The 57,671-nt window shown below is 38.5% G+C and carries 47 protein-coding genes (1 of these 47 running past the window's edge); 20 read left to right on the forward strand and 27 right to left on the reverse strand.

Annotated features, from left to right (window positions below; genetic code table 11):
- Positions 1–816: 816 nt before the first annotated feature.
- From nqrM to AAEY68_RS13840, 11 genes are all read right to left on the reverse strand, one after another.
- The gene (nqrM, locus tag AAEY68_RS13790) at positions 817–1,029 is read right to left on the reverse strand and encodes a (Na+)-NQR maturation NqrM (protein WP_007376137.1); all 213 of its coding nucleotides are present in this window, start codon (positions 1,027–1,029) and stop codon (positions 817–819) included.
- 101 nt (positions 1,030–1,130) lie between these two features.
- On the reverse strand, positions 1,131–2,162 hold the full coding sequence (locus AAEY68_RS13795) for an FAD:protein FMN transferase (protein WP_024593511.1): 1,032 nt from the start codon (positions 2,160–2,162) through the stop codon (positions 1,131–1,133).
- 109 nt (positions 2,163–2,271) lie between these two features.
- Positions 2,272–3,504 carry an NADH:ubiquinone reductase (Na(+)-transporting) subunit F gene (gene nqrF / locus AAEY68_RS13800; protein ID WP_024593510.1) on the reverse strand — a complete coding sequence of 411 codons (1,233 nt, stop codon included), beginning with the start codon at positions 3,502–3,504 and terminating at the stop codon, positions 2,272–2,274.
- A gap of 18 nt (positions 3,505–3,522) precedes the next feature.
- Positions 3,523–4,131 carry an NADH:ubiquinone reductase (Na(+)-transporting) subunit E gene (gene nqrE / locus AAEY68_RS13805; protein ID WP_024593509.1) on the reverse strand — a complete coding sequence of 203 codons (609 nt, stop codon included), beginning with the start codon at positions 4,129–4,131 and terminating at the stop codon, positions 3,523–3,525.
- A 10-nt stretch (positions 4,132–4,141) separates the two neighbouring features.
- Positions 4,142–4,774: an NADH:ubiquinone reductase (Na(+)-transporting) subunit D gene (locus AAEY68_RS13810; protein WP_024593508.1), complete on the reverse strand. Its 633-nt coding sequence runs from the start codon at positions 4,772–4,774 to the stop codon at positions 4,142–4,144.
- Positions 4,774–5,547: a Na(+)-translocating NADH-quinone reductase subunit C gene (locus AAEY68_RS13815; RefSeq protein ID WP_024593507.1), complete on the reverse strand. Its 774-nt coding sequence runs from the start codon at positions 5,545–5,547 to the stop codon at positions 4,774–4,776. Before AAEY68_RS13815 ends, AAEY68_RS13810 begins: the two co-directional genes overlap by 1 nt.
- Positions 5,540–6,742: an NADH:ubiquinone reductase (Na(+)-transporting) subunit B gene (locus AAEY68_RS13820; RefSeq protein WP_024593506.1), complete on the reverse strand. Its 1,203-nt coding sequence runs from the start codon at positions 6,740–6,742 to the stop codon at positions 5,540–5,542. The genes AAEY68_RS13815 and AAEY68_RS13820 overlap by 8 nt, the downstream gene beginning before the upstream one ends.
- Before the next feature lie 4 nt (positions 6,743–6,746).
- Positions 6,747–8,090 (reverse strand): Na(+)-translocating NADH-quinone reductase subunit A, encoded by a 1,344-nt coding sequence (locus tag AAEY68_RS13825; protein ID WP_024593505.1) that lies wholly within the window; start codon positions 8,088–8,090, stop codon positions 6,747–6,749.
- A 363-nt stretch (positions 8,091–8,453) separates the two neighbouring features.
- Entirely contained in the window at positions 8,454–9,647 is a 1,194-nt protein-coding gene (fabV, locus tag AAEY68_RS13830; protein ID WP_024593504.1) for an enoyl-ACP reductase FabV, read from the reverse strand.
- A gap of 107 nt (positions 9,648–9,754) precedes the next feature.
- Entirely contained in the window at positions 9,755–10,066 is a 312-nt protein-coding gene (locus AAEY68_RS13835) for a BolA family protein (protein ID WP_007584885.1), read from the reverse strand.
- 62 nt (positions 10,067–10,128) lie between these two features.
- A complete protein-coding gene (locus AAEY68_RS13840; RefSeq protein ID WP_024593503.1) occupies positions 10,129–10,740 on the reverse strand; it encodes an alpha-ketoglutarate-dependent dioxygenase AlkB family protein in 612 nt (203 codons plus the stop codon).
- Positions 10,741–10,782: 42 nt separating this feature from the next.
- On the opposite strand from AAEY68_RS13840, the gene AAEY68_RS13845 reads away from it, so the two are divergent.
- Genes AAEY68_RS13845 through AAEY68_RS13860 form a run of 4 tightly spaced genes read left to right on the forward strand, consistent with a single transcriptional unit; the run spans position 10,783 to position 14,539 of the window.
- Positions 10,783–11,925 (forward strand): methyltransferase, encoded by a 1,143-nt coding sequence (locus AAEY68_RS13845; protein WP_010555194.1) that lies wholly within the window; start codon positions 10,783–10,785, stop codon positions 11,923–11,925.
- Positions 11,926–12,486 carry a YajG family lipoprotein gene (locus AAEY68_RS13850; protein WP_024593502.1) on the forward strand — a complete coding sequence of 187 codons (561 nt, stop codon included), beginning with the start codon at positions 11,926–11,928 and terminating at the stop codon, positions 12,484–12,486.
- Positions 12,487–12,488: 2 nt separating this feature from the next.
- The gene (locus AAEY68_RS13855; RefSeq protein WP_007584880.1) at positions 12,489–13,109 is read left to right on the forward strand and encodes a peptidylprolyl isomerase; all 621 of its coding nucleotides are present in this window, start codon (positions 12,489–12,491) and stop codon (positions 13,107–13,109) included.
- A 50-nt stretch (positions 13,110–13,159) separates the two neighbouring features.
- Positions 13,160–14,539 carry an AmpG family muropeptide MFS transporter gene (locus AAEY68_RS13860; RefSeq protein ID WP_350586140.1) on the forward strand — a complete coding sequence of 460 codons (1,380 nt, stop codon included), beginning with the start codon at positions 13,160–13,162 and terminating at the stop codon, positions 14,537–14,539.
- A gap of 70 nt (positions 14,540–14,609) precedes the next feature.
- Here AAEY68_RS13860 and AAEY68_RS13865 read toward each other — a convergent pair whose 3' ends face one another.
- The gene (locus AAEY68_RS13865) at positions 14,610–14,849 is read right to left on the reverse strand and encodes a helix-turn-helix domain-containing protein (RefSeq protein ID WP_007584874.1); all 240 of its coding nucleotides are present in this window, start codon (positions 14,847–14,849) and stop codon (positions 14,610–14,612) included.
- A 452-nt stretch (positions 14,850–15,301) separates the two neighbouring features.
- Here AAEY68_RS13865 and AAEY68_RS13870 point away from each other — a divergent pair, with 452 nt between their 5' ends.
- A complete protein-coding gene (locus AAEY68_RS13870) occupies positions 15,302–15,490 on the forward strand; it encodes a hypothetical protein (protein ID WP_010555198.1) in 189 nt (62 codons plus the stop codon).
- Positions 15,491–15,539: 49 nt separating this feature from the next.
- Here the strand turns inward: AAEY68_RS13870 and erpA are convergent, their stop codons facing one another.
- Entirely contained in the window at positions 15,540–15,878 is a 339-nt protein-coding gene (gene erpA, locus AAEY68_RS13875) for an iron-sulfur cluster insertion protein ErpA (protein ID WP_002958911.1), read from the reverse strand.
- A 322-nt stretch (positions 15,879–16,200) separates the two neighbouring features.
- Here erpA and AAEY68_RS13880 point away from each other — a divergent pair, with 322 nt between their 5' ends.
- From AAEY68_RS13880 to AAEY68_RS13900, 5 genes are all read left to right on the forward strand, one after another.
- Positions 16,201–17,883: a chloride channel protein gene (locus AAEY68_RS13880; RefSeq protein WP_007584866.1), complete on the forward strand. Its 1,683-nt coding sequence runs from the start codon at positions 16,201–16,203 to the stop codon at positions 17,881–17,883.
- Positions 17,884–17,898: 15 nt separating this feature from the next.
- Positions 17,899–18,333, forward strand: a complete 435-nt coding sequence (locus AAEY68_RS13885; RefSeq protein WP_007584864.1) for a CopD family protein — start codon at positions 17,899–17,901, stop codon at positions 18,331–18,333.
- Positions 18,334–18,447: 114 nt separating this feature from the next.
- Positions 18,448–19,464: an aspartate carbamoyltransferase gene (locus AAEY68_RS13890; RefSeq protein ID WP_007584862.1), complete on the forward strand. Its 1,017-nt coding sequence runs from the start codon at positions 18,448–18,450 to the stop codon at positions 19,462–19,464.
- 33 nt (positions 19,465–19,497) lie between these two features.
- Complete coding sequence (gene hemL, locus AAEY68_RS13895) at positions 19,498–20,778, forward strand: glutamate-1-semialdehyde 2,1-aminomutase (protein ID WP_024589288.1); 1,281 nt, start codon at positions 19,498–19,500, stop codon at positions 20,776–20,778.
- Positions 20,779–20,956: 178 nt separating this feature from the next.
- Entirely contained in the window at positions 20,957–22,798 is a 1,842-nt protein-coding gene (locus AAEY68_RS13900; protein ID WP_197119088.1) for a methyl-accepting chemotaxis protein, read from the forward strand.
- Positions 22,799–23,068: 270 nt separating this feature from the next.
- Here the strand turns inward: AAEY68_RS13900 and mrcB are convergent, their stop codons facing one another.
- The 4 genes from mrcB to AAEY68_RS13920 all read right to left on the reverse strand — a co-directional run bounded on the left by mrcB (position 23,069) and on the right by AAEY68_RS13920 (position 28,583).
- Positions 23,069–25,411 carry a penicillin-binding protein 1B gene (gene mrcB, locus AAEY68_RS13905; protein ID WP_024593459.1) on the reverse strand — a complete coding sequence of 781 codons (2,343 nt, stop codon included), beginning with the start codon at positions 25,409–25,411 and terminating at the stop codon, positions 23,069–23,071.
- A 150-nt stretch (positions 25,412–25,561) separates the two neighbouring features.
- Positions 25,562–26,791 carry an ammonium transporter AmtB gene (locus AAEY68_RS13910; RefSeq protein WP_010555509.1) on the reverse strand — a complete coding sequence of 410 codons (1,230 nt, stop codon included), beginning with the start codon at positions 26,789–26,791 and terminating at the stop codon, positions 25,562–25,564.
- A 9-nt stretch (positions 26,792–26,800) separates the two neighbouring features.
- Positions 26,801–27,139 carry a P-II family nitrogen regulator gene (locus AAEY68_RS13915; protein ID WP_004587162.1) on the reverse strand — a complete coding sequence of 113 codons (339 nt, stop codon included), beginning with the start codon at positions 27,137–27,139 and terminating at the stop codon, positions 26,801–26,803.
- Positions 27,140–27,359: 220 nt separating this feature from the next.
- Positions 27,360–28,583, reverse strand: a complete 1,224-nt coding sequence (locus AAEY68_RS13920) for a diguanylate cyclase domain-containing protein (RefSeq protein ID WP_007584842.1) — start codon at positions 28,581–28,583, stop codon at positions 27,360–27,362.
- Between the two features lie 365 nt (positions 28,584–28,948).
- Here AAEY68_RS13920 and AAEY68_RS13925 point away from each other — a divergent pair, with 365 nt between their 5' ends.
- Positions 28,949–30,466, forward strand: a complete 1,518-nt coding sequence (locus AAEY68_RS13925; RefSeq protein ID WP_024593460.1) for a S10 family peptidase — start codon at positions 28,949–28,951, stop codon at positions 30,464–30,466.
- 39 nt (positions 30,467–30,505) lie between these two features.
- Here AAEY68_RS13925 and AAEY68_RS13930 read toward each other — a convergent pair whose 3' ends face one another.
- The 4 genes from AAEY68_RS13930 to AAEY68_RS13945 form a co-directional block, all read right to left on the reverse strand.
- Entirely contained in the window at positions 30,506–32,737 is a 2,232-nt protein-coding gene (locus AAEY68_RS13930) for an ATP-binding protein (protein WP_024593461.1), read from the reverse strand.
- Positions 32,724–33,533 carry a phosphate/phosphite/phosphonate ABC transporter substrate-binding protein gene (locus AAEY68_RS13935; RefSeq protein ID WP_024593462.1) on the reverse strand — a complete coding sequence of 270 codons (810 nt, stop codon included), beginning with the start codon at positions 33,531–33,533 and terminating at the stop codon, positions 32,724–32,726. Before AAEY68_RS13935 ends, AAEY68_RS13930 begins: the two co-directional genes overlap by 14 nt.
- Positions 33,534–33,725: 192 nt before the next feature.
- Positions 33,726–33,956: an SRPBCC family protein gene (locus AAEY68_RS13940; protein WP_024593463.1), complete on the reverse strand. Its 231-nt coding sequence runs from the start codon at positions 33,954–33,956 to the stop codon at positions 33,726–33,728.
- The gene (locus tag AAEY68_RS13945; RefSeq protein ID WP_007584831.1) at positions 33,957–35,480 is read right to left on the reverse strand and encodes a CYTH and CHAD domain-containing protein; all 1,524 of its coding nucleotides are present in this window, start codon (positions 35,478–35,480) and stop codon (positions 33,957–33,959) included.
- Between the two features lie 307 nt (positions 35,481–35,787).
- Between AAEY68_RS13945 and AAEY68_RS13950 the strand changes: the two genes are divergently transcribed.
- Positions 35,788–36,393 (forward strand): TIGR04211 family SH3 domain-containing protein, encoded by a 606-nt coding sequence (locus AAEY68_RS13950; RefSeq protein WP_007584830.1) that lies wholly within the window; start codon positions 35,788–35,790, stop codon positions 36,391–36,393.
- A gap of 32 nt (positions 36,394–36,425) precedes the next feature.
- On the opposite strand, the gene AAEY68_RS13955 is transcribed toward AAEY68_RS13950, so the two are convergent.
- The 5 genes from AAEY68_RS13955 to AAEY68_RS13975 form a co-directional block, all read right to left on the reverse strand.
- Positions 36,426–37,487, reverse strand: a complete 1,062-nt coding sequence (locus AAEY68_RS13955) for a DUF21 domain-containing protein (protein ID WP_024593971.1) — start codon at positions 37,485–37,487, stop codon at positions 36,426–36,428.
- A gap of 55 nt (positions 37,488–37,542) precedes the next feature.
- The gene (locus AAEY68_RS13960) at positions 37,543–38,895 is read right to left on the reverse strand and encodes a magnesium transporter (protein WP_007584828.1); all 1,353 of its coding nucleotides are present in this window, start codon (positions 38,893–38,895) and stop codon (positions 37,543–37,545) included.
- A 314-nt stretch (positions 38,896–39,209) separates the two neighbouring features.
- Positions 39,210–39,959, reverse strand: coding sequence for an RIO2 family protein (locus AAEY68_RS13965; RefSeq protein ID WP_007584826.1), 750 nt, complete (start codon positions 39,957–39,959; stop codon positions 39,210–39,212).
- A gap of 117 nt (positions 39,960–40,076) precedes the next feature.
- A complete protein-coding gene (locus AAEY68_RS13970; RefSeq protein WP_024593970.1) occupies positions 40,077–40,610 on the reverse strand; it encodes a MarR family winged helix-turn-helix transcriptional regulator in 534 nt (177 codons plus the stop codon).
- A gap of 120 nt (positions 40,611–40,730) precedes the next feature.
- The gene (locus AAEY68_RS13975) at positions 40,731–42,398 is read right to left on the reverse strand and encodes a methyl-accepting chemotaxis protein (RefSeq protein WP_024593969.1); all 1,668 of its coding nucleotides are present in this window, start codon (positions 42,396–42,398) and stop codon (positions 40,731–40,733) included.
- Between the two features lie 487 nt (positions 42,399–42,885).
- Between AAEY68_RS13975 and AAEY68_RS13980 the strand changes: the two genes are divergently transcribed.
- Genes AAEY68_RS13980 through pelG form a run of 7 tightly spaced genes read left to right on the forward strand, consistent with a single transcriptional unit; the run spans position 42,886 to position 54,548 of the window.
- A complete protein-coding gene (locus tag AAEY68_RS13980; protein ID WP_024593968.1) occupies positions 42,886–45,594 on the forward strand; it encodes a bifunctional glycoside hydrolase/polysaccharide deacetylase family protein in 2,709 nt (902 codons plus the stop codon).
- Positions 45,594–48,881: a tetratricopeptide repeat protein gene (locus tag AAEY68_RS13985; RefSeq protein ID WP_024593967.1), complete on the forward strand. Its 3,288-nt coding sequence runs from the start codon at positions 45,594–45,596 to the stop codon at positions 48,879–48,881. The genes AAEY68_RS13980 and AAEY68_RS13985 overlap by 1 nt, the downstream gene beginning before the upstream one ends.
- A gap of 14 nt (positions 48,882–48,895) precedes the next feature.
- Positions 48,896–49,411, forward strand: coding sequence for a hypothetical protein (locus AAEY68_RS13990; protein ID WP_007584808.1), 516 nt, complete (start codon positions 48,896–48,898; stop codon positions 49,409–49,411).
- Positions 49,408–50,706 (forward strand): PelD GGDEF domain-containing protein, encoded by a 1,299-nt coding sequence (locus AAEY68_RS13995; protein WP_024593966.1) that lies wholly within the window; start codon positions 49,408–49,410, stop codon positions 50,704–50,706. Before AAEY68_RS13990 ends, AAEY68_RS13995 begins: the two co-directional genes overlap by 4 nt.
- Complete coding sequence (locus AAEY68_RS14000; RefSeq protein ID WP_024593965.1) at positions 50,703–51,686, forward strand: HEAT repeat domain-containing protein; 984 nt, start codon at positions 50,703–50,705, stop codon at positions 51,684–51,686. Before AAEY68_RS13995 ends, AAEY68_RS14000 begins: the two co-directional genes overlap by 4 nt.
- Positions 51,679–53,196: a GT4 family glycosyltransferase PelF gene (pelF, locus tag AAEY68_RS14005; protein WP_024593964.1), complete on the forward strand. Its 1,518-nt coding sequence runs from the start codon at positions 51,679–51,681 to the stop codon at positions 53,194–53,196. The genes AAEY68_RS14000 and pelF overlap by 8 nt, the downstream gene beginning before the upstream one ends.
- Entirely contained in the window at positions 53,184–54,548 is a 1,365-nt protein-coding gene (gene pelG / locus AAEY68_RS14010; protein WP_007584803.1) for an exopolysaccharide Pel transporter PelG, read from the forward strand. The genes pelF and pelG overlap by 13 nt, the downstream gene beginning before the upstream one ends.
- A 48-nt stretch (positions 54,549–54,596) precedes the next feature.
- Here the strand turns inward: pelG and AAEY68_RS14015 are convergent, their stop codons facing one another.
- Positions 54,597–55,571: a DNA topoisomerase IB gene (locus AAEY68_RS14015; protein WP_024593963.1), complete on the reverse strand. Its 975-nt coding sequence runs from the start codon at positions 55,569–55,571 to the stop codon at positions 54,597–54,599.
- A 253-nt stretch (positions 55,572–55,824) separates the two neighbouring features.
- Between AAEY68_RS14015 and AAEY68_RS14020 the strand changes: the two genes are divergently transcribed.
- Positions 55,825–57,671, forward strand: partial view of a hypothetical protein gene (locus AAEY68_RS14020; RefSeq protein WP_024593962.1) — the 5' portion only. Its footprint extends 40 nt past the window's final position; only the first 1,847 of its 1,887 coding nucleotides appear in the window; its start codon is at positions 55,825–55,827; its stop codon lies beyond the right edge, outside the window.

Below are 57,671 nucleotides of genomic sequence, written 5' to 3' on the forward strand. Positions count from 1 at the left end.
AACAGCTCAAATTCAGTCACCACCGAAATTGAGCCGCCTTTCACACTGACAACATCTTCACACACAATATAAAGATTTTTGGTTTACATTACGTGGCATTGAAAGGAAATAAAAACAACTCAAACTCGTTCTTTATGGAAGTGAATCCACCGGATTTGAGTTGCCTTTCACACTGACAACATCTTCACACACAATATAAAGATTCTTGGTTTACACTGCGTGGCAATTGCAAGGAAATAAAAACAGCTCAAATTCAGTCACCACCGAAATTGAGCCGCCTTTCACACTGACAACATCTTCACACACAATATAAAGATTCTTGGTTTACACTGCGTGGTATTGAAAGGAAATAAAAACAACTCAAACTCGTTCTTTATGGAAGTAAATCCACCGAACTTGAGTTGCCTTTCACACTGACAACATCTTCACACACAATATAAAGATTCTTGGTTTACATTACGTGGTATTGAAAGGAAATAAAAACAACTCAAACTCTTTTCTGTAGAAGTGAATCCACCGAATTTGAGTTGCCTTTTACACTGACAACATCTTCACACACAATATAAAGATTCTTTTAAGCGAGGCTAACTTGCCTCAAGCTTATGACGAGAGCCTTGCTCTGTGTCTATGGTTAAACTTTAGAGTGTTAGCTCCAATTTGACAAACGAGAAAAATAAACCTAATAGGTGAAAAAAACTAAACTATAGACGTTTGTCTAATACATTAAGATTGGATTACTTTAGAAGCTATCGAGTTAAGCAGTTTTACAGACACAAAAAAAGCGCTATAAAGCGCTTTTTAATATTTAAGGCGGGCTTAAATAATTTGGTTTTCTTTCCAGGCTTGCTCTTTAGCTAAACGGTTTTTGCGTTTATCACATGGATCATCGCAATCACAGGCTTTATCAATACCAACCGAACCTAAACCACCACAGCTGCTTGCCATAGATTTTTTTTGCACGATCATACCAACGGCCATAGCCGAAACTATCAAAATTAGTAAGCCAAAAGTAAGAAGAAAAAGTGACATTGCTTAGCCCCTATTGATCAGCAATTAATTAAACTCAAACATTTTTGAGCGACTGCTATTATATACCCAAATAACGCGAAAATAAACAAGCCAGCACCATACTACAAATAAGGTTTAAATGCAGGGCTTGAATAAGTAACTAAACCCTCATTTGATTTACCTATTAAGTATACCGGTAAATCGTGCTGCTGAGCGTATGCTTGCGCTTTTTCCATACCCATCACAGTAAGTGCAGTCGCTAAACCATCTGCCGTCATAGCGCTTGGATGAAGCACAGTTACCGACACTAAGTCGTGCTTAATAGGCATGCCGGTCACGGGATCAATTAAATGAGTATAGATCTCGCCATCCATTTTATAAAAAATACGGTAATCACCTGACGTAGCAATACCGTTTGTACCTGGCGATAAAACACGGTGTACCTTTCGCTCTCCAGGTTGCGCATCTGGTTGCTCAATCGCAATTTTCCAATCCTGATTATTTGGCTTTTCACCTGCTATACGCAGCTCTCCACCAATCTCAACCATGTAATTGGTAATACTATGGCTTTCTAATAACTGCGCTACTTTATCAATACCATAGCCTTTAGCCGTTGCCGAAAACGAAAGCTCTAACCCATTAACTGTTTTAGACAGTCCTTGCTCATCTAAAATAAGTTTATCAATACCTATTTTTTCGAGCATAGTTGCAAGCGCTTCATCACTTGGGCGATTGGTTGGTTTTTTATCAGGACCAAAGCCCCATAAATCAATTAAAGGCCCCATAGTGACATCGAGTGTTTTAGTTGATTCGCCTAAGCGAATAGACTCGCTGATAACAGCCCTAAAATCTTCGCTAATTGGCATAACTTGATTTGCTGGTAATCTGTTAAATATATTTATTTCAGAGTCTTCTATGTAAGTAGACATAGACTGATTCACATCTTTTAAAACAGCGTCTATTTGCAGCTGTAATTGTGAAGCTGATAGCTGGCCCTGCTCATCGTAATATTTAATATGATAAGTGGTGCCCATAGTCTTACCTTCTAAAAAGGTTTCCCTCGACTCTGGTTTTTCACCACACCCAGACAGTAATAAGGTCAGTGTGATTAGTAAAAAGGCCATTATGCCTTGTGAAGTACTTACTCGATTCATAACAGCTCTACTTAATAGATTGATAAAATTAAAGAATAAAAAAAGCCTCGTAACACAAGTGCTACGAGGCTGGTATTTTAACCAAAACTAAACTGTTTTGGTATTAGTGTTAGCCACCGAAGTCATCTAGTAAGATATTTTCGTCTTCAACACCTAAATCTTTAAGCATAGTAATAACTGCCGCGTTCATCATTGGAGGACCACACATGTAGTACTCACAATCTTCCGGCGCTTCGTGATCTTTAAGATAGTTCTCAAATAACACGTTATGGATAAAGCCAGTATAGCCTTCCCAGTTATCTTCAGGTTGTGGATCTGAAAGTGCTGTATGCCATACGAAATTAGGATTTTCAGCGGCTAAGCCGTCAAAATCTTCTACGTAGAACATTTCACGTTCAGAACGTGCACCATACCAAAAGCTCATCTTACGTTTAGAGTTCAAACGTTTAAGTTGGTCAAAGATATGTGAACGCATTGGCGCCATACCAGCACCACCACCAACAAAGATCATTTCTGCATCTGTGTCTTTAGCAAAGAACTCACCAAATGGACCTGAAATAGTTACCTTATCGCCTTTTGTAAGTGACCAAATGTACGAAGACATTTTACCACATGGCAAGCTTAGGTTTCTTGGAGGCGGAGCAGCAATACGCACGTTAAGCATAATGATGCCTTCTTCTTCTGGATAGTTAGCCATTGAGTATGCACGAATTGTTTCTTCGTCTACTTTTGACTCCAGATCGAAGAAACCAAAATGGTTCCAATCGCCACGATATTCTTCAGGAACATCGAAATCTGCATATTTAACATGATGAGGTGGCGCTTCGATTTGGATGTAACCACCCGCACGGAAAGGCACTGACTCATCACCAGGGATTTGCAGTTTAAGTTCTTTAATGAAGGTTGCTTTGTTATCGTTAGAGATAACTTCACAGTCCCATTTTTTAACACCGAAAATTGACTCTTCAAGCTCAATCTCCATGTCGTTTTTAACATTTACCTGACACGCTAAACGACAGCCTTCACGGGCTTCACCTTTAGAAATGTGATCAAGTTCAGTTGGCAGAATATCGCCGCCACCTTCTTTAATGTGTACACGACACTGACCACAAGAGCCACCGCCACCACATGCAGAAGATACGAAAATACCTGATTCAGATAATGCACTTAAAAGCTTATTACCTGCTGAGGTAGTAATGGCTTTATCTTTATCGCCATTAATACCGATGATGATGTCACCGCTTGCAACTAACTGAGATTTAGCACCAATAATCACTAAAACTAGTAGTACAACGATAGCGATAAAAACACCAACTCCTAAGAAAATATCAGTATAACCCATGATTTATCCTCGCTACCTTTACAGTGAAATACCAGAGAATGACATAAAGCCAAGAGCCATTAAGCCAACAGTAATAAAGGTAATACCTAAACCACGTAAGCCATCTGGTACGTCTGAATATTTCAGTTTCTCACGGATACCTGCAAGTAATGTAATTGCAAGTGCCCAACCAACACCAGCGCCAATACCATAAACAACAGACTCGCCGAAGTTATAGTTACGCTCAACCATGAATGATACCGCACCAAAAATTGCACAGTTAACTGTGATAAGTGGCAAGAAGATACCTAATGCGTTGTATAGTGCAGGGAAGAACTTATCTAATGCCATTTCCAATATTTGCACTAGTGCTGCAATAACACCAATGAAAGTCAAGAAACGTAAAAAACTAAGGTCTGCATCTGGGTAACCAAGCCACGTAAGTGAACCTGGCGCTAGCACTGCATGGTAAACTAAGTTGTTAACTGGTACTGAAATACCTAATACAACAATAACCGCTATACCTAGGCCAATTGATGTAGTTACTTTTTTAGATACTGCTAAAAAAGTACACATGCCCAAGAAGAATGACAACGCTAAGTTTTCAATAAAAACGGCTTTTACAAATAAACTAATATAATGTTCCACTGTGTGCCCCTTACGCTTTAGCTTCTACTTGGTCTTTCTTATAAGTACGAAGTACCCATATGAATAAACCAATGATGAAGAATGCACTCGGTGGTAATATCAATAGACCCATAGGCTGATACCAACCGCCATTTTGTACTAATGGGATAATATCAACACCGAATAGTGAACCCTTACCAAATAGCTCACGAATGAAACCAACGGTAAGTAGTACTACTGAATAACCTAAACCGTTACCAATACCGTCAAGGAAAGACATGATTGGTGGCGACTTCATCGCATATGCTTCAGCACGACCCATTACAATACAGTTAGTAATAATTAGACCGATAAATACAGAAAGCTCTTTTGCCGTAGCGTAAGAAAATGCTTGTAATACTTGGTCAACAACGATTACCAGTGATGCAATAATTGTCATTTGTACGATGATACGTACAGATGATGGGATCTGGTTACGAATAAGCGAGATAAAGAAGCTCGAAAATGCAGTTACTAATGTCAATGCAATTGACATGATTAACGCATTTTTTAAGCTAGACGTTACCGCCAGCGCAGAACAAATACCAAGTACTTGTAGTGCGATTGGGTTGTTAGCTAAAACCGGACCAAATAGGACCGCTTTCATTTCTTTAGTATCAGCCATTATTTCAATGCTCCTTTACGTACTTCCGCAAGGAATGGACCAAAGCCATTTTCACCAGTCCAAAAGTCAACTGTATTATCAACACCATTAGACGTTAAAGTTGCACCCGATAGACCATCAATTTGATGCTCATTGCTAGCGCCACTTTTTACAACATCGATAGGTAATTCTTTACCGTCCCATTTTGCAGTCCACTGTGGATTTTGGATTTCGCCACCTAAACCAGGTGTTTCACCATGCTTATAAAAGATAATGTTTTTGATTGTTTCGCCATCGTTTTCAAGCGAAAGGAAACCATACATTAATCCCCATAAACCGTAACCCTGAATAGGAACAATAATAGTGTCAACTGACCCATTATCTGCTCTAGAGATGTATACAGGTGCTTCTGTTGTTACGCGCTGAATGCCCGCAACGTCAGTAATGCCTTTTTCAGCAAGTGCAAAGCTTAGCTTAGGGTCGAATTTACTTTTTTCAAAGTCAAATGCATTAACCTTAGCCTGAACTTCTTCACTTGAGTCGCTTGCAAAAGACTCACCCGTTTTCATATTAACTAAGCGTACTTCGATTTTGTTGTTGAATGTTTCAGAAACATTTTCAACTTTTCCGATTCCCGCTGCAACTAAGATATTACTTTGAATATCTTTCGCTTTATTAGCTTGCTGTAAAGGACGAAGCTGTACAGCAGCAAACGATACAATGATTGCACACACTAAACATAGTGCTACAACAACTGATAACGTTTTACCGATTGATTCGTTATTACTAGACATTACGTGCCAACCTCCGCTTAATATTAGCCTGCACTACAAAGTGATCGAACAGTGGAGCGAATAAGTTAGCAAACAAGATTGCTAGCATCATACCTTCTGGGAAAGCAGGATTCACAACACGTATCATAACCACCATAAAGCCAATCAATAGACCATATGCCAATTTACCTTTGTCAGTAAATGCAGCTGATACAGGGTCAGTAGCCATAAAGAACATACCAAACGCAAAGCCACCTAGTACTAAATGCCAATACCAAGGCATTGCAAATACAGGGTTAGTTTCTGAGCCAACAGCATTTAGTAAAAATGCAGTTGCTACCATACCTAGGAATACACCTAGTACGATGCGCCAAGAAGCGATACGAACGTAAATTAAGAATAAACCACCTACTAACAATGCAAGTGTAGATGTTTCACCTACAGAACCTTGAATGAAACCGTAAAACGCATTCCACCATAATTCCATGTTTGCAAAGTCTAGTTGCCCGATGAAAGCTTGGCCTAGCATAGTTGCACCAGAGAAAGAATCTACTGCTGTCCATACTGTGTCACCCGAGATTTGAGCTGGGTATGCAAAGAACAAAAATGCACGGCCGGCTAAAGCAGGGTTTAAGAAGTTACGGCCAGTACCACCAAAGATTTCTTTAGCGATTACTACACCAAATGTAATACCTAACGCAACTTGCCATAAAGGAATTGTTGCAGGCAAAATAAGTGCAAATAACACTGATGTTACGAAGAAACCTTCGTTAATTTCGTGTTTACGCACAGAAGCAAATATTACTTCCCAAAAGCCGCCTACTGCAAATGTTACCGCGTAGATAGGTAGGAAGAAACATGCTCCATAGAACATCTTAGCGCCCCAACCTGCATCAGCGGTTAATTGACCGCCTAACAGTTGAAACAAATCAACTTGCCATATATTAGCTAGTTCAAAACCTTGTGCTAAAGCACCGGCGGCCTGATGACCAATATTGAACATACCAAAAAACATAGCAGGGAACGTTGCCATCCACACTAAAATCATCATGCGTTTTAGGTCGATGTTATCGCGTACGTGTGTCGCGCCTTTATTTACGTAGCCTGGTGTATAAAAAATAGTTGCAGCTGCTTCATACAGTGCATAAAACTTCTCATATTTACCACCGGCTTCAAAATTCGGCTCGATATCTTCTAGATATTTTTTTAAACCCATCTCTCTAGCCTTCCTTCTCGATCGTAGTTAAGCAATCGCGTAGGATAGAACCATACTCGTATTTGCCTGGACAAACGAAGGTACATAACGCTAAATCTTCTTCATCAAGTTCAAGCGCGCCCAATGAAATTGCACTGTCTAAATCGCGTGCAATTAAGTCACGTAATAATAGAGTAGGCAAAATATCTAGCGGCATTACGCGCTCGTAGCTGCCAATTGGTACCATGGCACGTTTTGAACCACCTGTTGACGTTGTCATTTTAAATAAACGACTCGGCGCAAGGTGAGAAAGGAATGTGCGCGTTACAGAGAATTTATCACTACCTGGTGCAATCCAGCCAAACAATTCTTTTTCGCGACCTTCAAGTAAAACAGATACTTGAACGTGGTAACGACCTAAGAATGCATGAACACCGTTTGAAATAGAACCAGATAAAACAGAACCAGAAATAACGCGGTTATCTCCGTCTTCTAGTTCACCAGCCACTAAATCATCCAATGAAGCACCTAATTGTGTTTTCACTAAACGTGGATTTTTAACGCGAGGACCTGCAAGCGAAATAACACGATTTGTGTAAATTTCACCAGTAAGGAATAAGTGACCAAACGCAATAACGTCTTGGTAACCAATATGCCAAACTTGTTTGCTAACAGAAACTGCATCAAGATGATGGATATGAGTGCCAACGAGGCCAGCCGGGTGCACACCACTAAACTCATGTACTTCTACTTGAGCTATAGATGAGCTAGGGATTTGGCTGCCTGCTTTTTTACACACAAATACTTTACCATCGGTCAAACGCGAAACAACAGCAAGACCCGCTTCAAATGCTTGCGCATTTTCGGCAATTATCACCGCAGGATCTGCAGCTAATGGGTTTGTGTCAGTTGCGGTCACAAAGATAGAACTAGGATTTGCATCCACAGCAGCTACTTTACTGAATGGGCGAACACGAAGTGCTGTCCATTGACCAGACTGGATAAGTACTTCTTTGGCTTTTTCACGCTCTAAGCTCGCAAGCTCGTCTGCTTTGAAAGAGTCAAAGGTGATTTGCTCACTGCCTGCTACTTCAATAACAACAGATTGCAGCACACGTTTAGCACCACGATTTATTTCTTTTACTGTGCCAGAAGCTGGAGCAGTAAATAGGACGCCTGGGTTCTTTTTATCTTCAAAAAGTACCTGGCCTTTTTTGACTTGGTCATCCACACGAACATGCATGGTTGGACGCATACCGATAAACTCTTCACCAAGCACAGCTACACGTTTGACAGTAGAACCGTCATGTATAACTTGCTGTGGCGAGCCCTCTAAGGGTAAATCCAGACCTTTTTTTATATTGATCATACGCACTTGCACTACATTAAAGGAAAGAAACTGAAAAATCGTATCAACCACGTCGCCATTTGAATTATTCCAAGTTATATCAAGGTACAAAAGAGCAGCTTGCTAGATATATCAAACAAGCAACGTAGTAAAACTCATCACATATTGCCGAGATTTTAACATTATTTTAGATGACTATGCGAGTGTATTTATGAAAATTATACGACAGAAACACTTATTTAGTTTTGTTAAGTGACTTTAATAAAAATCAAGCTAGACCAAAGTGGTAGCCTAAGCAATTATCGTTCCTGATTTCATCGTAAATTAAACAAGTTACGTCACACAAAAAAAGCCGCTATTGCGGCTTTTTATAACTAAATTCTGTTAGTCAATCATATTAGCAATTGGCTTAACTGAATCTATGTCTTGATCGTAGTCAACACCGTCTATACCAAAACCAAATAAGCGTAAAAACTCATTATGGTAACCAACATAGTCTGTTAGCTCATCAATGCTGCTTGTATCAACACTATCCCATACAGCTTGAACGCGTGCTTGCACATCGACTTCTAGCTCTTTATAGTTTTGGAATAAATGCCCACCGTCGTCAAAGCGAGGCGATTCACCATATAGGTTTTCACTAAATAATGCGTGAATTTGCTCAATGGTGCCTTCATACGTACCATCTGCTTTCATAACTTTAAATAAAGCAGAAATATATAACGGCATAATAGGAATAGCAGAACTTGCTTGTGTCACTACTGCATTAAGTGATGAAACATACGCCTCACCATTTAAATCTTTTGTCGATTCTTTAATAGCAGCCGTTGCACGGTCTAAATCTTCTTTAGCTTTACCAATAGTAGCGTGTCCGTATATTGGCCATGTTAGCTCTTTACCAATATAAGTATACGCTGTAGTTTTAAAGTTATCGGCTAATACATCCGCTTCTTTTAATGCGTCAATCCACATTTCCCAATCTTCACCACCCATTACTTTAATAGTGTTGTCGATATCGTCTTGATTTGCAGCTTCAACCGTAATTTCATCAATTTCACGCTTTGATGTATTTAAGTTTTTAGTGGTTACTGCATTACCTATTGGCTTAAGTGTAGATGAGAACACTTCGCCTGTATTTGGATCAGTACGACGCGGAGACGCTAGGCTGTAAATAATACAATCTACTTTACCCAAATCTGCTTTAATAGTGTCGATTGCTTTTTGCTTGATTTCGTTAGAAAACGCATCGCCATTAATATTTTTAGACCAAAGACCTGCTTCGTCTGCAGCTTCTTGAAAAGCAGCGGTATTGTACCAACCAGCAGAACCTGTTTTACGATCTGTACCTTCTTTTTCAAAGAAAATACCTAATGTTTTAGCACCACCACCAAACGCAGCAGTAATGCGCGATGCCAAGCCGTAGCCTGTTGATGCGCCAATAACTAATACATTTTTTGGTGCACTTTTTAATGCGCCTTGTTGTTTTACATAGTTAATTTGTTCTTGAACATGCTCTGCACAACCAGCTGGGTGTGCGTTTGTGCAGATAAATCCACGAATTTTAGGCTTAATGACCATTGATCATCCTATATCTTTTACAATAAAAATTAGCGCTAGTTTAAAGGCTAATACTAAAAACACTGATCTGATCAGTTAAACACTCATCAAATACTCTAAAACATTACTTAGCTAATTTTAGAGCCACCCATACAATTAGGTGAATCAGGCGCTTCACCGCCCTGCTCTGCATACTCATCGGGTGTATATGTATGAATAGCGAGTGCATGAATATGATTTGCTAACTCATCTTTTAAAATTTCATTAATTTCGCGATGACGTTGTAATAAACGCTTACCCGCAAAACCTTCGCTAACCACTACTACTTTAAAGTGTGATTCAGTGCCAGCACTGTGCATATGGCTTTCGTTAATCACGTTTAAATGTTTACACGCAATGGCGTTGCTTATTTTTTCTTGGATCTGTTGCTGCATTGACATAAAAAGACCGTTTTAATTAGCTAATTTATACACTTACTATAACAATTTAACGCAGTGATTGGCTAACTAAATTGCTTTTGCTTAATGTGCTTTATAAATCGGTAAGTTAAACTTATTCGCGGATGCGCAAGCGTGGTTTGCTTAGGTATTGCATGTTGATAGTCTCGTTGGCTATGTTCATTCATTATTAAACAGCTGCCACTTTGTAATTTTAAGTCAGTTACTTTATTGCTCGCCTTGTGCTTTAACTTTAAAACACGATCAGCTCCTAGAGAGACACACACAATTGTTGGTTTATCACCAAGCTCTATTTCATCATCACTGTGCCATCCCATCGTATCATTACCATCTCGGTAATAATTAACGAGCAATGAGTTTAGAGGCTGGTTTAAATGTGCTTCTAAACGCTTTCGCATATTAAGTAACAATTCATCCCATGGTTCTACTATTTGCTTACTACTTGAATAGCCGTATTCAATATTTAAATCACTCATGAAACATTGCAGTCGTGGAATAGGCCCCGTTTTGCCATAAACGGTTACATCGGGTTGCTGCCAACGTAGGTTTTTTTGCAAATAATAAAATAGATCGAGGCTTTTTTGTGCACTAAGTGCCCTACTTTGATAAGAAAAGCCATTTGGTAACTGTTGGGGGTTGGCGTTTTGCCGTTGCATGTTAGAATTTACCTACATTAGATTACTGATCAACGAACCATTATGACGACGCAAGCCCAGCTAGGCGATAAAACCTTTACTCTTGAACGCTTTCCATTGGATCAAAAAAACCGCAGCTTACAAGCGTGGGATTCGGCAGATGAGTACCTTATCAATTATGTTAACGAACATCACCCAGATTGTCGCTCATTGCTTATTTTAAACGATAGCTTTGGTGCACTTGCTTGTTATTTTAATAAGTTAACGGTTTGTTCAGTTAATGATTCTTATATTAGCCACCAAGCTGCGGCTTATAACTTACAAGAAAACAAGCTGCCTACAGCAGAGTTTACGCAAGTAGATAGTTTGTCGGCATTACCAGAGGATGTAGATTTAGTACTTATTAAAATCCCTCGTAATGTAGGTTTTTTACAGTTCCAATTAAGTGAACTCAGTGAAGTACTTGCACCTGGTACGCCAGTAATTGCCGCAGGTAAAACAAAAGAAATTCATAATTCAACAATAAAATCATTTGAGCAATTTATTGGTGAAACAACAACAAGCCTAGCAGTTAAAAAGTCTCGTCTTATATTAAGCACAGCTAAAGGCGGATATAAAGCAGCAGACTTCCCTATAACATGGGAGCTTGAAGGTACTGAGTTTAATATAACAAATCATGCAAATGTGTTTTCGCGTGATTCGTTAGATATTGGTGCTCGCTTCTTTTTTAACTACTTACCAGAAACACCAAAAGCTAAAAGCATTATTGATTTAGGCTGTGGTAACGGCGTTGTTGGATTAATGACGCTTGCTCGTTGCCCCAATGCATCAATTACCTTTGTTGATGAGTCTTACATGGCAGTAGAGTCAGCCCGGTTAAATGTAGAAATTAACCTAGGCGATAAGTTTGATAACTGTGAATTTATCGAAAACGACTGTTTAACAGGCTTTGAAAGAGACAGTGTGGATATGGTGCTTTGCAATCCTCCATTTCACCAAGCTCAAGCTGTTACCGATCACATTGCTTGGCAAATGTTTAAACAAGCAAAAGATACTTTAAAAGAAGGCGGTGAGCTGCGTATTATTGGTAATCGTCATTTAGATTATCACGATAAATTAAACCGTATGTTTGGTAACTGTAAGCTGCTAGGTTCAAACAAAAAGTTTGTCGTTTTAAGCGCAACTAAAAATAGTGGAATGCTATAAATGAAATTAACAAACATTATAATTGGGTGTTGTATATTGCTACTACTTGGTGGCTGCGCTAATCAGCCTAGCCAAGTAATCCTCAATCCTGTTTATAAAAGTGGTCAAATAAGCACTATAAATAGTAGCTTAAGCACCAGCGTAATTGATTTACGTGGCGACTCATCAACACTTAAACTTATTGAATCAGACAAAACTAAAACCTTTGCAAGCCAAGGCCTTACTGAATCAGTTAAAAGTGTTTTAGACAGCGCCCTTAGCCGCAATGGTGCCAGCATTTCTAACTTGGCAACTGTTCGCTTTGAAGTAGATATTCATGCACTGCAGGCTGTTGTGACCGAAAAACTTGTGAGCCATACCAGCGAAGCCCATATAGAGCTTGGCGTGCGCGTTATTCGCGCCTCAAGTAATTTTAGTAAAGTGTATAGAGGCAGTGCTAATTTAGAAGGTCCGTTTAGTCACGAGCGAGTAAAAATAGAAGGTCAGCTCAATAAGTTGACTGAGCAAATTATTACCCGCATTGTATCTGACCCTGAATTAATAGAATTTTTAGAAGGTTAACTATGAAACGACTTTTTTTAATCTGCTTAGGCCTATTTTTTAGTGTAAGTAGCTTGGCAGCCCAAGAAGGCCGCTTTGTGCAAAAAGACAATATTTTTCCACGCGTCGAAATCGTAACAACGATGGGCAGTATTGTTGTTGAACTGGACCGTTCAAAAGCACCCATTACGGTCAATAACTTTTTAACTTACGTGTCAGATAAGAGCTATCAAGGCAGTGTTTTTCATCGTATTGAGCGCGATGTGGAAAATGACCGCGACTTTGTTATTCAAGGTGGTGGTTACGATAAAGATTACGACGGCTTACACGAAAATGACCCTATTTTTAATGAAAGCGGTAACGGTATGAAAAATGATATGTATAGCATTGCTATGGCGTATCAGGACCGTGAACCGCACTCGGGAACACGCCAATTCTTTTTTAACATGGATAATAATGATCACTTAAATCCAGGGAAAGATTGGGGTTTTGCAGTATTTGGTAATGTAATGGATGGCTACGATACCCTTGATAAGATCATGGCTGTTGAAACAGGGTTTAATGAAAAGATTGGTTACGATTTTGTTCCTAAAAAACCGGTGATCATCTTAAATATTAAAATGCTTGAACAAGTTCCACTGTAATTTATTTAAGAGCAGCTTAGCTGCTCTGCATCAAAGCCAATGAAGGCCCTATGAGCAAATCTCTCTCTATTAGCGAATATTTTTCTTACTTTAAAGACAAACGCTTAATCCATATTTTTATATTTGGTATGAGTAGCGGTTTTCCGTGGGTATTAATTGGCTCTGTTATGTCGGCTTGGCTAAAGGATGAAGGGCTAAGCCGCAGCATGATTGGCCTATTCGGCATTGTATTTGGCGCTTACAGTATAAATTTTTTATGGTCGCCTTTAATCGATCGTACAAAACTCCCTATTTTATATAAATGGCTAGGCCAACGTCGTAGTTGGATACTATTTTGCCAGAGCTTTATTTTTATTGGCACCTTATTATTAGCTGGGCTTGATTTAAAAGCTAATTTAGCAATTGTTGCTGCAATTTGTTTGTTAATTGCCATTGCTTCGGCTACTCAAGACATTGCTATTGATGCATTCAGAATAGACACACTTAAAGCAAACGAATCACACAAAGCAACCGCTGCAGCCGCCATGGCAACGTCGGGTTGGTGGACAGGTTATGCGCTTTTAGGTGCAATTCCATTTTATATGGCTGATATCCCCTCGCTCGACTGGCCACAAATTTATTACTTTTTAGCTGCTGTAATGCTGCTGCTAATGAGTGGAGCATTGTTTGCAAAAGAGCCTGAATCAAATAGAGAAGCGGTACATGCCGAGCTTGAACGTGTGTACCTTGAAAAACTGTCCTCTACAAAACAAACCCCTCTTACAAAAACTGTTGCGTGGCTCGCGGTAACCGTTATTGATCCCTTTAGAGCTTTTTTTACTAAAAATGGCGTTAAAACGGCACTGACATTACTTGCGTTTATTTTCTTATTTAAAATAGGCGAAGCGTTTTTAGGGCGAATGTCGATTGTTTTTTATAAAGAAATTGGTTTTAGCAATAGCGATATAGCTACATTTTCAAAGGTAGGTACTGCCGTACTTACAATCATATTTACCTTTGTTGGCAGTTTATTTAATCAAAAATATGGCATTGTTAAGGGTTTATTTGTTAGTGGCATTGCGATGGCGGCCTCAAACTTAGCCTTTTCGTGGATTGCTTTAGTTGGCCCTGATTTAAGACTGTATGCCTTTGCTATTGTTATTGATGGGTTTACGCAAGCATGGTCGCTGGTCGCTATGGTGGCCTTTATATCGATGTTATGCGATAGAGCATTTAGTGCAACACACTATGCATTACTGGCGTCGTTAGGGAATTTAGGACGAACGTTACTTTCGAGCTACAGTGGTGTAGTAATTGATGATTGGTTAATGGGAAATTGGTCGATGTTCTTTGTTTTAACAGCCTTGATGGTTATACCTTCGCTGATATTTTTATACCTGATTAGGCATAAATTATATGAACTTGAGAAAAATTATCATAAAAATATTTAATGCATCCCTGCATTAACATATTGCTTAGCACTATCAAGTGCCCCTTAAAGTGTACTAAGCAATGTTTGAGTTAATCTACTTTTAGCAAGCTAAGTGCTTCATGTGGATCAACTTCTAGAGCTGTACAATAACGAACAAACTCAATCACATCTAAACGGCGTTCTTGATTTTCAATCTTGCCGATAAACGAATGAGGCGTTCCCAGCACTTGTGCTAGGCTTCGCATTGTATGACCCTTTTCGTGGCGCTTACTTTTAAGCCACTTTGTTAGCTTTGCATTTTCTTCAGAAGAAACTGTTTTGCCCATCATTTTACATCTCCTACTAGATGATTTGACGTACCTATTAAAGCAGTAGTCTCTATCAATAGCTGTAGGCAAGTAAGCAGTCATACTATATTTTCAATAGCAAGCTATTGCTTAACAAAGCATGTGTTGCTACTCACTCCACCAATATAGCTAAAAAACTACGCTAATAATGTGGTAAAGATTTGTTTTTATTGAGAATGAAATTTTGCCCGTCTCATTCTTGGATACATTATATACTATTAACACTTTGGTTAAATAACTAATTACATACTCGGTACAAATATGAACACGAGTGAATATTTATAAACGCTGAATACTGACCTAAGTACTCAAAAAGTATTAATAAATTAATTTCTAGTTATAAAATATTTAAATGAATTTTTATAACAATTTTGTTCCAATTTATCGTCACATGTTTATGATTAAGCAATAATTAGCACCAAAAAGGCCGAATAATGTTCAGACTTCTTTTTTTATTACCGATTGTGTTGTGCTTGGGTTGGTACTTTTTTTTGCGCCACAACGGCGTACCAATTAAACAAGGCAAAAAAGGCTTCATATACATTTTAGCGTTTTCTGCTTTTGTACTTGGCTTTTTTGTATTGATAATGCAAATAACCGAATACGCCCCAACCGATTTGTAGGCATTAAAAAAGCCGCAAAAGCGGCTTCATTCTATTTAGCGTTTGGCTGTTAAACGCTAAAGCTTGCACCACAACCACAGGTTGTTGTTGCATTAGGATTAGATACAAAAAAGCGTGCGCCTTCTAATCCTTCAGTGTAATCAACTTCACCGTCAACCAAATATTGAATGCTCATTGGATCGATAACGAGTGTTACACCATTTTTTACAATTTCTAAATCGCCAGGATTCGCTTTTTCATCAAAAGTAAAACCATATTGAAAACCAGAACAACCACCACCTGTTACATAAACACGCAGTTTTAAATCTGGATTTTCTTCTTCGTCGATTAACTGTTTAACGCGAACAGCAGCTGCATCGCTGAACTTAATTGGTAATTCTTCAGACATTTTAAAACCCTCAATATCGCAATGGCGTGATTATCTAATACCCGAGTGTTTTAATCAAGTATAGTAAAACAACTCTTTACTCTAAGTTATACCTATAAATTAGTAAAAAAGTGGCTAAACATTAGCTCACTAAAATAATACTTAAGCAAACTAAAAGCGATCCTTGTAAACTATAAATTCATTAAAAATTTTAGTTATAAAAAATAGGTCTTAATCTTTACTGCAAATTGTTAATATAAGTTACGAAAAATTCAAAATCACAAGGACTTAACTAAACTCTTTTGCTAAAATGCTGCTGAAAAATGCGGCGAGGAAATAATGCATGTGGCTTGAGCAACTCAGGCGTCGACTGGCAAAACCTAAAACATCTGTACAATTATGCTTATTAGGCGTAGTTGCCGGATTAATTGCTGCATTTTTTATTATTTTATTTCGCTTAACTATTTTGTTTTTTCAAAGCTTATTTTTGGAAACACCTGACGACTTTACTACCCTACCCACTCTTGAACGCGTTTTAATGCCATTAATAGCCGCATTTTTAATTGCGTGCTTTGCTGCATTTACTGGCTTTAAACATTACCGTTTAGGCATTCCTTTTGTTATTCATCGTATTAAACGCCATTACGGGCAAATGCCTTTATACAATACGGTTAATCAATTTGTTGGTGGCGCACTTGCACTCATTAGCGGTTTTTCAGTTGGCCGAGAAGGGCCTTCCGTACATATGGGCGCAACAGGTGCGAGTATTTTAGCGGATAAACTACATTTACCGCATAACGCCATGCGTACTTTAAGTGGTTGCGGCGTTGCAGCAGGTATAGCCGCTTCGTTTAATACCCCACTTGCAGCCGTTATTTTTGTAATGGAAGTGGTACTTCGAGAATATAAAGTACACATATTTGTGCCAATCATGCTTGCTGCTGTTACTGGTGCACTCGCTACGCAGTTTGTTTTTGGTGAAGGCTCTGAACTTGCACTCATTACAATAGCGCCATTAAGTGGTTGGCATTACCCTTATTTAATATTATGCGGTATGGCGCTGGGCGCTATAGCATTTAGCTTTAATCAAAACTTAATGCTAATTATTAAAACATTTAAACCTTTAAGTATGTTTCCTCGTTTACTAATCGCAGGCTGTATTGCCAGTTTAATAGCTTACGCAGTGCCTCATGCTATGGGTTCTGGTATGAGTGCGATTACTATCGCGGTTGAATCTCCTGATAACGTAAAGCTGCTTACTACCATTTTAATCGCTAAACTACTTGCCACATTGTTTGCTATTGGTTTGGGTATTCCGGGCGGTTTAATTGGTCCTGTAATTGGGCTTGGTGTATTAATTGGGACATTAATGGCCTTTTTTGCTCAATATATTAGCCCGGGTACTGATATTGCGGGTACGTATGGGGTTTTAGGTATGGCTGGATTATTAGCGGCTACACTGCATGCACCACTTGCTGCATTAACAACAGTAATGGAGCTTACATCATCACCTGAAATAATCGTTCCTGCGATGATAGTTATAACCACTGCATATGTAACTGCATTACAATTTTTTGGAAATCGCTCCATATTTTTGCAGCAATTAGATTTTCAGGGATTGCCGTACCATGTATCTCCCGCTACCGAAGCATTACAAAAAGTGGGAATAATGGATGATATGGATGAAGACTTTAAATTGCTTTACTCAGACGATAAAGAGCAAATAAAAAATACGCTTGATGCCATGGATAGCCAAACACCCTTGATTGTTTTTGACGAAGAAAATGGCTATCGCCTCGCTGAATACGATTTAACGCTAATGTCTGATGAAGCAATAAATATAAATTACATTAGCTTGCAGGGCATCAGCAGCCAAGCCACTCTAGCCGATGCATTCGATATACTAAAAGATAAAAGAAGTGGCGCGCTTTACGTTTATAACCTTTTAGATAATCAACAAATTATGGGGCTATTACGCTGGGATCAAATTCATCATATTTTAACCATTCGTAACAGCTTACTTTAAGCAATAAGGACTATTATGAGCGCATTATTGATTTATAAAACACTCCACATATTTTTTATGATTGCGTGGTTTGCCGGTATTTTTTACTTGCCTCGATTATTTGTATATCACGCAATGAGCGAAGAAAGATCATGTAACTCTATGCTTAAAGTTATGGAGCGCAGGTTACTTTATTTCGTAACCCCATTTGCTGTTTTAACGGCTGTATTTGGTGTGTTAACCATTGTTGAATATGGTCGTGATTGGTTTAAATACAGTATGTGGCTACATTACAAACTTGTACTGGTAATTATTTTATACCTATACCACGGCTACTGTTTTAAGTTATTAAGTGACTTTAAACATGACCGAAACACTAAAACAGACCGCTTTTACCGTATTTTTAATGAGCTCCCTGTTATTGCGCTGCTCATCATAGTGGCACTTGCGGTAATAAAACCTAATTTATAAGCGTTTCGGTGCATGTTAAACTGCGCTGCAATTTACAATACTTGCTATAACACGCGCGATTGCGTGCTCCATTTATGGATTATCGCGCCCATTTGATTGATTAGGAATTACCCCATGTTAAGTTTCCAAGGCGAACATATACTGTCTGTAAATCAGCTAGACAGAGACTGCATTGAACGTATTTTTGCAGTAGCTAAAAAAATGGAGCCTTATGCTAAAAAACAAAAGCAAACAACGGTGCTTAAAGGCGCTATTTTAGCTAATTTGTTTTTTGAACCAAGTACTCGCACGCGAGTTAGCTTTGGTACAGCCTTTAACTTACTAGGCGGTGGTGTACGTGAAACTACAGGTATGCAAAGCTCAGCGCTTGCAAAAGGTGAATCACTTTACGATACCGCGCGCGTTATTTCAGCTTACGCCGATGCTGTTGCTATGCGCCACCCTGATGCAGGCTCAGTAAGTGAATTTGCTGATGGCTGTACTGTGCCAGTTATTAATGGCGGCGACGGCCCAAATGAGCACCCGACTCAAGCATTACTTGATTTATTAACCATTGAGCGTGAATTACACCGTTTTGATCAAAATATTGATGGCATGCATATAGCGCTTGTGGGTGATTTAAAATATGGTCGCACAGTGCATTCTCTATCAAAGCTATTGTGCCATTATAAAAACGTAAAGTTTTCGATGGTCGCGCCTGATGGCCTACAAATGCCAACGAGCATTTTAGATGCCGTAGAAAATGCAGGACACAAAATTGAGCTAGTGAACAAGATGGAAGGTAATTTAGCCGCCGATATTGTTTACCAAACACGTATTCAAGAAGAGCGTTTTCCTTCACAAGAAGAAGCAAATAAATACCGTGGCGGTTTTAGAATTAGCCAATCTATTTACAGCGCTCATTGCAAACCTAACTCTGTATTAATGCATCCGTTACCACGTGATAGTCGCTTAGAAGCCAACGAGCTTGATAACGACTTAAACAGTAACGACAATTTAGCAATATTCCGCCAGGTACAAAATGGCGTATTAATTCGTATGGCACTGTTTGCTTTAACACTCGGCGTAGAAAATAAAGTCGATAAGTATGAAGTGGACGTACCTTGGTTTAGCCGCAAACGCGACAGCTAGACCCTCTTTAAGTGACAATTTATAGGATTTTTCATGACAATTAGCCAAGACTTATTTGAACGCGCTCAAGCCTCTATTCCAGGTGGCGTAAACTCGCCAGTTCGTGCTTTTAACGGTGTAGGCGGTACGCCGCTATTTATTACAAAAGCAGAAGGCGCGTTTACATTTGATGCCGACGGTAATCGTTACATTGATTATGTTGGCTCTTGGGGGCCTATGATCATGGGCCATAACCACCCTGCAATTAAACAAGCCGTGCACGAAGCAGTAGAAAATGGCCTTAGCTATGGCGCGCCAACTGAAGCCGAAATACTAATGGCTGAAAAAGTAAAAGAGCTGGTTCCATCAATCGAAAAAGTACGCATGGTTAGCTCAGGCACTGAAGCAACAATGAGTGCAATTCGTTTAGCACGTGGCTTTACCGGCCGCGATAAAATATTAAAATTTGAAGGTTGTTACCACGGCCATGCTGACTCGTTATTAGTTAAGGCAGGCTCTGGTGCACTAACAATGGGCGTACCTAATTCTCCTGGTATTCCTGAGGACTTTGCTAAGCATACACTTACTGTATCGTTTAATAACCTAGATGAAGTAAAAGCTATTTTTGCAAAATATGCTGACGAAATTGCCTGTATTATTGTAGAGCCAGTAGCCGGTAACATGAACTGCATTCCACCAGTGCCAGGCTTTTTAGAAGGTTTGCGTGATGTGTGTGACGAATATAAATCAGTACTTATTTTTGATGAAGTAATGACGGGTTTTCGTGTTGCACTTGGCGGCGCACAAGCGTATTACAACATTAAACCAGACCTTACGTGTTTAGGTAAAGTCATTGGCGGCGGCATGCCTGTTGGCGCATTTGGTGGTAAAACCGAAATAATGGATTACATTGCGCCTGTGGGCCCTGTTTACCAAGCGGGTACTCTTTCTGGTAACCCTATTGCGATGGCTGCAGGTTTAAAATCACTTGAGCTATTATGTGAGCCAGGTCTACACGATAAGTTAGAAGCAACGTCTAAAGCAATTTGTGAAGGCTTTGAAGCTGGCGCTAAAAAAGCAGGCATTGCATTAACAACTAATTATGCTGGCGGCATGTATGGATTCTTTTTTACTGATGCTGAAAAAGTAACGACATACAAACAAGCTACTGAATGCGACCTAGAGCGCTTCAAACGTTTTTTCCACCTTATGCTTGAAGAAGGTGTGTACCTTGCTCCATCAGCATTTGAAGCTGGTTTTGTATGTGCTGCGCATACTGAGCAAGAAGTAAAAGAAACAATAGCGGCAGCAGAACGCTCGTTTGCTAAACTTTAAGTTAAAATTACTTTTTATATTTTATAAGCGCTTGTTTTTACAGTGTGTAATTAAGACTAAAGATTGAAAAAAGCCCGAAAGGGCTTTTTTTATTTGTAAAGTACTATAAATGAATGATAATTAAGCATAACAAGGTCTATTCACCTTTACCCTAATTACAAAAATACAAGAGAGCCTTATGTCAGGATTACGCCAATTTTCTTTTCCCGCTATCCAGCTAATGGCAAATTTAAAATACAAAACTAAAATCAGCTTAATGTTTGGAATTTTACTCGTTCCTCTTGCACTTAGTTTGTTTTTTTTAATCTCATTATTAAGTGAAAGTATCGCTGTTTCAAAAATGCAGCAACAAGGTTTAAAAGGCTACAGGTCAATACTCTCAAATCAAATGCAGGGGGAAGCAAATCAAAATATAAAAATAGCTCGCTCACTCGGTTTTGATATAAAAGACGATCAAGCAAATGATGTACTTGAACTTGTTTCTATTCAGTCTAACTTAGCATTAGATAGTCAGTTAGCTAGTGCTTATGTAAACCGCTCTTTAGTCACGCCAATTCCTGCACTTATAATGCAAATAAACTCGACAGCGCAAAGCGCAAACACTGTTTTGGCAAGTAATCGTTTTACGCCAGATACGTTTATAGCACTTTCAAATTTTAGTAAGTCACTTCCTTTATACGAAAAACAACTCGATAAAATACTCAATGTAGCCACCAATGCAGACAAGTCAGTAAATAAAGCGCTCATGCCTTCGTTAGATAATTTACACAGTGCTGTTGGTGCATTTAAAAAAGCGATAGATGAAAAACTACTTGAGCCAGACGATATTTTATTAACTCAATCAGAATTTACTAAACTAACAAACAATGTTCACAGCAGTATTAATCAACTTGTTAGTAAGAGTATTCCAACGCTTGAGAGCCTTATTGAAGCAAAACTACAAACTCAACAGTGGACTCGAAATCTTGTTTTAGCTGCTTCATTAATTAGTTTGTTATTTGCATTTTATTTGATGATTGGTTTTTATTTTGCAGTTGTTGATACCATTAATCGCTTTGCTGATGCCGCTAACAGAGCCGCGAATGGCGACTTAAATGCAACTATCGATTCGAGCACTAATGATGAAATGGGAATTATTGCATCGCGCTACAACGCATTACTTAATGCATTTTCACATTTATTAATTGATGTTAAAGCAAGTACAGAAGAGCTATGCGGCGCAACTAAATCGCTATCACATGCGAGTAGCCAAACAAGCAATGATGTTTCAAAACAGCAAATCCGAGTAAATGCCATTTATAATGCACTCAGCGAAATGGCTCAAAACGCACTTGCAGTTGAAGAGTCAGCGCATCAAGCAACGCTTACCGCGCAAGATGCTGCTGCGCATGTAAAACAAGGTTCAGACAATACAATGGAGCTTGCTAAATATATGCAAGATTTACAAATTGAATTTGCAGAGAGCCAACAAGCGCTCGATAAGCTAGCACAAGATAGCCAAGAAATTAGCAAAGTTAGTAAAGGTATTAGTGAGATAGCCGATCAGACAAACTTGCTTGCACTAAATGCCGCTATTGAAGCTGCACGAGCTGGCGAGCATGGTCGAGGCTTTGCCGTTGTAGCTGATGAAGTAAGAACTCTTGCTCAGCGTACACAAACACAAACACAAGAAATTCACCAAATTATTAGCTCCTTACAACAAGCATCTGACGACACTCAGCAAAAAATGCGTTCAAGTGTTGAAAAAATGGAGCAATCGGTAAAAGCAGCCAATCAAACCAATGAAGTATTGCAAAGCGCAGAGCAAAGTATGGGCGACATTAAACATCAAGGTGAAGTTATTGCAGAGCGTGTTAAACAGCAGTCAAATGCGACAACACAGGCATTGAATGATTCGCAAGAGGTGAGCAATTTAGCAGATCAAACGCTAACATCAGCTCAATCAACGCTGCAAGATGCACAGCAGCTAAGTCGCTTATCTAATGATTTAACCAAATCAATGCAGTTTTTTAAATCTTAATACCAATTCGCTTAATTAAGTGATCTATTTTGAGGGAAGAAAATAGTGTCGATAACAAGGCAAAAATTTCGTTATTTAGTTGTTCTCGGCAATTGCTCCTGCATTGCTCTACCTCCTGCATCCATGCAGTTGTATATCAGAAATTTTTAACGTCAGATTTAACCCCTCAAATTGATTAAGTATTATTACGGATTGGTATAATTACGTTAACTATACTTTAAACAACAAAGCAGCTAAATAAGCGGCTTTGTTGTTTAAAGTAATCTTAAATTAACGAATACATTGTGGTCTTGGCTCGAACTCACTCGCTCTAAGCGGTAGCTGAATCACCTTGCCACATCCTGGTGGTGCCTGCTTACCCGTTTGCTCATTTACAAATGCCCAGCGTATTGATGGTGGACGCGTATCGGCTATTGCTTGTGGATTAAGTGGCTTTAAGTAGCGAATATATGCTTCTAATGCACCTACGCTGCCCGTTAAACCCGTGCTTTTGTTGTCGTCTCGACCAAGCCAAGCTACCGTCACTGTATTTTGATCAAAGCCTGCAAACCAACTATCACGTAAATCGTTACTAGTGCCAGTTTTGCCTGCAAGTTGGATTGATGGGAAGTGTAAATTTAAGCGTTTAGCAGTGCCGTCTTTCGTTACGCGTTTCATCGCGTATTTAGTCATATACATTGCAGATTTATCAAAACGAGGCTCTGCATTTACTTTATGCTTATAAAGTACTTTACCAACCGAGTCAGTTAATGCCGAAATTGCAGTAAGCTTTTTATATTCGCCATCTGCAGCAATTGTCGTATAAAGCTGAGCAACTTCAAAACTCGACATTTCAACAGCCCCTAAAAGCAACGATGGGTATTCGTTTATCGCCCCTTTAGCGCCTAATCCTTTTAGTGTATTCGCGACTTTATCAACACCTACATCGAGGCCTAAATTAACCGCTGGAATATTAATACTGTTACTAAATGCTTTATAAAGAGGTATTGCACCACGGTATTGATGATCAAAATTTTCTGGTTGCCACACTTTTCCCTGCTCATTTGTAACCTGTACTGGCGAGTCATCAAGCAAAGTAGCTAAATTATAATGTGGTAATTGCAATGCGGTTAAATACACAGCAGGTTTTACCAGCGAGCCAATATTACGTTTTGTATCTAAAACACGGTTAAACCCTGAATAACGAACATCGCGCCCTGCAACAAGTGCAGATACACCGCCCTTTTCTACATTAACAGAGATCATGGCTGCTTCTAGTTTTTCGGTTCTAGGACGACTCTCCAAGTACGGTAAGCTCTTTTCAATAGACTCTTCCATTGCTGTTTGCTTTTGCAAGTCAAAATAAGTAAATACTCTTACGCCTGCATCAAGTGTTTGCTGATCTGGCAATAATTCATTTAATTCTCTGTTCACTAACTCTAAATAGCCTGGATATGATTTTTGTAAACTCGCTTTCATTGGCGCAATATCAATTGGACGATTAAGCGATGCACGGTACTCTTTTGTGCTAAGTAGCTTGTTTTCAACCATAAGGCGAAGCACTAAGTCTCGGCGCTCCATTGTGCGCTCTTTATAGCGACGTGGGTTGTAATAAGATGGACCTTTAACCATTGCTACCAGCAAAGCAATTTGATCGTACTCAAGCTCATCTACCGGCTTTGAAAAGTAAAAGTCAGCAGCAAGCCCCATACCGTGCACACCTTGGTTGTATGACTGCCCTAGGTATACTTCATTTAAGTAAGCTTCTAATATCTGATCTTTTGAATAACGATAATCTAAAATAAGGGCAATAAAGGCCTCATTTATTTTTCGTACTAAAGAGCGCTCACGTGTTAGGTAAATATTTTTAGCTAACTGCTGAGTAAGCGTACTACCACCTTGAACGGTGCGCCCCGCTTTAATATTAGAATAAAGCGCGCGTAAAATAGAAAACACTGATACACCATGATGTTCGTAAAAATCACGGTCTTCGACTACCAATAGCGTATCTTTTAGCATTGCTGGAAACTTATCTAGTGGTACAAATTCTCTATCTTGTTTAGAGTCATTACCAATACGCGCTATTTGCACAGGCTCTAGACGAGCTGAATTTAAACGCCTACCAAACTTATCTTTAATGGTCGCAACTTTTTGCCCTGCAAAGCGAAGTTCAATAATATGTGATTCTTCAAGGCCATCATAAAATTCAAAATCACGACGATAAATCTTGATGCTATCTGCTGTTTTAACAAACTGCCCTGTGCGGCTTAATCTATTAACCGATGAATAATTTAAACGCTCTAGCTCAAACACTACTTCCTGGCTTGATAAAAATTGTCCCGGATAAAACTCCATAGAACGAGCATACACTTGCGCTGGAAGTTGCCATTTATTACCTTCAAATATACGCGTTGTTTTTGAATCTAAATAAATGAAGTACATTGCCATTGCAATAAAAACAGCCAAGCTTAGTTTCCAAAACACTGACCATGTTTTTCTCATAAAAGAGCGTTTAACAGTGGTTTGCACTGTTTTTTTACTGCCCTTTGAGGTGCTTTTTTTTGTTGTGCTTGACGATTTACTTGCACGTTTAGCTGCAGGTTTACTGGTAGGTGTTTTTTTATTGTCGGCCATTTAAGTGTAATTTATTCCAAGGGTTATTCACGAGTGTGAGCTTAGCATATTGGATATATCCTAACATCCGAAAAGTTAACCCCCCCTGAAACAAAAAAAGCCCTACCGAAGTAGGGCTTTGTGTAAACACACTATTATTTAAATAAACTATTAGCTATTTCGAACAGAAACAAACTCTGGGTAGGCTTCAATACCACAATCGTGTTGATCCATACCGTTTAGTTCTTCTTCTTCGGTTACTCGTATACCCATTGTTTTGTTAAGCACAGTCCAAACAATAAATGATGCTACAAATACAAAGGCAAGAATACATACTAGACCCGTTAACTGATTAACAAAGCTTGCGTCACCATTGGTTAGCGGTACTAACATAATACCTAATGCGCCACACGTACCATGAACAGAGATAGCACCCACTGGATCGTCAATCTTAACTTTATCAAGTGCTATGATACTAAATATAACAAGTGCACCACCAAGTAGACCAAGTAGACATGCCATTAATGGTGATGGAGATAGAGGGTCTGCTGTTATAACAACTAAGCCAGCTAATGCACCATTTAAGACCATTGTTAAATCTGATTTACCCCAAAGTACTTTACATACAAACAGTGCTGCAATAGCACCCATTGCAGCTGCTGCATTGGTGTTAAGTAATATTTGGCCTACTGCAGTTGCGTTTTCTTTATCCGAAAGTAGTAATTGAGAACCACCGTTAAAGCCAAACCAACCCATCCATAAAATAAATGTACCTAGTGTAGCAAGTGGTAAGTTTGAACCTGGAATTGGGTATATTTCACCGTTCTTACCATATTTACCTTTACGAGCACCTAAGATTAATACACCAGCTAGTGCAGCGGCTGCACCTGCGCCATGCACAATTGCAGAACCTGCAAAATCAACAAAGCCCATTTCAGATAAGAAACCACCACCCCATGTCCAGTAACCTTCAATAGGGTAAATAAAACCAGTTAGTACTACAGCAAAACCTAGGAAAGCCCACAGTTTCATACGCTCAGCAACAGCACCCGATACAATCGACATAGCGGTTGCAACAAATACTACTTGGAAGAAAAAGTCAGATTCTAAAGAATGGTCAGCATCGGCAGCTTGTGTACCAATTAAAGCGCCTATCGAAGGAATAAAACCACCTTCGGCATTGTCTACATACATAATGTTGTAGCCAACTAATAAAAACATCGTACATGCAATTGAATATAGCGCGACATTTTTAGTTAAAATTTCAGCTGTGTTTTTAGAGCGAACTAAGCCCGCCTCTAACATGGCAAAACCTGCTGCCATCCACATTACTAATATACCTGATATTAAAAAATAGAAGGTATCGAGTGAAAACTTTAGTTCTATTATTGTATTTTCCATGAGACCCCCTTAAATTGCTTCTTCGTCAAGTTCGCCAGTACGGATACGAACAATTTGATCCAAGTCGTACACGAAAATTTTACCGTCACCAATTTTACCTGTTGATGCAATTTTAGTGATTGCTTCAACAACGCGTTGACAATTTTCAGTACGAGTTGCAATTTCAAGTTTGATCTTAGGAATAAAATCTACTTGGTATTCTGCACCACGATATAACTCAGTATGACCTCGTTGACGTCCAAAACCTTTAACATCAACTACTGTCATCCCCTCAATTCCTAAATCAGCGAGTGCTTCACGCACGTCGTCTAATTTAAATGGTTTTATGATTGCACTAATCATTTTCATAGCGGCCCCCTCGGACTCTTTATTGTTATCCTATTGGGTTAAACAATCCAACCTTTGTGCCACTATTTTATATCAATTAAAAACAGCCACTTAGTAACAAACACAAACTCAAGATCAAAAAAAACGCACCAATTAGGTGCGTTAATTTAACAAGTCAGCTACATTGGTGCGTGCTATATCTCTATATATTTATCACGTACCTAGCTTTGTTTAAGAAGGGTTATACCACGCAGTTTCTGCCTTGGTTTTTAGCTTCGTATAATGCTTTGTCAGCAACACGCATTGCCTGCGTTAAGCTAGTGTCTTGAAAGTCAGCCAAGCCTATACTCGTGGTAATTTTAATTGATTTATCGCTAATAGAAAAATCGTAACTAGCCATCTTTTTCCTAAATGCTTCAAAGTATTCACGACCGCGTTCTAGCTCTATTTCAGGTAATATTATGGCAAACTCTTCTCCGCCAACCCGTGCAACCGTAAACTTTGAAAACGTAGATCGTATTAATGAACCAACCTGCTTTAAAGCCTGATCGCCGCCTTCATGGCCTAATGTATCGTTAATGTTTTTGAAAAAATCGATATCAAGCAATGCCAAAGTATTTTTCTGGTTTTTACTTTTAAGGAGCTTTTCTGCATATTGATAAAAGTAACGTCGGTTATGAAGCCCTGTTAAGTGATCCCTATGTGCGCTTTCTTTAATATCTGAAATTAACGACAGTTGCTCCATTGTTTGAAGTACTCGACAATGAAACTCTTCATTCATAAATGGCTTTGTTAAAAAGTCATTGGCGCCGTATTTAATAAATCGTGCTGATAGGCCATGCTTTCCCGCGCCCGATAAGCCAATAATTGCTAAGTCGTCTCGGCCTCTAAAATTACGTACCGCTTTGACAAGTTCAAAGCCATCCATAGAGGGCATAGCGTAGTCGGTCATAAGTAGCTTTATATCAGGATTAGCTTTTAATATTTCGAGTGCTTGTTGTCCATCGTGGGCATCTGTTACATCAAACAATTGCTTTTCTAGCATTTGCTTCATTAACGAGCGACTTAGTAATGAGTCATCTGCTATTAGTGCTTTACAGCCTTGATTTCTGAGTAATTGCGCAACGAGCTTAACTGCATAATGGTAAGAATCGCGATTATCTTTAATAACATAATCAACTACGCCCAATTCAAGCATTTGTTGGCGCTTGTACTCATCTATTTTTGAGGTTAAAACAACCGTAGGAATTTTTTTAGATAAAGTATATTTTGCAACTTCACCGTGCGGAGCATCTGGCAAAGTTAAATCAACTAACGCAAGCGTATAGTCGTATTTTTCTACGAACGTAGCGCATTCTGCTAAAGACCAAGCAAAATCAATTGCTACATCAAGGTATTGTGCAGTTAAGTGGCGAAGCACCTGCTGCACTACTTTACTGTCTTCAACCACTAATACTCTTTGCATAAAGCTTCTCTTTACCTTTAATTAATTTTGTAACAAAACGACAAATACAACGCTATTACTGCAATAGCATTAGTCATAAACATCCGGTGTAGAGTGCACTTATGTGCTTGAAAGCGTAATCCATTAGATTTTTTTGGTGATAGCTTGTATATAAAATCAATACAAGTAGGCCCGCAATATACCTGAATTCTGTGATTAACTAAATAAAGAAACCAAATCCCAAATAACTATAAAAGTGGTTAGCACGCGTCTCTAAGCGCATTAATACCTTACTTAACTAGTATTATCGGCCACTAGTCTCAATACTTTTGTTATTTAACTCATTAATGTCTTTAATGGTGTATCAACAATAATAAGGACACCTAATGAAGCTTAGTCGTATTATCAGTTTACCGATAACCGTTATTGCATTAATAATCAGTACAAGCACGCTTGCCGATAACCAACGTCGTATTGATGTAGACAGCAAAGTTGTTACTCAACATAAAGCTAAAATCAACGGTCAACGCTTTAATTACACCGTTGCCACAGGCACACAACCTGTATGGGATGATAAAGGCGACGCGGTTGCGACATTGCAATACACCTACTACACACGCGACAAAGTTGACGACAGGACAAATCGCCCATTACTTATTTCATTTAATGGCGGGCCAGGTTCGGCTTCTGTATGGATGCACCTTGCTTATACTGGTCCTCGCGTATTAAAGATTGATGACGAAGGCTATCCAATTCAACCTTATGGCGTAGAAGACAACCCATATTCTGTACTTGATATTGCCGACATTGTTTACGTAAACCCTGTAAATACTGGCTACTCTCGCGTACTTGAAAACGAAAAAGGCGAACTTCCTTCTAAAGCAAAACAAAAAGAGCTATTTTTTGGTGTTAATGCCGATATTAAATACCTTGCTGAGTGGTTAAATACTTTTGTAAATAGAGCTGAGCGCTGGCGATCGCCTAAATTTTTAATTGGTGAAAGCTACGGTACAACACGTGTATCGGGTCTTGCTCATGAGCTTCAAAATAGTCAATGGATGTACATAAACGGTGTTGTTCTCGTATCACCTACTGATATTGGTATTAAGCGCGACGGCCCGATTAAAGCAGCTAACCGCCTACCTTACTTTGCAGCGACTGCTTGGTATCACAAAGCACTTAAAGCCGATTTACAAGCTAAAGATCTAGATGAGTTATTACCTGAAGTTGAAGAGTTTACTGTAAACGAATTAATCCCAGCGCTTACTAAGGGTGGCTTTATTAATGCTGAAGAAAAACGTCGAATTATTACAAAAATGGCACACTACGCTGGCTTATCAGAAAAGTTTGTTGAACAAAATAACTTGGATATTCCAACTCAATTTTTCTGGAAAGAGCTACTACGTGAACGTGGTCAAACTGTAGGTCGCTTAGATTCTCGTTATTTAGGAATAGATAAACGCGACGCAGGTGAATCCCCAGACTACTGGGCTGAACTTACCTCTTGGTTACACTCTTTCACTCCTGCAATTAATCACTACTTACGTGAAGAGCTAAACTATAAAACAGATGTAAAATATAATTTATTTGGTAATGTTCACCCATGGGATAGAACCGGTAATAATACGGGCGAAAATCTACGTTTAGCAATGGCGCAAAACCCTTACTTAAACGTGATGATTCAATCAGGATACTTTGATGGTGCAACCAATTACTTTGACGCTAAATATACGTTATGGCAATTAGACCCAAGCGGTAAAATGAAAGACCGTTTGAGCTTTAAAGGCTACAGAAGTGGGCATATGATGTACCTTCGCCACGCTGACTTAGAAAGCTCTAATAACGATTTACGTGACTTTATACAGGACGCTTTACCTAAGAAAGGGGAAGCGGCTAAATACTAAAATATTTTAAACATAAAATGGCTCTTTATGAGCCTTTTTTTATATGCGTTTTTCATATCGTAAACAATAGCTTTTAAGTTGCGTTACTACATCGTTAAAGCATACTTCAAGCTGCTGTATATATTCATTTTTAACTGTTTCGTTTTCTGCCTGTGTTTCTATCTGCTGGCATATATTTGCCAACTCAATAGCCCCCACAGACTTTGAAGACGATTTTAATGCATGGGCCTGAAAAGCCAAATCAACATAATTTTTACTCTTAGCATACGCATTAGCTAATTTAATTTGCTCCCCTGCCGTTTGTAAAAACGCATTAAACACCATGCAGTGCACAGTAGGATCATCACCAAGCATTGCTTTTAATAACGTGATATCTAGTTGATCAAAACTATCTGAAGCTATATTTTCACCATCAGATTTTTCTGATCGCGTGTTGACCACTGTTTGAGAGTGCTCCATCAATAACGACTTTAATTTAACAAGCTCAATGGGCTTGGTTAAAAAGCCGTTCATTCCACAATCATAACAATTATCTATATTGTTTTTGGTAATGTTGGCCGTAATTGCAATTATAATAAGTTTATCAAAATGAGTGTTTTCGCGTATTTTTTTGGCTAACCCTAACCCATCGAGTAAAGGCATTTGAATGTCGGTTAACAAAATATCAAAATGGTTACTTTGCAGAGTTTCCCAGGCTTGTTCCCCATTACTTACAAAAGTAGAACACACTCCAAGCATGGTTAATTGCTGTTTTAATACTTGCTGATTTGTAACCTGATCTTCTGCCACTAAAACCTCAAGCGTAGGAAGAGTTACTGTATCTAAGCTTTGCAGTATTATTTGAGGTACTTGCACTTGTGCTGGCAAGTCAGTTTGCTCAAAGCTGTTAAAGTTTAGTGTAAAACAAGAACCTTTGTGCTGCTCACTTTGCGCGCTTAAAGAACCCTGCATACGCTCTACCAGCTGCTTAGTTATCACTAAACCAATACCAGTTCCATTTACTTTACTGGTTTCAGCTCCTAAGCGGTCAAAAGGTTTAAATAGGCGAGAAATGTCATCAGGAGCAAATCCACATCCGGTATCTATTACATCTATTTCGCATTGTTTATTACTTAACACCCGGCAATTTATATTAATGCTGCCATTTGGTTTGTTGTATTTAATCGCATTTGAAAGCAAGTTAAGCATCACTTGTTTAAAGCGGCGCTGATCAATGTAAATACTCAACCCTTCTAAGGACTCGAAACCTTGGGTATGCAGTGTTATTGATTGCCCTTTAACAAGCTCAGTGACGAGCTCTACTGACTCCTCTAATATGCTTTTAATAGGCACATAAGAAAAACTAAACTGCATATTACCCGACTCAATAGCCGTTAAATCAAGTACATCGTCTATAAGTAATAGTAAATGTTCTCCAGCTTGATAAATGCTTTTCGCGTTTTCTTTTTGTACTTTATTAGCACTTTCATCATATCCATACAGTTGGGCTAAGCCTAAAATTGCATTTAACGGGGTTCTTAATTCGTGGCTCATACTGGCCATAAAATCTGACTTTGCTTTACTTGCTGACTCAGCTTGAATTCGTAATACATTTAATTTTTGATGGTTATTAGCAACCTCATCAACCATGTTATTAAATGCACTTATTACACTGCCTACTTCATTTTGTTGTTGTTTATCTATATGGCAATCAAAGTCACCTTTGGCTAAACGTGAAAACCCCCGTTTTAACGTCCTCAAAGGCGATGTAACCCTGTAATCCACCAGCCAAGCTAAACCTATAAAAACGATAACTAAAATAATAAATTGTATATATATTAAGGTGTAATGAAGTTTTGAAGATTCGTTTATTTCATTCGTAAAATTAACAACCAAGCTAATATTAGCCAGCGGTTTATCTAAAAACACCACCTGCTGAGATAACAACATGTCGCCGTTTTCATTTGCTCCAACCCAATTTTCAAGCGGGTATAATTGATTTTTTGAATCAACATCAACAATTTTAATACTTTTCCAATTAGGGCGAGTTTGGAGTTGGCTGTCTATTTCTTCATACAGCTCTGCATACTGCCTAGTTAACAACGGAGTCGTTATAGAAGTCGATAACTGCGCTAAAGAACGCTGAGCAGCCTTTGAAAGCCCATCGTTTACCCAACGCGCTTGCTCAGGTAAGGCGTAAAACATAAAAAGACAGGCCATAAGCAAGCCACAAAGCAATACAACAATAAAGCTTTGCGCCCTTAAACTACGAAACCCTCTAATTTTCAACATAAAATGAGCGCAAGCCCCACTGAGTTAACTGCTGATACTCTGCTAAAGTTGCAATACTAGGTTTAATAATTGGGATACCTGCAAGTAAATGTTTATGCTCTGAGCTTTGCCCAATATCTAAAATAGCTTGTTGCACTTTTAACTGTATTGCAGGGTCAACCCTTGGGTGGGCTACAATTGGATGGCGACTAATTTCACGCGTTTTATAGAGAATTTTAAGCTTATTTTGTAAGCTTTCTGGTTGTTGTTTAAATGTGCCCATTACACCACCGCCCGCCATTGTTGAATGCAGTGCTACATTTAAATATACCGAAGGGTGGGTTTGTACATATACAGGCTTTATTGTTAGCCCATACAACAACGCTAAGTCGGCTCTCATTAATAATGACGCACCTAATGCATTAGGTGCAGGGAATGCTATTTCGGCGCCCTCTAGTTGGCTTAAATTATCAATACCACTGTCTTTATTTACGAGCAAAATACCTTGCAGCTTTCGCCCTGCATCTTTTATTAGTGGCAAATATCCCTGCTTTTCATATGCTACAACACTGTGCCATGGATTCATGTATGCAAAGTCGTATTCGCCATTAGCAAAGGCTTTTTCAAATACCGGAATAGACTCAACTGTAATTAGCTTTATTGATACCCCTGTTTGCTTACTTACTTGCTTTAACAAAGGTTGCCAAATAGCATTTAGCTTTTGCGGCTCATATTGCGGCACTACACCAAAAGTATATTCTTGAGCCAATAAGAGTGAGCTGTGCATCAAACATAATATAGCCACTAAATACTTCATCAATTCTCCAAATAATAGCGTGTCATTATTGCTTAAGCGTAGTTAAATACTACCCAACACACCATAAAATTATTATATATTCGATATTTAGCACTGACCTACTTTGATTACAGGTCGTTTTGGAGTGTATTTTTATGTATGAGCATATGATGTAAATTAATAAAGATGTCGTAAGTACTGTTTAGGCCGGCTTTATTGATTAGCCAAGTAGGGATTGATCCATGAGGCAAAGCTGGTTGGTATTTCGCTCATCTGCGCTTTTACTTCAAAAATATTATCACTGTGGCTTTGATAATACACACTTACGCCATTTTTGTTTTTATACAAATGCCATGTTGGCTCAGCGTAAGTGTTAAAACTAACTAATAAAAGAATAACGAATAAGCACTTTTGTAACTGAATTTCATTACAAAAGCGCATCATTTATTTTTGCCAGTAAGGTTCTATGTCAAATGAAGCAAGGCGACTTTGCTCCATCGCACTAACCAGATATTCAGACTTTTGTTCAAGCCATGACTGGATTTTAGCAAGCTGTTCGTCTTCTTGCCCAGCACATAACTGCTTTAAATACTCAAGCGTACTTAACTCATAAATACCATGAGAAATATCAAGCCAAGGCAATCTAAACTCTAGGCGTTCCTCTTTATCAAATAACGATCCTAAGCAGTTACCGCTCAGTAAACTATTTTCAAGTTGAGTGCGCAGGTTTAAATACGAAGCGACATCGAGTGTTTGTTCTTTAGGGAGTAATTCGTGCAGATTTTTCCAGTCTTTATTAAAAAGCCTACTCGCAATGGACGACACGTTTTGCTCAGCCGCTTGAAGCTCTATTTGCCCCCAATCTTTACGCCACTGTTTATCAATTAACCACGTAGTTAACGACAGTAATAAACGATTATAACGCGCGCTATGAAACAGTGCATTTATATCGTCAATGCTTGGCTGTAACTCTTTTAAATCACCAATGACTTGAGTAAGTGCTGGAGCAGCATTAATTTTTTTATAAAAAGCATGGCGTTTAGACGTGTACGTTTTTAATTGAATCGCGTTTTCTACCCACGCTAATTCGCTTAATAACCATTTAAGCTCTGTACGTAAATGTTCTGTACTTTCTTTGGATACTATATCGTCGTACAGCCAAAAAGTATGGCGTATTAGGCTAATGCCGTCAGTTACGCGTTTAAGCGTTTTTAAACTTGGCTTATCGAAATAGCATTGCTCATGCTTTTGCACAAAGCGAATGCCAAAGTTCATGGCTTCAACTAAAGCACGCTCTTGGGTAGTCGACTTTGGTAATTGAACAAAACCAATAGATTTGCTTGGTGTTAAAGGTTTTTCATCTGCAAGGCGATAACCACGCGCGGCCTTAGAGTATAATCCTAAACGGATACAGTTCTGGCTAACCAGTACATCTGCAAACGCAAACAACTCATTACGACTACCCTCAACAAGCTCAATTTCAAGCTCGCTAATAATTTCAATTTTACCCGAAGCCGCAATTTCACCTTTATCGAGGACAACTTCAATTTTAGCGCCACTTTCGGTTTCAATTAACCAAGTACGACGAATAAAGTTAGTGCTAAATATTGGATACAAGTTTTTTGAGATTGCGCTTATTTGCATGCCATGAGGCCAAATATCAGCATCAAACGCCATTAAATTAGGGCGACTTGATTCAATTGGTAAATTGTACTCTGGACGCTGGTGTAAACCACCTACAACTTCACCTGCAAGCTTTATAGTTTGCTCGCATTCGCTGTCAGAACAGCGAGTTCTAAAGCCTATATCAAGCGCTCTAAGCTCTCGGCTTGGCGTGTCGTAGTATGCATTTTGTAAGCTGCGTGACGGTTTATTCTTCACCGTTTTTGCAAATTGAGTAATTAACGAGGGGATCAGTGGAATAACGGCATCTGATACCAAAAATTTCAGTTCTATCTCAGTATCCATTCGGTTTGCGGATTACCTTTAAAATAAATAAGTGCTCAAAATAAACAAAGCACACTAACAATGCAAATTTTTTAGCCTTATTTTAGTGCCTGTTGACCTTTGTGGATTAAAATTCGTTCTATCTAGAGGCAATTTAATCGAGGCGCGAGGTTTGTAACCTAGTGGACTCGGTAACTGCTCCTGCGTTACCCTGCTGGGTTACAATATCAGTCTTGCTATTGAGCTATTTAATCCATACTATCTAACTACTTATGTGAAATGAAAATCACGTTCATAACGGACGCAGTTAGATCAACAAGGTAGATAAATGCTAAAACATTGTTTATTAGGGCTACTTTTAACAGCCACCACATTTATGAGTTATGCAGAAGAAGCAAAACCTGCAAATTCAACTAATGCAAACACCGCTTATATTATCGATAATTTATATACTTTTATGCGCTCTGGTGCGAGTAAGAATTATCGACTACTCGGCTCTGTAGATGCTGGAACAAAGTTAACCTTGTTATCTGCTGAAGAAAACGGCTTTATAAAAATTAAAGATGATAAAGATCGCGAAGGTTGGATAGAAACTAAGTTTGTTACCAAAACGGCAGGTTTACACCAACAGTACAAAACACTAAGTAGCGAAATGAGCACTATGCAAGAAAACCTGCGCCAAGCTCAAATAGAACTTCCGCAGCTACAAGAGCAAAACCAAACTTTAACTGATCAAAACCTGCAGTTATCGGCCCAAATTACTAAGCTTAAAACGACACTAGAACAAGAGCGCACCCAAAAAGAAGCAGCTAGCTCAAAAGAGAAACGTCAGCTACTTACTTACGGTGGTGCTATTGCGTTTTTAGGCCTGTTTTTAGGTATTATATTAACGATAGTGTTGTCACGTCGTAAACGCTATGAAGGTTGGGCATAACCCCCTCTTTCTATAGAATACAAAAAGCCGCTTTATAGCGGCTTTTTATTCTCTGTATTTTCATGCAGTTCGAGTTTTGGTGCACTCATACCTTTGAGTAACCGACCAAATATATCAGCGCCGGTAATAATGCGCTTCACATCACTCCACACTAACACCACATCGTGATCAATGGCCCCATCAAACGATTTATCTAAAGAATGACTAGCCCGTATTTTTAAAATAACTTCACTCAGGCGCATCGCTTCATCAGCAACAATAATAGGTCTGTGACAATAATGATAAGGGTCGAACGTCTCTGGTTCAAACAAGGCCGAACGTAAAAAGCCGTCAGCATCTACCACTAATAAAGGCCAACCGTCTTCATTGGTAATGATCACCCAGTTATAACCTGACTTATGTAGTTTTCGTAAAAACTCATTATCAGTCGTTAATGTAAGGTCTGGGAAAATAGGCAAATCAAGCTTAGTAGGCAAAGCAATAATAGAGTCTGGATCAATTACCTCACCCTCTTTGGTTACGCTTATTTCATCTAAACTAAAAAAGTTAAGTGCGCCAATTCCCTCAACGTGCTGAACATCAGCCTCTTCCGCTTCTATGTGTTTGCGAATAATACCTCTGAGCTCACTTTCAGCAAAGTACGTAATCCCTTCTTTACCTAACCATGCATCGAGAATTAAGGCCGTTGGCTTAGCAACTACATAAAACAGAATCTGATAAAACTTAATTAACGGCGAAAGTAGGCTCGCCATTTTTAGCGCATTACGCGAAAAATAAGCCTGCGGTGTTATTTCACCAATAATAGTAATTGCGATAGTTGAGAATAAAAACGAACTTGCGCCCATTAATACCGAATCAGAAAGTAGTGTAAGTAGTACGTTAATACCTACGTTGCCCCACAAAATAGTCGATAATAAAAAGTTAGAGTCGTTTCGAAGGGCCATCACTTTTATGGCCGCATCGTTCCCTTTTGCACTTTCCATTTCGAGCTGAAGCCTACTTAGTGAAAAAAACGCTAAGTTTAAGCCCGAAAATATTGCCGATTGTGAAATACACAAAGCAATTGCACACCAAATCATGACTTCAAAGGTCATTGTATTTTCCTGTTAGTAATACCAATTCACTTAATTAAGCGAATTGGTATAAGGCTTATAAAAGCAATAAACTGCCTAAACCTAAAAAGGTAACAAACCCAACAATATCGGTAACGGTAGTTAGAATTACCGAACCAGATAACGCAGGATCAATTTTCATTTTGTCTAAAATAGACGGAATAACAACACCCGCTAGTGACGCAGCGACTAAATTCAATAATATGGCTACCGTAATCGTAATACTAAGCATTAAGTCGTTAAACCATAAAAAGGTAAGTAGGCCGATTACAAACGCCCATACCAAGCCATTTACAGCGCCAACACGCAGCTCTTTTTTAAGCAACGCATTACGGTTTGAATCTGTAACCTGTCCAAGCGCTAAACCTCGCACAATAACGGTTAATGTTTGACTACCTGCAATTCCCCCCATAGAAGCGACCACTGGCATTAATACAGCTAGTGCTACAACTTGTTCTATCGTTGCGCCAAATAAACCGATAAACCACGACGCTAAAAAGGCAGTAGCTAAATTAATACCTAACCATATGCCACGGTTTTTAGCACTTTTTCGCACACTTGCGAACAGGTCCTCGTCTTCACGTAAACCACCGGCTTTAGCGGCTGCTTCATCAGCAATTTCTTGTCGTAATTCATAAGCAGAGGCAATGGTTAATCGCCCAAGTAATTTGTTATCAGCATTAACCACTGGCAGTGCCATTTTTTCACTGTGGATCACCACTTCTGCCGCTTCATATAAATCATCATCAGCATGGAGCGATGAAAAGTCATGATTTGCCAATGTCATTAAGTTATCGGTGTCGCTGGCTTTTATTAAATCATTTACCGCAACCTCACCTATTAAACTACCCTTGCGGCTTACTAAATAAATAACTTCACTGTATTGCGGTAAACCTTTATGTAGCAATTTTTTAGCACCACCGGCTGTTAGCTTCTCCGATACTTTTAAAAAGTCAAAACCTAACCAGTGACCAAGTTGTTCTGGCGGGTATTGCTGCGCTAAATCATATTGTTTGGTTTGCGCTTCATCGAGTTGCTTTTTTGCATACTCAACAAATCGCTCTGGTATAACTTCTTCAAGTTCCAGTAGCTCTTCTACATTAACTTCATCAAGAAGTTTAAAAGCCTCAGTGTCTTCTAGTGTTTGCAGCAACCACAAGCAACTATCTTCACTTAAATTAACAAAAATTTCGTGTTGCGTGTCTTCGTCAAGCAACTGCCAAATTTCAAGTCGTTGTTCTTTTGGTATCGCCTCAAAAAGTAATGACAGGTGCTCTGTTGAAAGCGTTAACTGCGCATCTGCTAATAATTTATTTTTGCGTTCTGTTGTATCGCATTGCAATAAATCATTTATGAGCTGTGGAAGTTGGTCTACCGGATACTCAATCATCTTAAAACCTTAAAATTTAAAAGCGCACATTATTTATAGTCTACTTGAACAATAAAAAATTGCAGAAAAAACGTGAACTTATTAAGCATGCGCAAGCTATTTTTGCGCATTGTATGGGCAAACTAAATGCAGTACTAATATTTATTTTAAAAAATTAAAAAAACAGTAAAAGGAATTGTTTTTGGGGGATTAAACAACAAGTAAGCAAACCAAAGGGATTACTTATAATAAAAAAAATCCCATATTAGCTAGGCTAATATGGGCAAAATCACACAATGAATTAGGTGTTTTTAAATTACGGTTTGTGCTTTAAATTAAAGTCTATCAGTAATATTTCGTACTAAGTCAGAATCTACAAATTGAGTAATAAGTGCAGCGCCCCACGCATAGCCACGCTGTATTGGGTAACCTTTAAAAATCCAGCGTTTACGCACGTGATTAAAACGCTCTAAATAGTCTTGCTTTTTTTGAGGCAGAGGTTGCTCGCCCAATTTATTCCATGCTTTATATACACCTGACATGTCAGATCCTCGCATAAAGCGTTGCAACCAGCGCGGAAAACGTGAAAAGCTAATAGTGGACTGAAAATCAATAAAATAAGGTTTACCGTCTGCGCCACATAAAATGTTACCCATATTACGCAAGTCTAAATGCACGATACCTTTACGATGCATTTTTGCTACTTGACGCTCAAGCTCGCTAAAAAAGCTTACTGGTAGTGTTTTATCTTCATGAATTAAGGCGCGCAGTGGCGTGCCTTCAATATAGTTATAAGCTACGGCTATCGGCGATAATCTACAAAAGCGGTTAGCGACTGCATCAAGCTCAGCTAAACGGCTCAATCCTTTATATTCTTGATTTACAGATAGTCGCGCAAATGTTTTGCGGATAAATAACGGGCTTTGGCTAAAATCTTTAACAATTAAATCAAATTCATTATCTTTATATCGATACACAATCGCGTTAGCAAAACGTCCCTTATGGACAACACTTAAGTGATGTTGCATAAAAGTATGTTCTGGATATTGCTGCTGTAATTGTACTAACAAATTATTTTCAATCATAACAAACCTAACAAGATGATAACTTTAATTGCCTAGGCAACTATATTATCAAAGTTAGATTCTACGCACAATCAGATCAACTAATTAGCACGCTAACTTTCTGTTGAAACAGTATCGCTATTTTATTGATAATCTATTTGTGGGGGGAATTTCGGGTAATGTATCTAGATTATTTATAGCTTTAAATAATAAGTCTATTATTTGATTTTTTTCTGGCTCTGAAAAACCATTTAATGCTTCAGCATAGACTTCGTTTACTACAGGCATTATTTCTGGACAAAGAGCTTTACCTTTTTCACTTAAACACAAAATAGTTGAGCGCTTATCAAGCTCACATTGCGTTTTAATAATGAGTCCTTTTTCTTCAAGTCGGTTTAGTAAGCGGCTCATAGCGCCACGATCATAAACCATATACTCACAAAGTCCTGCAAGCGTATTAACCGACTCTCTCGCAAGTAGTACAACCACAATATATTGCGCAGAAGTTAAGTCCATAGGAAGTAACTTGGCATCAACATGAATGGCTAATCTCGAGCGTAAAAAAGACACTAAACGCCCCAAGTCTTGCTCTGGCGCTAACTCTTCTCGAGTACAACGTTTAATTGATGGCATGTTTTGCATGGTTATTCCACTGTATAGGTATATTTGCATGCTGATAGACCTTAACACATACAAAAAATTCAATAATTTTTATAAAAACTAAGCAGCTAAAACTAAGCCACAAAAATAAAGCCGCTATTAGCGGCTTTTACTGTAAAGCTTTAAACTTTGTTAAATTTTAAACTGGCCAACAAGCTGGCCTAAGTTTTCACCACGCGCAGCTAAATGCTGGCCTACCGAAGAGGTAGTTTTGCTTGAAATAGTTAGTTCATTAACGATTTCTTGAATGGCAAATACATTACGGTTTATTTCTTCTGTAACGCTACTTTGCTCCAGCGCCGCTGTCGCAATTTGCGTACTCATGTCGTTAATTGATCTAACTGAGGTTGTTACCGCACCTAAACTTTCTGAAATAGCACGAGACGATTCTACTGAGCGATTACAACTATTCTGACTCGCTTGCATTGCGGCTACAGCATCCGATACTAAATTATGTAGCTCACTCAACATTTCACTAATCTCTAATGTGCTAACTTGAGTACGACTTGCTAAGCTTCTTACCTCATCAGCAACAACAGCAAACCCTCGCCCTTGCTCACCTGCTCGTGCAGCTTCTATTGCAGCATTAAGTGCAAGTAAATTTGTTTGCTCGGCAATTCCACCAATTACGCTTAGTACACTATTAATCTTTTTAGATTGATCACTGAGTGAATCAACTTGTTCTGCGGCTAGGTTTATCTCGCCCATTAGGTTAGACACCTCACTGAGTGAAATATCAACACACTCTTGAGCTTTAGCAACTTCTTGCGTTGCCGCTTGGGTTGACTCTGCCACTTGATTCGTATTTTGAGCCACCTCATGAGAAGTAGCCGACATTTCGGTAATAGCCGTCGCAACAAGGTCTGTTTCATGATTGTGATTAAGTAGCTTGTCTTCAATTAATCGTGTTTGTGTATTTATATCACTAGAGGCTGTTTTTACATCGTGTGTTACATCAACCACATTGGCAATAATGCCATGTAGCTTACTTACAAACATATTAAATGCTTCGCCAAGTTGGCCTATTTCATCGTTAGTATCAATATCTAAACGTTTGGTTAAATCGCCCTCACCTTTAGCAATGTCGTCAAGGCTTTGCGCCATGCGCTGTATTGGTTTTACCATTGTATTTGCGGCAACTAACGCACATACAATAGTTAACACAACCCAAAATAAAGCAATTAGCAATAAGGTCACTACCTTATCATTCATGTGCTCTTGCATTGCTGTTTGATATTTAAGTAGTTCTGCGTCTATATCATCCATATATGCGCCAGTACCAATCATCCAGTTTGTACCTGGGATCATTGCTGCATAGCCCATTTTTTCAACTAAGCCTGTGGTATTTGGTTTTTGAAAATGATAGTTAAAAGCGCCACCGCCTTTTCTAGCTTGATCTAATAAGCCCACTATTATTTTTTTACCGTTAGGGTCAGTCATCCCTATTTTGTTTTGCCCTTCAATAGCATCACCTAATAATGCATGAAAAACACTAACGCCATTTGTGTCGTATATAAAAAAGTAACCACCTTGACCAAATGTTAAATCTCTTAAAGCGTTTTTAGCATCTTGCTCAGAGCCATTTGCTATTTGATAGCGCACAATTTTACTGGCAATTTCCACCTCTGTGCTTAATAACGTTTGTTTGTCACTTATTAGTTTAGTTTGAAATGCTTCAAAATTTTGTTGCTGATTTTTATTCTCTAAATAATAAGAACTCAGCATCAAGCTAATCAAAAGTAGCATTAAGGGCAATATAGCTAATAACAACAGTTTGTTTTTCAAGCTTAAATTACTCATTATTTCTCCGGGGTATATAAATGCATATATAGCGACAATAGCCAAAAATTAAATTACGGCTGTTTACATTGTTTTATTGGGTTTAAAAGCATAGTAAATAAAAAAAATTGGTGGGAGTAAACTCATACCATGCTCAATTAGCTGATATTATAGTCACAAGGAAGGTATTTGGACACTAAAAACACTGAGACCTTCGTATTAATTAATATATAATTTGCCACTCTTTCATTAGAGATTTAAAGTTCTAGCAGCTGCATTGATCTAAACTTAATTTTATAGCGTACTAAGACAATTAATCACCAGCTATGTAATGAGTTAACGCAGGACTCATGTTAGTATTGATTTTATGTTCATATAAATAATCAACATATAGATATTAAACTTCCATTAACATATAATAACCCTATATTACTAATACCAAACAACTAGAAAAATCGGAACGCATCACTTTGAGTAACAGTTATAATCTAATAAAAATGAATTATTAATGAAATATATTTTATACCTTGCACTTTTAGTGTCTGCTCATGCATTCTCAGCACCTGTAAATAATAGTATCGCTTTTTACTACTCAGCGCCGATGCCATTAGCCGAAATGACCTTTTATTCTCGCGTTGTAGTCCAGCCTGATCTTGTGACTGAGCACGAACTTAATTGGTTTAAACAGCGTAATATTGCTGTTTATGCTTATTTAAGTGTTGGTGAGTCGTTTAATCAAAGTGAGTCATCACTTAGCATAAATCCCAACTGGAATAGCCACATTGCAGATTTAACATCAGCACATTGGCAACAATATATTGCAAATAACGCTGCGGCATTAAAAGCACGTGGCTTTAGCGGCTTATTTTTAGATACCCTAGATAGCTATCAGCTATTAGATGCTACACACAGTAAACCCGATCAACAAGCTGGGTTAGTCACCATAATAAGCTCACTATCTGAGACTTTTGATAAACACCTTATCCTCAACCGGGGCTTTGAGTTATTGCCTAAACTCGCTAATTTAGCCAAAGACTTAGTTGCTGAGGGTTTGTATAGCCACTTTAATCCGACCGACAATAGCTATAAACTGACTAACAAAAACGACCAAGATTGGCTAAGCGCACAATTAAAAACAGCACAAGACTTAGGCCTCAACGTCCAAGTTATTGATTATGCAAAACCCGATAATCGCCTCGCTATGGCACAAAATATTATAGACGCCGGTTTTAATCCATGGGTAACCGATGGTCACCTGCAAACATGGGGAACATCATCAATTACACCGGTGCCTAGGCGCATTTTGATCCCGTACAACAGTAACGTAAAGCCACTCATTTACACTACTGTACATTTAAAGCTTGCGACCATGATTGAGTATTTGGGGTATATACCTGATTACATAGATATGGCAAAGCGCGATTTACCTTTGGTTGACCCTAGCTTACATGCTGGTATTATTTCGTGGACCTCAAGCGATGCATTTTACACCCCAACACTTAATAATTGGCTTGAAGCTAATTTAGGTGTGGTGCCAGAGCTTATTTTAGGCGAGTTACCACAATCAACTAAATTATTATTAAGCTTGGGTATTGAGTCGTTAAACACACTGCCTGAAGGTCCATATAAACAAGATAGCTTTGCACCTTGGCTCAAAGGAGAATCCACAACACCTCCCCCTATTGTTAAACCATACTTACTCAAATTAGCAACTGATGCGACTCCTTTAATTACAATAAAATCATCGGATGACACAATAGTTGTACAAGCTGCTAAAACTAAATATGGTGCAGTCGTAGTTGCTCCTTGGCTAATTGATACATTTCCGATGGAAGGCAGCAAATGGGTTATTGATCCGCGTACACTACTAACTCAGGCTATGGGACTACCACCTATATTAGTCCCAGATACAACCACCGAAAGTGGCAGGCGAATGCTTACGCTGCATATAGATGGAGATGGATTTACAAGTGTTGCCCATTACGAAGGTAAGCCTTATTCAGCAGAAGTGATTCGAGATGAAATAATTAAACGCTATAAACTGCCTTTAACGTCATCTGTGATCCAAGCTGACATTGAAGAAGGCGGTATTCACTCTAAACAAAGTGCCAAACTTGAAGGCATTGCACGTAGTATTTTTAACCTACCTTACGTAGAAGTTGCTTCGCATACTTATAGTCACCCCTATTTTTGGACAGCATTGTCTGGGCGAAAAAAAATAGATGAAGACGACACCGATTACGGTTTTCATCTAGATGTACCTGGCTACAACACTATCAGCCTTAAAAAAGAAATTACAGATTCAATAAAGTACATTGATGAAAAGCTCACACCTAAAAATAAAAAAACAGTGATGATACTTTGGTCTGGTGATGCAACTCCTGGTCCTAAAGCACTTGAACTTGCTCGTGATGCAGGTGTGCTAAATGTCAACGGTGGTAACACTGATGTAAATGCCGATAATCCTAGTCTTACACATATATCACCTATTGGCCGACCTGAGCGTGATTTGCTGTATCAAATTTATGCCCCCATATTAAATGAAAATGTTTACACAAACCTATGGCATGGCCCTTATTACGGCTTTAGACGCTTAACTGAAACATTCGAAATAACAGAAAAACCATATAGGTTAAAGCCTTACACTATTTATTATCACTTTTACTCAGGCGAAGTTCTTGCGGGTTTAGACGCTCTTAAACACAACATAGATTATGTTTTAGCAAGACCAAATACGCCTGTGCATTTAAGCCATTATGCAAAAGTAGCAAAAGATTTTTACTTTTCTGCACTTGCAAAAAACAGTAATAATGAATGGTTATTTAGCTCAAAGTACATTCGTACTCTACGAATACCTACCGATTTTGATGTGCCAAACATAGCTCAAAGTGAAGGTGTATCGGGTGTAACTGAAAAAGGTGACTACATACATATTATAAATAACATAGCTCGCCTTAGCTTTGATCACAGCCAAAATAGTAAAAAACCTTATTTAGCGTCTGCAAATGTTGTTATTAATAACTGGCAAGTTAACGGGCCTGTTAGTTTTAAAGCGTGGGTACCCGCTTCACTTGATTTAATGAATGCACGCTCTTGCGAATTTGTATCTAATTTGGGTGAGCACTTTAAAGGTGTAACACGCGCTAATGTGACACACTTTAATCTGCCAAAGGGTCAATTTTATGGTTATCTTAACTGCAATGGAGTCGCTCGATAATGAATGCTAAAAAGCGCCCTCAGTTAATTTCTGTAAAAACAATATTAGCAATATTAGCTGTAAGTTGTTTTGCACTTTATGCATTATTTCCTCACACCTTATTTTTTGAAGATGATGAACTTTCACAAGATTATACCTTTGAAAAATCGTACCTTAATGCAGCGCTCAACACAGAGCCCGACAACGAAAAGCTACGCGCAAAATTAGTTGAGCTGCATATAGGGCTTAGTGAATATTCACAAGCCACTAACGAGCTTGAAAAACTACCTAGAGGTGAGCGCAAAGCGACGCTTGAAATAAAGCTGCTTTACTCATTATGGCTAGCAAGCGGGGCTAATATTGACGACCGCTTTGAAGAACTATCTTTAAAAATAGGTGCTCATAAAAATTGGAACGAACAAATACTAACTATTGCAAAAGCAGTTGGGTTAAACGCAAAAGTTGCTCAGTACTATCAAAAAAATAAACAGCCACTCCTTGCAGCCGATTACTGGTTAAGCGCAGGGGAACCTGACAAAGCACTCGCAATTTATAAAATAAATATAAATGCTGACATTGCAGCTAAAGCGATTGAAACTGCACTGGGCGCAAATAACCCGATTCAAGCTTATGCATGGTGGAAAACCTATGGTGACAAAGCCGATGTTAAACGCACCCTTTATTTAGCTAACCTAGCTGGTAACACAGAAGATGCAGCTCAAGCCATTGAAAGCTTATTAAAAGCTGAGCCAAATAACACCGACTACTTAACAAAAGCAATGCACCTGCGTTTAGCAAATGGAAATGCAAAAGGGGCTGAACAATTACTCGCAAAGTTATTACTACAGAGTCCAGATGACAAAGAGCTACATTTATTAAATTGGAAGATAAAGCGCTGGCAAAACAAGCCTAAAGAAGCGCTTCAAGAATTTAAATGGCTAATGTCTAACAAAGCCGTAACTCCTGCGATGCTTACCGACAGTATTAACGATGCCACCGCTTTATATTTATACCAAGATGCTAATGATATATACGAATACAAGGCGCAAAACAGAAGTCTGAAAGGCAATGGTTTTGCTAATTGGATGCAAGCTAACGAATTTATAGGTAACACAAAGCAAGAGTTAAACAATATTGAACGCTTTGAGCAAATAAATGGTAAAAGTGCATTATCACAATATTGGAAAGCAAAAGTACTTCACGATACTGGTAATTTAGAAGCGCTAAGAGCCCTGTGGCCTATATATAAAGGGCCTAAAAATGAAGAAGACTTACTTTGGATTGCCCGCGCATTTTGGCTAAACGATGACTTTGCTACAGCTCTGCAAGTACTAAAAAGTAAGCAAGAAAGTTCTGATGATGAGTTTTGGAGCGCCAATGTAGATATGGCTACGCGAGTCAAAGACAAAGCTCATGAGCTATATGCATTAGAGCAGTTACAAAAAATAAGCCCTTTAAGCGTAGGCGACATGCTGCACTACCAACAATTGCGCTTTGAAGGTCGGCCTCAGGAGCTTCTTGATTATTTATGGAAAAGTGAGTCGCAAACTGACCGTCAATTGATTCAAATTGCATTATTAAGTACACAAGTAAATGATGCTAAATCAGTTGCACGTATTCATGCTGAACTTGATAAGCAGCGCTACAATAAAGCCCTCTACCCTGCTTGGTTAATTCTTTCAAATTGGTATCAAAACCAAAGTGATTTAAATTCAGCTTATACAACTTTAAACCGCGCCGCTAAATTAAGTGAATATGACTCTAATGTTGTGCTTGCACAAGGTTGGTTAGCGCTGCAAATGCACGACACTGTGATGATTAGCCGCATTTTAGCTCGCTATTCTCAAAGCGATCCTTCCTATGCGTGGACCCAGCTATTAGCAAGCTTATCTATTCACGAAAAGTCATATAATAGTGCTTACTTTTATTTGCGTAAATTAGCCATTGCAGATCCAAGTGACTTAACAACACTGGTTAACTTAGCCGATGTAATGAAGCAACTTGGTTATTATGCAAATGCTGCTGAACTTAATCACTATTTACTGCAACACTTACCTAAAGATAAATATGCATACAGAGGCTTAATGTTCCGCTGGGCGGGCGCGATGGCTGTTCCTCATTTAATGCAATTAAACACAATGGAAGAACTTGCTCCCGACACTATTGGTGAGCCCCAAACAAACTGGTGGTTAGCGCGCAGGGCTGCACAAAAATTAGAGCCATGGCAAAAACTACAACTTTATATGACCAACGGCGAATTTAATAAAGCGAAACAGCTTATAGCTGAAGGTTCACTAAGCAAATTAGATGAGCTAAACGCCCTACTCTATTTAAAACAACCCTATGCCACCATGCAACGTTGGTACGAAGAACTCACTAGCGAACCAAATGAATCGCAATTGAGTTTACTCAGAAATGCACGCACATCCTATTTTAGAGCGCTTGAAATAAACCTATCGCCAGAGGCTGGTTTAAACAGTAGCCAGTACGATGTAAACGTTTATTTTCCTTATGCTAATGGGCAATGGAAATTAAGTTTAAGTAATCAGCAAAATCTTGATAACAACGGATTACTGTTTGCGATAGAAGATAAGATGACATTTGGTCGTTGGTATTTTGATGCAAAAATAGATTCTCACCAAGGCAGCTTAGTTAGCCGTCAAGGTTTTAGCTTGGACTCTCGTTATCAATGGGATTCGCGTACACAGGTAGGTTTAAAGCTTGAATATAATGTTGAAAACCGCCAATCAGAAGCGCTACTTAGCTATGCTCAGCTAGATAAAGCCACGGCCTATGTTAACTACAATATTGATGGTAGACAAAACGTACAGCTATCAGCAGCAGCGATGTCTTTTTCTCGAAGAAGCGATGGCAGCTCACTAATAAATGGCCAAGAATATAATGCACGTTACCAATACAGCATTTTAAAAGACCGCCCAATTTGGAACGCTTATTTTAGTGCGCAATGGCAAGACTTTGAACGTGTAAATGCATTAATAAATACAGATGCAAGTAGAAGACCGCTAAGAGTTGACCTTCAACCATTTAGACGTTTTGCACTAGGGACCTCATTTGCTTCAACTGGTTCTTTAGAACCTCCTTATTTAGGCGCAAGCCCTTCATGGTTATTTGATATAAGTACTGGCTATCAAACACTTAACGATACAGTAGATGTATCAGTTTCAAGTGGCGCTGGTTGGTCTGTACTGGGCGATGATTTATTTAAATTACAGCTGGGTTACCAAAGTAGTAATAAAGTGGGTAACTCAGATACACAATTACAATTAGGTTATTACGTACATTTTTAATGTTAGGAGAGAGTATGTTTCGTTTAATTATACCGTGTTTGGTATTACTATTATCAGCATGTACCACCAGCAGAGTTGCTGATGATGTAGAGCTTAGCCCTTCAAAAATTGTGGCATTAATGCCACTTGTTAATCATGCTCAAACACCGCTTGCAGGTGAGCGTGCTGAAGATATTTTAGCCAGTATTTGGCAACAAAATAAATTACCAACTCTTATACGCGCACCTCGCGTAAACACCAAAGAGCTTCCACCACTGGACGATCAATACCGTTTAGACAATGCTATGCAGTGGTTAAGCACTCAACAAGCTGACTATGTACTAACAGGCAGCATTGAAGAGTGGCGCTACAAAGCTGGGCTTGACGGCGAACCCGTTGTTGCACTTACATTATCACTTACTGAAAATGGACAAACAACGCCGATTTGGACGGGTACTATTGCTAAAAGTGGTTGGGGCCGCGATAGCATTGCAGCAACAGCACAAGATGTGATTGCCGATTTAATTTCTTATATAGAGGTTAGTGAGTGAAAACACATTTCCTTAGACCAAGAGACGTTCCTGAGCTACAAATATGGGCTGAGGTATTTATATTTACCGCGCTTGCTTTAGGGCTGCCTGTATTATTTAACGCAGAGGACCCATTTTGGACTGAGGGAGGGTTTTCGTGGCCTGTACTTGGCCCACTTTTAGTTTCTCTACGTTATGGCTTTTCAAAAGGCTTTATTAGTATTTTATGTTTGCTTGTTGGTCAACTTTTTTTACTTCAAGCAAATGTTTTATCACCACAAAGCGACTTCAATATTAACGCCATGATTGGCTACATTATTGTAATTATGATCACTGGCGAATTTAGGGATGTGTGGGAACGTACTAATCAACAACAAAGTATTCAGCTTGAGTACGTAACCGATCGCCTTGAAACATTTACTCGTCAGTATCACTTAATTAATTCATCTCACGATAGAATAGAGCAAATGCTTGCTGGCCATACGTTAAGTTTGCGTGAATCGCTACAAGCAGTAAGAACCTCTATCGGGCTATTAAAAGAAAGAAGGCTTGATAGCGCAGCGCAAAAAATAATCGACCTATTCGTTGAATATGGTTTATTAGAAAGAGCGGGGTTATATAAAGTTGAAAACGACACTGTTTTAGAGCCACCACTTGCCTCTATTGGCCAAATGGGTCAAATAGCTGAAAATGATCCTCTTATATTAGCGATGATTGAAGAAAAAGAATTAGTATCAGTAAAAGACGCAAAAACTGCGTTAGGTATAAGTAAATACCATATGGCAATCCCACTTATCGACGTAAATAATACAATTTATGGCGCTATTTTAGTTGAAAGAGTACAATTTTTTGCACTTAAAAATACCACTCTTACACTACTTGCTGTTATGGCTGGGCATATTGGCGACCTACTGCGCCATGAAATAACAAACCCAGTAATGACTTATGAAGAGTCTCCATACTTTATTCGCCAAGTTAAACGCGCGAATAAAGAAGCTAAACGATACAACATTCCATCGCAGCTGCTAAAAATAAAAGCCAATAATATTACTGATAAATCGACTCAACTTATGAGTTATTTAAGTGAAGCACGCCGTGGTTTAGACATTTATTTGTATGATAATCAAAATCAGGTATTACTGCTATTAATGCCATTAGCTGATGAACTTGAAAAAGCAGGGTTTATCGCCCGAATGAACACTTGGTGTAAAGAGCGCACTGGTAACACTTTAGCTGAGCTTGATATTGTTATTGAGCAACAACTTGCACTACCAATAAGCTCAGATGATATAAAGAGATTGGTTTCACTTTCATGATTATAATTATTGTAGCGGCTATTTTAGGGTGTATTTGTCAGTACTTTGCACTAGTAGAAGTACTGGAAACACCTAATTGGTTTTTAGCTATACTACTGCATGCTATTGCTAGCATCCTTTTTGCTATTGTTAGTTATGTGTTTATACCCAAAAAATACAAAACGACTCCTTATAGCTCTTTTTTGCTCATGTTTTTATTATTGTTTACATTACCCGTACTTGGAATTATAGGTGTTGTAGTAGCGCTTACGTTTGCTCTTTGTAAACCTCTCAAAAACGACGAGATAGAAATAGAAGAGCATAAAATACCTGAGCTTCCTTTTGAAGCCAGAGCAATATCAGCAAACCCGACCTATTCTATTGGCGGACTTAAAGCAATTTTGAAGCACGCAAGTGAACCAAATAAACGTTTAAGTGCTGTAATGGCAGCTCGTCACATGAGTGACTCACAAGCTATTCCTATTTTAAAGCTAGCACTTAAAGATTTAGAAGATGATATTCGACTACTCGCCTACTCAACCCTTGATGGTAAAGAAACCAAACTCAACGAAAAAATCAGTTTGTATCAGCAAGAAATAGCCGTTACGACTAAGCAGCCTAAATTGAGCCATTTACAAAAACAGCTAGCCGAACTGTATTGGGAACTAAGCTATTTAGGTTTAGCCCAAGGTGCACTGCGTAAATACGTTTTAGAAAAAGCAGAAGCACTTGCAGAGCAAAGTATTGAGCACGTAAAAACACCTGCAACCTTTATATTTTTAGGCCGTATATCTTTAGCCTTAGACAAATACGAAATAGCCCATGAGTACTTACTTAAAGCAACTGAGTTTGGTATGGCAAGGCGTCATGTTCTCCCTTATAAAGCCGAAGTTGCCTTTTGTATGAACAAGTTTGACGACTGTAAACGCTATTTAAAAGAACTCCCAGAACAACCTAAAGGCAGTGAATTACGTCATTTGCAGGAGTATTGGCATGAGTAATAAAAATGCAGACATTTTACTGCTTTTGGAAGGTACCTACCCTTACGTACGTGGTGGTGTATCTAGTTGGGTTCATCAAATAATTGAAGGGTTACCTCATTATAACTTTGAGCTTGTTTTTATAGGTGGAGCACCAGAGCATTATGGCGAGATTCAATATACTTTACCTGAAAACGTTACCAAGCTGCATGTTCATTATTTAGTGGAAAATGATACTTCTGAAATAAAAGCCAAGCATGGGGTTAAATATAAAAAAGAGCTCTTTGATTTCTGGCAACAACTACAAAATTATTTTAGAGATTGTAACGAGCCTATCCCGACTGAATTGTTAAAATTTGCATTTGAAACTTTGGCTAAAAAAGACGGTATTAACGAAGCCGACTTTTTATATAGTGAATCATCATGGCAAGTGCTCACTAATTACTATTCAACTTTTTGTGATGAATCCTCTTTTATTGACTTTTTTTGGTCATACCGCAATTTATATAAACCGCTATTTAAAATAGCCGAAATTGCACGTGGACTTCCAAAAGTTAAACTTATTCACTCAATATCTACCGGGTATGCTGGTATTTTAGGATCTGGTGCCAGTGTAATAAGCGATACTCCCTTTTTGTTGACCGAGCATGGTATTTACACCAAAGAGAGAAAAATAGATCTTATTCAAGCCAGTTGGATCAAAGAGTCTGAGCAAAGCCTAGGTAAAAACTTAAATACCGAGATGGGCTTTATTCGCCGTATGTGGATCAGCTTTTTTGAGCAAATCGGCCGAACAACATATCAAGAAGCAGATAAGATCATTTCGCTATACGACGGTAACAGACAGCGCCAAATAAAAGATGGCGCAGCGCCTGAAAAAGCATTTGTTGTACCTAATGGAATTAAAACAGTGCGCTTTATTGAAGCGCTTGATCAGCGTCCAAAACAGATACCACCGGTTGTTGGATTAATTGGACGTGTAGTACCTATAAAAGATATTAAAACCTTTATACGTGCGATTAAAGAAGCGCAATCGATATTACCAGAGGTCGAAGGCTGGATCATCGGCCCTTATGAAGAAGATCCGCAATATTACAAAGAGTGTGAACTACTTGTAGGCAGCCTTGATTTACAAAACAGTGTTAAGTTTTTAGGTATGCAAGATATTACCAAAATTTTGCCTAAGCTCGGAGTTGTTGCTTTAACCTCGATTTCAGAAGCGCAGCCTTTAGTACTTTTAGAAGCAATGGCGGCCGGTGTGCCTGTACTGGCTAGTGATGTTGGCTCGTGCCGCGAAATAATCGAAGGCGGAACCGATGAAGATAAAGCATTAGGTAAAGCCGGTGAAGTTGTCTCAATTGCTTCACCTAGCGAAACAGCACAACAAATATCAAACATGCTAACAAATGAGCAAGCTTGGCTTGAGCATCAAAAAAGTGGTTTAGACCGCGTACAAAAATTTTATGACGAGAGCCACATGTTTGCCCGTTACGATAAACTTTATAAGGATACAATGGCATGGCCGGAATAGGTTTTGAGATACGAAAAATTCTCAAAAAAAATACCCTGCTCTCAGTTTTTGAAGCATACGGCTACGCAGGTTTAATAGGCTCAGGCCCCTGGCTGCTCTCTATTGTAGCGTTAATGCTAATTGGTATTTTAAGTTTAGGAATTGTATTACCTAAAGTACTTATTATTCAATTTTTAACGCTTGTTACCTACATGATGGCAGCCTCACTTATTTTAACGGGTGGCTTGCAGTTATTACTAACTCGGTTTATTGCCGATTTGTTTTTTCAAAAAGAAGAGGCAAAAGTACTCCCTAATTTACTTGGTGCGCAACTTGTAACAACAATAGCTGCGTTATTGGTGGGCTTAGCTGTATGGCCTATGCTCCCTATACCCGTTGTTACTAAGATTATAATTTTAGGTGCCTTTGTAAGCTTATGTAATCAGTGGCTTGGCGCTATTTTTCTATCAGGTATGAAAGAATACCGGTTAATTTTAATTACCATGCTAAGTGGTTACGCCTTTATGGTATTGCTTGCATATTTATTAAGAGACTGGCAGTTAGACGGCTTATTTTTTGCGTTTTTTGCTGGCGAAGCACTGCTCTTTTTTAGCTTTTTATTTATGATTATTCGCCGCTACCCTGGTGAAAAACTTATAAGCTTTGACTTTTTAAGCAATAAAAAAGTGTATTACAGCCTATTCTTTTGTGGTCTGTTTTATAACATTGGTGTATGGGCTGATAAAATCATTTTTTGGTATTCTCCAAGCACATCAATTCAAATTATTGGCACATTAAGAGCAAGCCCAATTTATGACTTACCTATATTTTTGGCTTATTTGTCTATTATCCCCGGTATGGCGGTATTTTTAGTAAAAATGGAAACCGACTTTGTAGAAGAGTACGACCGTTTTTACACCGCTATTCGTGGTGGCTCATCTCTTGAAGAGATCTACATATTAAAAGACAGTATGATCCAAACTGCGCGTGCCGGTTTATACGATATATTTAAAATTCAGGGTATTACCGTTGCCTGCTTATTATTATGGGGTGAGCAAATACTTACCTTTATTGGCATTGATCCAAACTATAAAACGCTTTTATTTATTGATGTAGTCGGTGTAGGCGTACAAGTTATATTTTTATCTATTTTAAATATTTTGTTTTATTTAGATAAACGCTCAACAGTACTATTTTTAGCGGGGTTATTTCTAGTAATCAATGTTGTTTTAACTTTGTTATCAATTGCTTTTGGACCGCAGTTTTATGGCTATGGCTTTGCATTAGCAACCATTATTACCTCGGTAGTAGGATTATTTTGGCTTTCAAAACAATTTGAAGATTTAGAATACGAAACGTTTATGCTGCAATAGCAGGTTATAAAAAATTAACATAAAGGCTGCAAGCTGCAGCCTTTATCGTTACGTTAAAAACTCTAATAAACCGCGCTCAAAACGACTAAGATACTTTGTTTTACGGGGTAATTTAAAATTGTCGCGCCAATGAGTTTGTTCTGATTCATTTTTCTTACAAAGCTCAATAACATCAGGGTGAATATAAGAATTACGCGCTATTGTTGGCGTATTGCCAAGCTTTGAAGACACTTCATCAAGCATTGTTTTTAATGTAATAGCGCCTTTTGCTTCATACACTTCTTTAAAAGCAATCACACTTGCTCGCCATGTTCTAAAGTGTTTTGCGCTAAATTCTTCACCCATTATATTTTGAATATACTGATTGATTTCAGTAGAGGTAACGTTAGAGCGCTCCCCCCCTTCTATATATTGAAACAAGTGTTGCCCGGGTAAGTCCTGAAGTTCCTTAATAACACTACTCAATGCTTTATCCGTTATATTTACTTCCCTTTCTTTACCTGACTTTGCACGGTATTTTAATCTAATATTTTTACCTGTTAATTTTGCATGCCTTGATCTTAGGGTTGTCGCTCCGAAACTTTTATTTTGTTTTACATTACGTTCATTCCCCACCCGTAAAGCACCTAAATCCATTAATCTAACAATGGCTGCTAAAGTACGTTCATAATCGAGCTCATCACCTTGCAATGCTTCCTTTAATTGAGCCCTAAGTAACGGCAGCTTATGTCCAAACACACTACAAGCTTGATACTTTTTAGCATCTTGTTGTTGTGTAAATAATGGATGATATCGGTACTGTTTTCGTCCTTTACTGTCGTAACCTGTTGCTAAAATATGCCCATTTTCTTCAGGGCAAAACCATACACTTTTATAAGCAGGCGGGAACGCGAGTGAATTTAAGCGCTCAATAACGGCCTTCTCTTTAATTATTTTTCCTATTGGGTCAAAATACTGCCAATGTTTGTTTTTTTGCTTTCGGGTAATTCCGGGCAAACTATCATCAACGTAAATCAATTCCATCATTCCTCCTCAAGCATTTAAAAGAGATATTGTTAACTCGCTTAAGCTTATATTTAAAAGAGATATTGTTAACTCGCTTAAGCTTATATTTCAAAGCATAGAATGTACCACTTTAAAATAACCTTAAACTGAACGACTTTATTGATATATAATCAAAAATTGAGCAAAAACAAAAATACGATATATATAATGGTTATTATAACTACGCTTATATTCTCCCTTAATTGGGCATGCTGTTTAAAAGGAGCATTCAATGGCTTTTGATTATGGATCGATTGATCTTGGACTAAAAAACCCCTTCAAACTTGAAGGTAAAGTAACAGCTGTAAGAGGACTCATTGAGTCTATAGCGGGTATTAGTTTACTTGTTATTGCTGCGGGCTCAGTAAAAGAAGATACAACCGCTGGATGGATTTTAATGGTGTTTGGCATGCTTATTTTAGCATTTGGCATTCGCTCACTTTCAAGTGGTATTTATGCAACTCTTAAGTATTTTGTAGGCAGAAACCACCCTACTTCACTTGCTTATAACTACAGCAAATCACAAGCATCAACCGCCCAAGAAGAACAAAAAGAAGTAGCCTACACCGCGCAATCACTCGAAGAAATGCTGGTTGGTCGTAAAAACAGTACGTTTAAAGAGCCTAATGGTTTTCTATCACGTTTACTTCACAGCTTAATCCCTAAGTTATTATTCCTACCTTATCCTATTCGTAATGTTGCTCAGCGCTTATTTGGCTCATGGGTAAGTACCCTTGTTGCACTTATTGCTTATGGCCTTGTGGCATTTGTATCTTTATCGGGTTTTACCGGTGAAGCAGGCGAATTAGCATTTCCTGTTTATAGTGCCATATTAATGTTCTACGTGCTTTTTTCGTGGCGCTCTACGGGTAAACCTATTTCTAGAAACGCTGAAAAAAATATTGAAGCACTTGGTACCGGTGCACTCGCTAAAATTATTTCTTTATCTTTTATTCTACCAATCGCTATTGGCCTTTCTATGTCATGGCTGATGAAAGAACAACACATTAGCAAACAAGAAATAGATGGCTGGATTGAGCAACTACCTAGTCTTCATGCTGGCATGTACTTAATTGCGATTATTGTATTAGCCACTCTGAGCTGCGCAATTGCTTTTATTATGATTAAAGCGCGTTTAAATGCAGTTACCCCTTCTGCTGAAGTATCAGAACTACGTGAAAACTGGCAAGAGTCTGTTCATCCAGACGAAATTTTTATAAACCTAGACAATCTAGTAATGGCTAACCGTCGTTATAAAGAAGTACCTAACAGAGTTTATCGCGAATTAGATCCTAAGCTTCAAGAACAAATTGAAGGTAAAGGCGGTTTTAAAGGTGAAATGATCCAAGAGATTCAACCTAAACTGCACTCAATAGACTTAGGTAAAAACTTTACGCTAGCAAGGTTACTTGCTTTAGTAAGTGGTAACTTGCTTTATATTATAGCCTTAGCGTTTACTGTGTTTTTAGCGTATTCGTTTATTAATATTTATCATTACGTTGACGCTGCAAATATTAGTAGCTTTAAACAAGCATTTAATAACCAACATGTTATTCAATTTAGTGAGCTATTAATGACAAGCTTTCACTTATTGCTAATAGGTATACTTATTAAAGCATTTGCGCAATTGCTTACAAATACAGCTCATCTATTTTTTGCTGAAATGCAATTTGAATCACTACTAGTGTACTTTAAATGCGAAGGCACATTTACTGAGTCTAAAATATCAACAGGTACTGGTATTCACGATAGTACTCGCTCAGAAAATACTTTAGTACGCAGTAGCATAACGCCTTGGATTATTGTTTCTCGTGTTATTTCTACTACGTTTGCAGCAACAGGTATGAAAAATCTTGAACATCCTCGCCATATTATGGAAATGCATAAAGACGAAGGACAATTACAAGCAATCAAAAAAGACGTTATCGCGTTCTTGAAAGACCGTGAATCTATCGCCTCAATCACCAGTGAGCGTGATTTAGGTAATGCGTCACAAATACATCAATTAAATCAGCAAACGCGTGCTATACCTACTCAGCAAGCGATAGCTAAAGATGACGAAGAAGCTGCAGGGTATTT

Source organism: Pseudoalteromonas sp. RB2-MNA-CIBAN-0110 (genome assembly GCF_040309305.1).
Taxonomy (GTDB): domain Bacteria; phylum Pseudomonadota; class Gammaproteobacteria; order Enterobacterales; family Alteromonadaceae; genus Pseudoalteromonas; species Pseudoalteromonas arctica.

What these genes read in the sequence shown, in the direction of transcription:
- hemL (WP_024589288.1), top strand. Translation starts at nt 19,498, where the DNA reads ATGACAATTAGCCAAGACTTATTTGAACGCGCTCAAGCCTCTATTCCA.
- nqrM (WP_007376137.1), bottom strand. Translation starts at nt 1,029, where the DNA reads ATGTCACTTTTTCTTCTTACTTTTGGCTTACTAATTTTGATAGTTTCG.
- AAEY68_RS13935 (WP_024593462.1), bottom strand. Translation starts at nt 33,533, where the DNA reads ATGAAGTATTTAGTGGCTATATTATGTTTGATGCACAGCTCACTCTTA.
- AAEY68_RS13950 (WP_007584830.1), top strand. Translation starts at nt 35,788, where the DNA reads ATGCTAAAACATTGTTTATTAGGGCTACTTTTAACAGCCACCACATTT.
- AAEY68_RS13840 (WP_024593503.1), bottom strand. Translation starts at nt 10,740, where the DNA reads ATGCAACGGCAAAACGCCAACCCCCAACAGTTACCAAATGGCTTTTCT.
- AAEY68_RS13865 (WP_007584874.1), bottom strand. Translation starts at nt 14,849, where the DNA reads ATGATGGGCAAAACAGTTTCTTCTGAAGAAAATGCAAAGCTAACAAAG.
- AAEY68_RS13945 (WP_007584831.1), bottom strand. Translation starts at nt 35,480, where the DNA reads ATGGATACTGAGATAGAACTGAAATTTTTGGTATCAGATGCCGTTATT.
- AAEY68_RS13845 (WP_010555194.1), top strand. Translation starts at nt 10,783, where the DNA reads ATGACGACGCAAGCCCAGCTAGGCGATAAAACCTTTACTCTTGAACGC.
- nqrF (WP_024593510.1), bottom strand. Translation starts at nt 3,504, where the DNA reads ATGGGTTATACTGATATTTTCTTAGGAGTTGGTGTTTTTATCGCTATC.
- AAEY68_RS13835 (WP_007584885.1), bottom strand. Translation starts at nt 10,066, where the DNA reads ATGTCAATGCAGCAACAGATCCAAGAAAAAATAAGCAACGCCATTGCG.
- AAEY68_RS13815 (WP_024593507.1), bottom strand. Translation starts at nt 5,547, where the DNA reads ATGTCTAGTAATAACGAATCAATCGGTAAAACGTTATCAGTTGTTGTA.
- AAEY68_RS13910 (WP_010555509.1), bottom strand. Translation starts at nt 26,791, where the DNA reads ATGGAAAATACAATAATAGAACTAAAGTTTTCACTCGATACCTTCTAT.
- AAEY68_RS13890 (WP_007584862.1), top strand. Translation starts at nt 18,448, where the DNA reads ATGTTAAGTTTCCAAGGCGAACATATACTGTCTGTAAATCAGCTAGAC.
- mrcB (WP_024593459.1), bottom strand. Translation starts at nt 25,411, where the DNA reads ATGGCCGACAATAAAAAAACACCTACCAGTAAACCTGCAGCTAAACGT.
- AAEY68_RS13820 (WP_024593506.1), bottom strand. Translation starts at nt 6,742, where the DNA reads ATGGGTTTAAAAAAATATCTAGAAGATATCGAGCCGAATTTTGAAGCC.
- fabV (WP_024593504.1), bottom strand. Translation starts at nt 9,647, where the DNA reads ATGGTCATTAAGCCTAAAATTCGTGGATTTATCTGCACAAACGCACAC.
- pelG (WP_007584803.1), top strand. Translation starts at nt 53,184, where the DNA reads ATGGCCGGAATAGGTTTTGAGATACGAAAAATTCTCAAAAAAAATACC.
- AAEY68_RS13990 (WP_007584808.1), top strand. Translation starts at nt 48,896, where the DNA reads ATGTTTCGTTTAATTATACCGTGTTTGGTATTACTATTATCAGCATGT.
- AAEY68_RS13930 (WP_024593461.1), bottom strand. Translation starts at nt 32,737, where the DNA reads ATGTTGAAAATTAGAGGGTTTCGTAGTTTAAGGGCGCAAAGCTTTATT.
- AAEY68_RS13970 (WP_024593970.1), bottom strand. Translation starts at nt 40,610, where the DNA reads ATGCAAATATACCTATACAGTGGAATAACCATGCAAAACATGCCATCA.
- AAEY68_RS13870 (WP_010555198.1), top strand. Translation starts at nt 15,302, where the DNA reads ATGTTCAGACTTCTTTTTTTATTACCGATTGTGTTGTGCTTGGGTTGG.
- AAEY68_RS13880 (WP_007584866.1), top strand. Translation starts at nt 16,201, where the DNA reads ATGTGGCTTGAGCAACTCAGGCGTCGACTGGCAAAACCTAAAACATCT.
- pelF (WP_024593964.1), top strand. Translation starts at nt 51,679, where the DNA reads ATGAGTAATAAAAATGCAGACATTTTACTGCTTTTGGAAGGTACCTAC.
- AAEY68_RS13975 (WP_024593969.1), bottom strand. Translation starts at nt 42,398, where the DNA reads ATGAGTAATTTAAGCTTGAAAAACAAACTGTTGTTATTAGCTATATTG.
- AAEY68_RS14000 (WP_024593965.1), top strand. Translation starts at nt 50,703, where the DNA reads ATGATTATAATTATTGTAGCGGCTATTTTAGGGTGTATTTGTCAGTAC.
- AAEY68_RS13965 (WP_007584826.1), bottom strand. Translation starts at nt 39,959, where the DNA reads ATGATTGAAAATAATTTGTTAGTACAATTACAGCAGCAATATCCAGAA.
- AAEY68_RS13940 (WP_024593463.1), bottom strand. Translation starts at nt 33,956, where the DNA reads ATGATGCGCTTTTGTAATGAAATTCAGTTACAAAAGTGCTTATTCGTT.
- AAEY68_RS13885 (WP_007584864.1), top strand. Translation starts at nt 17,899, where the DNA reads ATGAGCGCATTATTGATTTATAAAACACTCCACATATTTTTTATGATT.
- AAEY68_RS13960 (WP_007584828.1), bottom strand. Translation starts at nt 38,895, where the DNA reads ATGATTGAGTATCCGGTAGACCAACTTCCACAGCTCATAAATGATTTA.
- AAEY68_RS13825 (WP_024593505.1), bottom strand. Translation starts at nt 8,090, where the DNA reads ATGATCAATATAAAAAAAGGTCTGGATTTACCCTTAGAGGGCTCGCCA.
- AAEY68_RS13915 (WP_004587162.1), bottom strand. Translation starts at nt 27,139, where the DNA reads ATGAAAATGATTAGTGCAATCATAAAACCATTTAAATTAGACGACGTG.
- AAEY68_RS13810 (WP_024593508.1), bottom strand. Translation starts at nt 4,774, where the DNA reads ATGGCTGATACTAAAGAAATGAAAGCGGTCCTATTTGGTCCGGTTTTA.
- AAEY68_RS13795 (WP_024593511.1), bottom strand. Translation starts at nt 2,162, where the DNA reads ATGAATCGAGTAAGTACTTCACAAGGCATAATGGCCTTTTTACTAATC.
- AAEY68_RS13955 (WP_024593971.1), bottom strand. Translation starts at nt 37,487, where the DNA reads ATGACCTTTGAAGTCATGATTTGGTGTGCAATTGCTTTGTGTATTTCA.
- AAEY68_RS13980 (WP_024593968.1), top strand. Translation starts at nt 42,886, where the DNA reads ATGAAATATATTTTATACCTTGCACTTTTAGTGTCTGCTCATGCATTC.
- AAEY68_RS13920 (WP_007584842.1), bottom strand. Translation starts at nt 28,583, where the DNA reads ATGCAAAGAGTATTAGTGGTTGAAGACAGTAAAGTAGTGCAGCAGGTG.
- AAEY68_RS13850 (WP_024593502.1), top strand. Translation starts at nt 11,926, where the DNA reads ATGAAATTAACAAACATTATAATTGGGTGTTGTATATTGCTACTACTT.
- AAEY68_RS13860 (WP_350586140.1), top strand. Translation starts at nt 13,160, where the DNA reads ATGAGCAAATCTCTCTCTATTAGCGAATATTTTTCTTACTTTAAAGAC.
- AAEY68_RS13900 (WP_197119088.1), top strand. Translation starts at nt 20,957, where the DNA reads ATGTCAGGATTACGCCAATTTTCTTTTCCCGCTATCCAGCTAATGGCA.
- AAEY68_RS14015 (WP_024593963.1), bottom strand. Translation starts at nt 55,571, where the DNA reads ATGGAATTGATTTACGTTGATGATAGTTTGCCCGGAATTACCCGAAAG.
- AAEY68_RS13925 (WP_024593460.1), top strand. Translation starts at nt 28,949, where the DNA reads ATGAAGCTTAGTCGTATTATCAGTTTACCGATAACCGTTATTGCATTA.
- erpA (WP_002958911.1), bottom strand. Translation starts at nt 15,878, where the DNA reads ATGTCTGAAGAATTACCAATTAAGTTCAGCGATGCAGCTGCTGTTCGC.
- AAEY68_RS13855 (WP_007584880.1), top strand. Translation starts at nt 12,489, where the DNA reads ATGAAACGACTTTTTTTAATCTGCTTAGGCCTATTTTTTAGTGTAAGT.
- AAEY68_RS13985 (WP_024593967.1), top strand. Translation starts at nt 45,594, where the DNA reads ATGAATGCTAAAAAGCGCCCTCAGTTAATTTCTGTAAAAACAATATTA.